Genomic DNA, 57,671 nt, shown 5'->3' on the forward strand with positions numbered 1-57,671 from the left:
GCCGGCGGCGCGGGCAGGCTCCCATGCCCGCCACCGCGCGCCGGGAACGCCGTGGCGGTCGCTCAGGCATCGCCTTCGCGCCCGAACAGGTCCGCCGCCACCGGCTGCCGCGGCGGAGGCGTCAGCCCCAGGTGCCGCCAGGCCTTGGCGCTGGCCATGCGGCCACGCGCGGTGCGGACCAGGAAACCCTGCTGGATCAGGTAGGGCTCGACCACGTCTTCCAGCGTGCCGCGGTCCTCGCTGAGCGCGGCCGCCAGCGACTCCACCCCCACCGGGCCACCGTCGAAACTCTCGATGATGGTGGAGAGCAGGCGCCGATCCAGCTCGTCGAAGCCTTCGGCGTCGACCTTGAGCATGTCGGTCGCGGCGCGGGCGGCATCGCGCGTGATGTGGCCGCCCGCCCGCACCTCGGCGTAATCGCGTACGCGGCGCAGCAGGCGGTTAGCGATGCGGGGCGTGCCGCGCGAACGGCGGGCGATCTCCTGCGCGCCCTCTGGCTCACAGGGAATGCCCATGATGCGCGCCGAGCGCCGCACGATGGCGGTGAGCTCGTCGGGCGTATAGAACTCCAAACGCTGCACGATGCCGAAGCGGTCGCGCAGCGGCGCGGTGAGCAGGCCGGCGCGGGTGGTGGCGCCGATCAGGGTGAACGGCGGCAGGTCCAGCTTGATCGAGCGGGCAGCGGGGCCCTCGCCGATCATGATGTCGATCTGGAAGTCTTCCATCGCCGGGTAGAGCACTTCCTCCACCACTGGCGAGAGACGATGGATCTCGTCCACGAACAGCACATCGTGTGGCTCGAGGTTGGTCAGCAGCGCGGCCAGGTCCCCTGCCCGCTCCAGCACCGGACCGGAGGTGGAGCGCACGTTGACGCCCAGCTCGTTGGCGATCACATGGCTCAACGTGGTCTTGCCCAGGCCCGGGGGGCCAAAGATCAGCACGTGGTCCAGCGCGCCGCCGCGCTTCCTGGCCGCCTCGATGTAGATGGACAGCTGCTCGCGCACCGCCTGCTGGCCCAGGTATTCGGCCAACCGCTTGGGGCGGATGGAGGCTTCCAGGGCCGCATCATCCAACTGGGCGGCGGCAGTCACGATGCGATGGTCGGTCATGCGCCAAATTATGGCAGAGCAGGATGACGCAGGCGTGAAAAAATGCCCTCGCCCCCGCCCATGACCGAAACGGGCGCCCTCCGGCGCCCTTTGGATCAGATCTCGACCTGCGCGCCCAGCTCGATCAGGCGGTTGCCGGGAATCTGGAAGAACGCCGTGGCCGGCAGCGCGTTGCGCGCCATGAAGGCGAACAGCTTGTCGCGCCACAGCGCCATGCCGGGCCGCTTGGCGTCGGCAATGATGGTTTCGCGCGAGAGGAAGAACGTGGTGTCCATCATGTCGAACGGCAGGCCCACCTTGGAGCACTTGGACAGGGCCAGCGGGATGTTCGGATCCTCGGCGAAGCCGAAGCGCAACTCCAGGCCATAGAAATCGCCGCCCAGCTCGCTGATCTCGATGCGCTCGCCCGGATCGGCCGTGGGCGTTTCCAGCATTTCCACCGTGAGCAGCACGTTGCGCTCGTGCAGCACCTTGTTGTGCTTGAGGTTGTGCAGCAGCGCATGCGGCACGGCGTGTTGGTTGGCGGTGAGGAACACCGCCGTGCCCGGCACGCGCAGCGGCGGATGCTCGGCGATGTTCTCGATGAACGGTTCCAGCGCCAGGCCCGACTGCTTGATCTCGCGCACCACCAGCTCGCGGCCGCGGCGCCAGGTGGTCATCACGATGAACACGCCCACGCCCAGCACCAGCGGGAACCAGCCGCCGTACTCGATCTTGATCAGGTTGGCGCCGAGGAAGGAGAAGTCGATGGTCAGCAGGAAGATGCCTGCGACCACCACGGTGAAGCGGCTCCAGTTCCACTGCCGGCGCGCCACGATCAGCGCGAGGATGGTGGTGATGGTCATGGTGCCGGTCACCGCGATGCCGTAGGCCGCGCTCAGGTTGTCGGAGCTGCGGAAACCGAGCACCGCCGCCAGCACCATCACCAGCAGGAAGTTGTTCACCCACGGCACGAAGATCTGGCCGGACATCTCACGCGAGGTGTGCACCACCGGCATGCGCATGGAGTAACCCAGCGACATGGCCTCGCGGGTCATCGAGAACGCGCCGGAGATCACTGCCTGCGAGGCGATCACGGTGGCCACGGTGGCCAGGCCGATCATGGGGTACAGCAGCGGCTCGGGGGTGAGCTTGAAGAACGGGCTGTCGATCGCGTCCGGGTGGTTGAGCAGCAGCGCGCCCTGGCCGAAGTAATTGAGCACCAGTGCCGGCAGCACGAAACTGAACCAGGCCAGCCGGATCGGACGCTTGCCGAAGTGGCCCATGTCCGCATACAGCGCCTCGGCGCCGGTGAGCGCCAGTACCACGCCACCCAGCGCGATGAAGGCCTGCAGGCCATGGGTGAAGAAGAACTTCACGCCGTAATACGGATTGAGCGCCCACAGCACGTGCGGGTTCTGCACGATCATGCGCACGCCGAGCAGGGCGATGATGATGAACCACACCACCATCACCGGGCCGAACAGCTTGCCCACGCGCTCGGTGCCATGTCGTTGCAGCGCAAACAACAGGAACAGGATGACCGCCGTCACCGGCACCACCCAATGCTCGAGGTGTGGCGCCGCCACCTTCACGCCCTCCACCGCCGAGAGCACCGAAATGGCCGGCGTGATGACGCCGTCACCATAGAACAGCGAAGCACCGAAGATGCCGATGATGGCCAGCAGCCAGCGCTTGCGCGCGTCGCCGCGCACGCTGCGCAGCGCCAGCGCGAGCAGCGCCATGATGCCGCCCTCGCCCTTGTTGTCGGCGCGCATGATGAACACCACGTACTTGAGTGAGACCACGATGATCTGCGCCCAGAAGATCAGCGAGAGCACGCCGTAGATGCTCTCGGGGGTGGGCTTCATGCCGTCGTGGCTGAGCGTGGTCTGCAGGGTGTACAGCGGGCTGGTACCGATGTCGCCGTAGACCACGCCGATGGCGCCCAGCGCCAGGGCGGCCAGGCGTCGCTTGGCGTCAGCTTCGGAAATGCCGTGGGAGGTATCCGGGGTCACGTGTCAGTTTCCTAGAGCGGCGCGCAGCGCCTTGCGGATGATCGATTCGGCCGTATCGCCCTCGGCGGCGACCTTCTGCACCAGGCGGGTGACCTCCGCCGGCTTGTAGCCCAGCTGCTGCAGGGCCACGGTGGCCTCGCCGGCAGGATCCAGCGGCGCACCGGTCGACTGGGCGCCCAGGCCAGGCAAGGCGGTGGCCAGCCCGTCCACGCGGTCACGCAGTTCCACCACCATGCGCTCGGCGGTCTTCTTGCCGATGCCGGGGATCTTGGTCAGCGCCACCACGTCACCGGCCTGCACCAGTCGCGCGAAATCGCTGGTGGACACGCCCGAAAGCACCGCCAGCGAGATCTTCGCGCCGATGCCGCTCACCTTCTGCAGGTTGCGGAACAGGGTGCGCTCGGCCTCGTGCAGGAAGCCGTACAGCGCCACGCTGTCTTCCTTCACTGCGTAATGGGTGAGCAGGGTGACTTCCTTGCCGGTAGCCGGCAGGTCGTAGATGGTGGACATCGGCGCTTCCAGCTCGTAGCCGACGCCGCCCACCTCCACCATCAGCCAGGGCGGCTGCTTGGAGACCAGGATGCCGCGCAGACGACCGATCATCGGCGACGCCTCCAGGCTGTGCGCGGAATGCCCACGCGCTGGAGGCTGGCACGGGTGTGCGCATGTGCCACCGCAATGGCAAGCGCGTCCGCCGCGTCAGCCTGCAGTGGGCCTTTGAGTCCAAGCAGGACGCCGATCATGTGTTGCACCTGGGTCTTGTCGCCTCGGCCGCTGCCTACCACGGCCTGTTTGACTTCTGTCGCTGCATACTCGTGCACCGCGATCCCCTGACTGACGACCGCGCAGATCGCGGCTCCCCTCGCCTGCCCCAGCTTCAGCGCCGAGTCCGCATTGCGCGCCATGAACACGCGCTCCACGCCGCACTCGTCCGGCCGATGGGCGGCGATGATGGCACACAGCTCGTCAAATATGCGTTTCAGGCGCAGCGGGAAGCTGGCCTCGCCAGCCACCGCCAGCGCGCCGTGATAGACATGGAGCAGCTTGCCGCCGGCGTCGACATCGATGATGCCGACTCCGGTGCGCTGGCTGCCCGGATCGATGCCGATGATGCGGGTCATGGCGTTGTATCGCCGGGCGTGCGGGCGCGACGCGTCGCTCAGCCTGCCGCGTCGGCAGGCAGCAGCGCGTTGTGCGAAACCTCGCTGACGTCATCCAGGCCGTCGAGCTTTTCCAGCAGGTCCAGCAGCGGCTCCAGCGCCTCGGCCGGCACCGGCACGCGGTTGCTCGGGCGCATGCCCACGCCGGCATGCTGCGCGTTGAGACCGGCCGCGGCCAGCGTCTGCTGCACGGCCTCGAAGTTTTCCGGCGCGCACAGCACGGTGCTTTCGCCGTTCTCGTTCACCACGTCGTCGGCGCCGGCTTCCAGCGCCGCTTCGAGCACCTTTTCCTCGGCCGCCTCGTCGCCCCCGGTGGGGAACACCAGCTCACCTACGCGCGCGAACTGGAAGGCCACCGAGCCGGAGGTGCCCAGGTTGCCGCCGTGCTTGGTCAGCGCGTGGCGGACATCGGCAACGGTGCGGGTCGGGTTGTCGGTGAAACAATCGATGATCAGCGCGATGCCGCCCGGGCCGTAACCCTCGTAGCGCAGTTCTTCCATCGCTGCGCCGCCGTCGGCACCCGAGCCGCGCTTGATGGCGCGCTCGATGGTGTCCTTGGGCATGTTGGCCGACAGCGCCTTGTCCACCGCCGAGCGCAGGCGCGGATTGAGCGAAGGATCGGGAACACCGGCGCGGGTAGCGACGGTGATTTCGCGGATCAGCTTGGTGAACACCTTGGCGCGCTTGGCGTCTTCGGCGTTCTTGCGACCTTCGATGGACGGGCCTCTACCCATGGCACTTCCTGCAAATCTGGTGGACGGACAAGAGGCGAATTCTATCGCCTCGGGGCGTCAGGCAGGCAAGCGGTCAGATCATGCCCCGGCAATCTCAGGCGCCGGCGTGCTGGAAATGGCCCTGGTGCAGGAATTCGGTGACCTGCCGCGCGGCCTCCTGCGAGAACAGCAGGCCGGTATGGTTGGTCTCCACCACGCAATGGTCGGCAATGCCCGGCAGGCGGGTTTCCTCCACGGTGACGCAGCCGTCGTTGTCGCCCTCGAACTGCCCCAGCACGCTGCCCAGGCCCAACGGGAGCCTTCCTGCCACCACCCCGACCTGTCGACTGCCGTTCCAGCGGTCGAAGCCGTGCTCGATCAGTTCGCGGTTATGCCCCAGCAATACCTCGCCCCCGCGCCCCTTGCCGGCAAAGCGGCGCGCGGCCGCACTGCCCTTGAGCGGCGAGCCCAGGCAGACCACCCGGCCCCGCGGCAACGAGGCGTCGCTGGCGCACGCCTGCAGGGCCAGCAGGCCGCCAAGGCTATGTCCGACCAGGTGGACTGCAGGCGCATTCTGCGCCAGCTCCTGGACGCGCTCCTCCAGGCTGCCCAGGATGCGCTGCTGGGTCTGCGCCACGCTCATGTAGTCGAAGCGGTGCACGCGAAAGCCGGCTTCCATCAACCGCCGGTGCAGCATCAGCAGCGCGAAACCGCGCATCCACAGGCCATGCAGGAGTATGACGTGGTCCATGACGTCTACAGATCGGATTCGAGGGCAATAGTTTCCGCACGCCCTGGAACAAGATTCTGCTGGCTAGCCCACCCGGCCCGCCGCTGGCGCAGCCATTGGACCGAACGCTCCATCGCGAATGCCGCCAGCAGGAACTCGCAGCCGCGAAACGGCGTGACGTAGCGACCATCTGGGGCCAATACCCAATACAGCAAGCTGAAATACCAGAACAACAGGCTAAGCACCAACAAGGGCAAGGACGGTCGCCGCCGGCCAAGCCACGCCAGCAAACCGTAGCTCGCGCCAGCCAGCGCCAGCAGAACGAACACCGGACTAAGCACGAGGCAAGCGATCGCCATGAGGCGGAAGAGCCCTGTCGTCTCATACGGCGACCGCATGGTGGGATACACGTACAGACCGCCAAAACCCTGGATCACTGGCCAGTACCAGACATCCCCCGGCTTTTCGACGAAGTACCAGTGCAGGTACTTCCCCGGCTGCTGGCTCAACCGTGCCCATACTTCAGCGTAAAACGCCCGGGGCCGCTGGTCACGCAGGTCGAGCAGGCGATGGAAGTCGGCAAATACCGCTTCCCCTTCGGGACTCACGCGGTCGTTGTAGTAGCGCTTTATGTCCGGCGACATGCCGATGAGGATGTTTTCGGCCAGCCGGTGTCCCTGACTGGTCGCTTCGGTTGCCGCAGGCAGGGATGCACTCCTGGCCTGCCAGAGCCCCCAGGGCACCGCTATGAAGGCAATCAGCAAGATCGCCGCGGCAGCCTGCCTGCGAAGGACAAAGGCGACAGCCAGAACCAGCGGAAATGGCGCGAACATGGGGTTGATCACCGCGGCAAATGCCAGCAGCGCCGCGGCCGCGAAATACCAAGCGACACTCGCCCTGGCCTGGGCCACGCAAAGCGCCCACAGACCGGCCATCATGAAGAAACCGAACGAAGTCTCGGTCAGCAGGAAACTCGACTGCACCACTGCAAGCGGCCACATGGCCAGCAACAAGCTCGCCGCGAACGCCGGCCAGAAGCCCAGGAAGTTCCGCCCGATGCGAAACACCAGCACCACGGTCAGCGCAGTCATGACCGCCTGCAAGGCCAGCGCACCCACGTAGAAGCTTTGCAGGTTGCCACCGGTGAGTTTGATCACCAGGGCCAGGATCAGCGGGTACCCGGGCGTGCGATAGCTTTCGGGCAACAACGGGGTGGTACCCGGATCGGCGGACGACAGCACATGGTGCTCGAGCAGGTTCACCGCGAGACGCACGTACTGCCCCGCATCGGAACGGATTGGCCCGTCCACGATCGCATGCGTCTGGTAATAGAGGCAGAGCGCCAACGCCAGCAGGAAGCTGGCGAAGGTAGCCCAGGTATCACGCGTCCGCCACCGGCGCATGACGGAGTCTTACTTCCCAGGGACCACGGTGACGTGCAGCTCCTTCAGCTGCGGCTCGCTCACCTGCGACGGCGCGTCGGTCATCAGGTCCTGCGCGCTGGTGGTCTTGGGGAAGGCGATCACGTCGCGGATCGACTCGGTGCCGGCCATCAGCGCGGCAATGCGGTCGATACCGAAAGCCAGGCCACCGTGCGGCGGGGCGCCAAACTTGAGCGCCGTGAGCAGGAAGCCGAACTTGGCCTCGGCCTCTTCCGGACCGATGCCGAGCAGGTCGAACACGGTGCTCTGCATCTCCGGGCGATGGATACGGATGGAGCCGCCACCGATCTCGTTGCCGTTGAGCACCATGTCGTAGCCGCGGCTCACCGCGATGGCGGCATTGGCGCGCAGGTCGTCGATGTCGTCCACCTTGGGTGCGGTGAACGGGTGATGCAGGGCGACGAAGCGCTTTTCTTCCTCGTCGTACTCGAACATCGGGAAGTCGGTGACCCACAGCGGCTTCCAGCTGTTCTCCACCATGCCGCGGTCCTTGCCGACCTTCAGGCGCAGCGCGCCCATGAAGTCGGTGACGGCCTTCCAGCTGCCGGCGCCGAAGAACACCATGTCGCCGCTCTCGGCGCCGGTGAGCTTGAGCACGCCTTCCAGCGCCTTGTCGTCGAGGAACTTCGCCACCGGCGAGTTGATGCCCTCACGGCCCTTGGCGAGGTCGTCCACACGCAGCCAGGCCAGGCCCTTGGCACCGTATTTGGCGACGTACTCGGTGAGCTGGTCGATTTCCTTGCGGGTGTAGCTGGCGCCGCCCGGCACGCGCAGCGCGGCGACGCGGCCGTTGTCGGCGTTGGCCGGCTCGGCGAACACCTTGAACTCCACGTGCTTCACGGCATCGGCGATATCCACCAGCTCCAGCGCGATGCGCAGGTCCGGCTTGTCCGAACCGAAACGGCGCATGGCTTCGGCCCAGGTCATGCGCGGGAAGCTGGCGTCGAGCTCGACGCACTGCACTTCCTTGAACACGTGGCGGATCAGCTCCTCCACGAAGTCCTGCACGTCCTTCTCCTCGACGAAGGCGAACTCCAGGTCGAGCTGGGTGAATTCCGGCTGGCGATCGGCGCGCAGGTCTTCGTCACGGAAGCAGCGGGCGATCTGGTAGTAGCGGTCGAAGCCGGCCATCATCAGGATCTGCTTGAACAGCTGCGGCGACTGCGGCAGCGCGTAGAACTGGCCCGGATGCACGCGGCTGGGCACCAGGTAGTCGCGCGCGCCTTCCGGCGTGGCCTTGGTGAGGATGGGCGTTTCGATGTCCTGGAAGCCGCGCGCGTCGAGGTAGCGGCGCAGCGCCTGCACCAGCTTGATGCGGGTGCGCAGCATGCGCTGCATCTCCGGGCGGCGCAGGTCGAGGTAGCGGTAGGTCATCCGCATGTCCTCGTTGGGATTCTCGTGCAGCGCGAACGGCAGGTCCTTCGCGGCGTTGAGGATCTCTACCTTGTCGGCCAGCAGCTCCACCGTGCCGGTGCGCAGCTTGTCGTTCACCGACAGGCGCTTGCGGATGGTGCCGGTGACGCGCAGGCAGTACTCGTTGCCGATCTCGCCAGCCACGGCGAAAGCGTCGCCGTTTTCGCGCTCGATCACCACCTGGGCAATGCCCTCGTGGTCGCGCAGGTCGACGAAGGCCACATGGCTCTGCAGGCGCAGGCTGTTGACCCAGCCACAAAGGGTGACGGTCTGGCCGACCAGTGCCTCATCGATGAGGCCGCAGTAATGCGTGCGCATGCGCTTGGAACTCCGTGCCGCGGGGCGGCGAGATGCGTGGACAAGACCTCGAATGTTAACACCGGCGCGGCGGCAGGCGGGGGTCGCCCGCCGCCGCGCACGGCCGGCTTACCAGCGGCGGTCCACCGAGAACAGGCCGCGACACCCCTTGGAGACCCACACGCCGGCCCGGTTCCAGCCCCAGCTGTAGCCCTCCTCGCAGGGATTGCCCGACAGTTGGCGCAGCAGGCGCGCCCGTCCGCGCCCACCGACGTCGACCTGGCAGAACTGGTAGCGCTTGTCGTTGCTCTCGCACTGGAAGCGGATCTCCCTGTCCCAGTCGGGGCCGGGACGCCAGCCACCGCCCGGCGGCGGTGGCGGAGGGGGATAGCCACCCGGCGGCGGGTAGTAGCCGCGGCCCATTTCCACGAACTGGCCACGGCAGCCGCGATCTACCCACAGGCCACCGCGATCCACGCCCCACGATTGCCCGCGGTCGCACGGGCTGTTGGATTCCTGCCGGATCAGTTCGGCATCTCGCCAGGGCACCTGGCAGCGAGTGAAACGGCCATTGTCACTGCCGCAACGGACCACATCCCTGCCCTGCGCCTGGGCGACGGGTGCCGCCAGCCACAAAAAGCCGGCCATCAGGCCGGCCAGGGTACCCACCAAAACCGTTCGCATCCGGAACAAGCGCCCGCTCCTTAAGTTCGTGACAGGGCGTCACGCTAGCGGGCGTAGGTGAAACCGAAATTGAATATCTTGCGATCGATTCGCAAAAAACTGCCGGCCGGCAAAGCGCCGTTCAGCCTGCCTCCGCGGACTCAGCTGTCGCTGGAAGCCGGAGCCGGTGCGGGTGCCGGCGCGGGGGCTGGCGCATTGCTGTCGCCGGCCAGGTTGCGCTTCTTATCACCGTCTTTCTTGAAGTCGGTTTCATACCAGCCGCTGCCGGCCAGGCGGAAACCCGGCGCGCTCAAGCGGCGCTTCACCTCGGCCACGTCGCAGGCCGGGCACACCGAAGGATCGGGGTCGGACAGCTTCTGCAGGCGGTCGAAACGATGGCCGCAGCTGCTGCATTCGAATTCATAGATAGGCATGGAAACTCCGGGAACCGACCGGTGCGACAGGCGAAAGCGCCGGATCGCATGCCGGCAGCCCTCCATTATCGAGGCAGCACCGGCAATTTCAACGGTTTGCGTGGCCCGCAGGCGGCTCACCCGATGGCCAGCACCACCAGCACGGCGGCCTCGACACACTCGGCCAGCGCGCCGCAGGTATCGCCGGTCATGCCGCCCAGCCGGCGCAGGCAGGCCAGCCGCCACACCACGAACACCACCAGTGCCATCAGCACGGCGCGAATCCCGCCCCAGCCGGCGAACAGGCTCACCAGCAGCGCAAACGCCAGACCAAGCGCACTGGCGCCTCGCGAGGCGCCAACCAGCGCGCTGCCCAGTCCACCACTGCGCACATAGGGGGTGACCATGAAAGCACCGGTCAGCGCGGAGCGCGCCAACAAGGGCGCCAGCCATAACGCGCTGGCATGCGGTGGCAGGCTGGCCAGTGCGGCGAATTTCAACAACAGCACCAGCACCACGGCGATCACTGCCATCGGGCCACTGCGCGGATCCTTCATGATGGCCAGCGTGCGCTCGCGGTCGCCCAGGCCGCCCACCCAGGCGTCAGCGCTGTCGGCGAGCCCATCCAGATGCAGGCCTCCGGTCAACGCGACCCAGAACACCAGCAGCAGCGCCGCGGCCAGCAGTGGCGGCGCGGACGACAGCAGCCACGAAGCGCCATACAGCAGCAGGCCGATCAGCAGCCCCACCACGGGATACCACGGAAGCGTCCTGGCCGGCGTACCGGCACCCTCGAATGCCTGCGCCGGCACCGGCAGCCGGGTGAGGAAGCCGATGGCGGCGAGCAGGCCCCGCATCAAAGGTGGGCCTGGCGGGCGACGGGCTCAGACCAGGCCAGCGCATGCAGCGAGGCATGCTGCACATCGAGATTGGCCATCTCGCCAAAGTCACGCCCTTCCGCTTCGCAACGCAGCAGGCGGATCACGCCACCGTGCGTGATCACCAGCACCCGCTGCGCCCGGGCCTCGATCGCGATCTGGTTCATCGCTTCGCACAGGCGCAGACGAAAGTCCGCAAAGGTCTCGCCACCCGGTGGCAAATGATGGACAGGATCGGACCAGAAGCTCGCCAGCGCCTCACCCTGCTGCTCGGCCAGGGTCTCGATGGGCACGCCCTGCCAATCGCCGAAGTGGTATTCGGCCAGGCGGGCATCGATGCGCAGCGGCACGCGCCGCGCCGCCGCCAGGTCATGCGCGAAGTCAGCACACCGACGAAGAGGGGAGCTGACCACGCTGTCCCAGCTGCGGCCAAAGATGGCCGCGCGCAGCTGGGTCCAGCCCAGCGGGGTAAGGCTGTCGTCCAACTGGCCGCGATAGCTGCGCTGGCCGGTATCACCGTGACGCATGAGATCGATGCCGGCGTGCTTGCCGTTCATGCGCCGGACACTCCCGCCTGTGCAAAGGTGGCCATGCGGCCGTGCAGCTCGCAGGCAAGGCGGATCAGCGGCACTGCCGTCGCGGCACCGCTGCCCTCACCCAGGCGCAGGCCGAGATCGATCAGCGGATCGGCTTCCAGCGCGGCCAGCAGCCGCGCATGGCCGCGTTCGCGCGAGCGATGCGCGAAGAACATCCACTCGCGGCAAGCCGGCTGTATGCGCACGGCCGCCAGCGCCGCCGCGGTGGTGATGAAACCGTCGATCAACACCGGCGTCCCCATCTGTGCCGCCGCGATATACGCACCTGCCAGGGCGGCGATCTCGAAGCCGCCCACGCGCGCCAGCCAGGCCAGCGCATCGTCGTCGCCCGGGTAGAGGGCCAGCGCACGCTCGATCACCGAGGCCTTGTGCTGGATGCCGGCGGCATCCAGCCCGGTCCCCGCGCCAGCCAGCATGACCGGCGACTCGCCCAGCAATGCACAGGCCAACGCTGCTGCCGACGTGGTGTTGGCGATGCCCATCTCGCCGCCGATGAATAAATGGGCGCCGGCGGCCTGCGCCGCCGCGGCACTGTCAGCGCCCGCGCGCAACGCGGCGTCCAGCTGTGCGACGCTCATCGCCTCGCGCTCGCAGAAGTTGTGGGTCTGCGGGGCGATGATGGCGCGACGCACGCCGGGCAGTTCGCCCGGGTCGTTGACGGTACCCAGATTGACCACCTCCAGCATGGCCCCAAGGCTTCGGGCGAGCACGCTGATCGCCGCACCGCCGTTGGCGAAGTTGCGCACCATCTCGCCAGTGACCACCTGCGGAAAAGCAGACACGCCTTCGGCAGCGACGCCATGGTCACCGGCGAAAACCGTGATCCACACACGCTGTGCGGACGGCTGCACCACGTGCTGCATGCCGGCCAGGCGGATCGCCAGTCCTTCCAGGATGCCGAGCGATCCCGGCGGTTTGGTCAGCTGCGCCTGGTGCTCGCGGGCGAGCAGCCTGCTTTCCTCATCAATGGCGAAACATGGTTCCAGCAGCCACTTGTGGCTCATGCAAGGCTTCCCTTAAGCGCCAGCGGCAGGCCCGCCGCGACGAACAACACCCGATCGCACTGGCTGGCCAGCGCTTGATGAAGGCGACCCGCCTCATCGACGAAACGACGCGTCAGTTCACCCATCGGTACCACTCCAAGGCCAATCTCGTTGCTGACCAGCAACACCTGCCCGGTGAGGGATGGCACAAGCTCCAGCAAGGCATCACGTTCCTGCGCGAGTCGCGCAGGATCGCGCGTGGCAAACAGGTTGGTGAGCCACAGGGTCAGGCAATCCACCACCACGCAACGGCCGGGCCGTACCTGCGCGCGCAACGCGGCAGCCAGCGCCAGCGGTTCCTCCATGCAGTGCCAGTGCGCAGGACGGTCGGCGCGATGGCGAGCAATGCGCGCGGCCATTTCCTCATCGAGCGCCTGCGCCGTGGCGATATACACCACCTCGTGGCCCGAGCCCGCAGCCAGTCGTTCGGCCAGTGCACTCTTGCCGGAACGTGCTCCGCCCAGTATCAGCGTGCGCATGCGTGTTCTCCCGCGCCTATGTCCAACAGGCGGCGCAAGGCCGCGGTATCCAGGTGTTCGTCCACGCAGTCGGCCACGCGATCGATCGCCGCCTCGCGCAGCACGCGCATGTCCACCGTCGCGACACCACGCAGGCCGGACCAGGCCAACACGGCGTCGAGTGCCTGCGGCAGATCGAACAAGCCATGCAGGTAAGTGCCGAACACCTGGCCGTCATCCGACAGCGCACCATCGTGCCGACCGTCGTCCAGCACGCTCGACGGTCGCGCCAACGCGGCGCCCTGGCTGACGCCGCAATGGATCTCGTAGCCGCTCACTCTCGCCTCTCCCAGGACCAGTCTTCCGTCCACCCGTCGCAATTGCTTGCCTTGCGCCAGGGTGGTCTCCACGTCCAGCCAACCCAGTCCTTCACTCGATCCCGGCGTGCCTTCGATACCCATGGGATCATGCACGAATCGCCCCAGCATCTGGAAGCCGCCACAGATACCCAGAAGCTTGCCGCCATAGCGTAGATGGCGCGTGATGACCGCATCCCATCCTTGTGCACGCAGCCATGCCAGATCGGCGCGGGTGGACTTGGAGCCGGGCAGGATCAGCAGGTCGCAAGCGAGCGGTGCTTCGCCGGGACCAATGAAGCGAAAGTCCACCTGGGGATGCGCCTGCAGTGCATCGAAGTCAGTGTGGTTGCTGATGCGTGGCAGCGCGGGCACCACCACGCGCAGCCGCGCCTCGCTCTTCGGCAGGAACGAACGCGGCAAGGCGTCCTCGGCCTCCAGCTGCAGCCCGTGCAGATAAGGCAACACGCCCAGCACCGGCTTGCCCGTTTCGCGCGCCAGCCAGTCGAGGCCGGGCTGCAACAGGGCAAGGTCGCCGCGGAATCGGTTGATGACGAAGCCCACCACGCGCTTGCGCTCGCTCGGCGACAGCAAGGCCAGCGTACCGACCAGGTGCGCGAACACGCCTCCACGATCGATATCGGCAATCAGCAGCACCGGGCAATCCACCGCTTCGGCGTAGCCCATGTTGGCGATATCGCGGTCACGCAGGTTGATCTCGGCCGGACTGCCCGCGCCCTCCACGATGACCGCCTCGTACTGGGACACCAGACGTCGATGCGAGGCGAGCACCGCCTCCATCGCGATGCGCTTGTACGCGTGATAGTCGCGCGCCTCCATATCGGCTATGGCATGGCCGTGCACGATCACCTGTGCGCCGGTATCGCTGTTGGGCTTGAGCAGCACGGGATTGAAATCGGTATGCGCCGCCACGCCGGCCGCCTGCGCCTGCACCGCCTGGGCGCGGCCGATCTCGCCGCCATCCACCGTCACCGCTGAATTGAGCGCCATGTTCTGCGGCTTGAACGGCGCCACGCGCACGCCCTGCCGATGCAGCCACCGACACAGCGCGGTGACCAGGGTGCTCTTGCCCGCATCGGAGGTGCAGCCCTGGACCATCAGCACACGCGCCGTCATCGACGTCGCCCCTGACGCGCGCGGGGGGGCGCCTCGCCAGCCGCGCCCGTGGTGGACATGGCGCTCATGGGGCAAACAACCGCAATGCGGCTTCGGGATTGGAAGGGAAATAGAAGTGCATGAAGCTTCCGGTAAACCGCTGGTGTCGATACACCGCCTCGCGACTGGGGCCGCCGTCGGGATTCGTGGCCTGCGAGAGCGGCTCCGCCTGCACATCGGCGATGGCGTAGTGGAACGTGTGGCCTCGCAGCGTGCCCTCGGGCAGCACAGCCGACTGCAGGCCCAGTCCACCCAGGCGTGGCTGCATTCGCGCCGAGCCCCGCAACAGGCCAGCCATCGGGAAGACCTGGCCATCACCATCAGCCAACGCGTCAAGTGCGTAAAGCAGCCCTCCGCACTCGGCGAGCAGGGGCCGGCCCTGTTCCACGTGCGCGTGCAAGGCTTCGCGCAGGTCTGCGCGGCGGGAGAGCACCGGCAAGTGCAGTTCGGGATAGCCACCGGGCAACCACACCGCATCGCAGTCGGGCAACGATTCACCCGCCAGGGGCGAGAACATGCGCAACTCGGCACCGGCATCGCGAAGTACATCGAGGTTGGCGGGATACAGGAAACAGAACGCGGCATCCCTGGCCACGGCGATGCGGCAGCCATCAAGCCGAAGGGACGCCGCTGGCGCAGGCACCCGGGAAAAGGCGACCGGGGGTGGCAGTTCGGCCGAGGCATGCACGGCCCAGGCATCGGCCAGGGCATCGAGGCGGGCATCGATGTCCGGCAGTTCGCTTGCCGCGACCAGGCCAAGCTGGCGTTCGGGCAATGCCAGCGCGGCATCGTTCGGCAGTGCCCCCAGCCAGCGCAGCGATGGCGGCAGGCTGTCGGCCAGCAGTTGCGCGTGATAGTGACCGCCGACGCGGTTCGCGGCCACTCCGAACACCTGAAGCCCTTCGCGATAGCGCGCCAGCCCCAGGGCCAGCGCACCGAAGGTCTGCGCCATCGCCGCGGCATCGATCACCGCCAGCACCGGCAGGCCAAGGCGTTGCGCCAGATCGGCGCTGGACAGGCCGCCATCGAACAAGCCCATGACGCCTTCGATCAGGATCAGATCCGCCTCCCCGGCCGCCGCGTGCAGGCGCGCCCGCACGTCCGCTTCGCCGTTCATCCACAGGTCCAGCTGGTAGACCGGGGCGCCACTGGCGCGCTCCAGCAGCATCGGGTCGAGGAAGTCGGGACCGGTCTTGAAGACACGTACGCGCCGCCCGGCGCGCCGATGCCAGCGCGCCAACGCCGCCGTCACCGAGGTCTTGCCCTGGCCCGAGGCCGGCGCCGAGACCATCAGGGCGGGACAGGCGCGCGTGTCGTCGGTCATCAGTGGCACCAGGAAAGAAGTGGATGACCGTTGTACCACCCGGGCCGGGCCCCGGTGCGCATCCGAGCAGGCGCCCCCGCGGAAAAACATGCTCGATGGCACCCTGGCGCGTCGCCGCCTTTGAAACGGAAACGCCCGCCGTGCACATGCAGGGCGGGCGTTTCAGGCCGGCTTCGCGGTCAGCGCGTCTTACTGCTTGCGAAAACTCAGGTGTCCGTGCTCGGCGTCCACCACCACAGTATCGCCCGACGCAAAACGCCCTTCGAGGATCTCCTTGGCCAGCGGGTTCTCCAACTGCTGCTGGATCGCACGCTTGAGCGGCCGCGCGCCGTACACCGGGTCGAAGCCCACGTTGCCGAGCAGGTCGAGCGCCTTGTCGCCGATCTCCAGCTTGAGCTGTCGTTCGGCCAGGCGCTTCTCCAGATAGGCCAGCTGGATCTTGGCGATGGCACGGATCTGGTTCTTGCCCAGCGGACGGAACACCACCAGTTCGTCGAGGCGGTTGATGAATTCCGGCCGGAAGTGCGCCTGCACCACGCCCAGCACCGCCGCCTTCATCTGCAGGTATTCGGCTTCGGCACCACCGGCACTTTCACCCGACACCTCCTGGATCATCTGCGAACCCAGATTGGAGGTCATCACGATCACCGTGTTGCGGAAATCCACGGTGCGGCCCTGGCCATCGGTCAGGCGACCATCGTCCAGCACCTGCAGCAGGATGTTGAACACATCCGGATGGGCCTTCTCCACCTCGTCCAGCAGGATCACGCTGTACGGACGCCGGCGCACGGCCTCGGTGAGATAGCCGCCTTCCTCATAGCCCACGTAACCCGGAGGTGCACCGATCAGGCGGCTCACCGAGTGCTTCTCCATGAACTCGCTCATGTCGATGCGCACCATGGCGTCCTGCGTATCGAACAGGAACTCGGCCAGCGCCTTGCACAGCTCTGTCTTGCCTACGCCGGTAGGGCCGAGGAACAGGAACGAACCATACGGACGATTGGGATCGGACAGGCCGGCACGGGCGCGACGGATCGCATCGGACACCGCGCGTACGGCTTCATCCTGGCCCACCACGCGCTTGTGCAGCATGTCTTCCATGTGCAGCAACTTCTCGCGCTCGCCCTCGAGCATCTTGCTGACCGGAATGCCGGTCCAGCGCGACACCACTTCGGCAATTTCCTCCTCGGTGACCCGATCCTGCACCAGCTTGAAGTCCTGCTTCTCGGCGGCCTGCGCCGCGGCGAGCTGCTTCTCCAGTTCCGGCAGCTTGCCGTACTGGATCTCGCTCATCTTGGCGTAATCCTGGTGGCGCTGGGCGGTTTCCAGCTCCACGCGGGCGGCCTCGATCTGCTCCTTCACCTTGGTCGCGCCCTGCAGCGCGGCCTTTTCGGACTTCCAGATCTCGTTGAGGTCGGAGAACTCGCGCTCCAGCTTTTCGATGTCCGCTTCCAGGTCGGCCAGGCGCTTCTTCGATGCCTCGTCGGTTTCCTTCTTCAGCATCTCGCGCTGGATCTTCAGCTGGATCAGTCGACGTTCCAGGCGATCGAGCTCCTCCGGCTTGGAGTCGATCTCCATGCGGATGCGTGACGCCGCCTCGTCCATCAGGTCGATGGCCTTGTCCGGCAGCTGGCGATCGGGGATGTAGCGGTTGGACAGCGTGGCGGCGGCGACGATGGCCGGGTCGGTGATCTCCACGCCGTGATGCACCGCGTAGCGCTCCTTGAGGCCGCGCAGGATCGCGATGGTGTCCTCCACGCTGGGTTCGCCCACGTAGACCTTCTGGAAGCGGCGCTCCAACGCGGCATCCTTCTCGATGTACTTGCGGTATTCGTCGAGCGTGGTGGCGCCGATGCAGTGCAGCTCACCGCGCGCCAGTGCCGGCTTGAGCATGTTGCCGGCATCCATAGCGCCATCGGCCTTGCCGGCGCCGACCATGGTGTGCAGCTCGTCGATGAACAGGATGATCTGGCCTTCGTTCTTGGCCAGGTCGTTGAGCACGGCCTTGAGGCGCTCCTCGAACTCACCGCGGAACTTCGCGCCGGCGATCAAGGCGCCCATGTCCAGCGCGAGCACGCGACGGTCACGCAGCCCCTCGGGCACTTCGCCCTTCACGATGCGCTGGGCAAGACCTTCGACGATCGCGGTCTTGCCCACGCCCGGTTCGCCGATCAGCACGGGATTGTTCTTGGTGCGACGCTGCAACACTTGGATGGTGCGCCGAATCTCCTCGTCGCGCCCGATCACCGGATCGAGCTTGCCGCTTTCGGCGCGCGCGGTGAGGTCCACGCAATACTTCTCCAGCGCCTGGCGCTGGTCCTCGGCATTCTCGCTCTGCACCTTTTCGCCGCCGCGCAGCTTGTCGATGGCCGCCTCGATGTGCGCCTTGGTGGCACCTGCCGCCTTGAGCGCCGCGCCCAGCTCGCCCTTGTCCTCAAGTGCGGCAAGCACGAACAATTCGCTGGCGATGAACTGGTCGCCGCGCTGCTGCGCGAGCTTGTCGGTGAGGTTGAGCAGGCGCGTCAGCTCGTTGCCGACGTGCACATTGCCTTCCTGTCCGCTGACGCGCGGCAGGCGCTCGATCTGTTCGTTGATGCGCTGGCGCAGCGCCGGCACGTTGACCTGCGCCTGGGTCAGCAACGGTGCGGTGGAACCACCCTGCTGGTCGAGCAGGGCGGCCATCACGTGCACCGGTTCAAGCATGTTGTTGTCGCGTCCGACCGCAATGGATTGCGCGTCCGCCAGCGCCTGCTGGAAGCGCGACGTGAGTTTGTCCATCCTCATGGGAATCTCCCCTCGTCAATAGGATCTGGCGGCCACGCCGCCACTGCCCTCGGACATGCGGACGGCCCCGCACGATTCAAGCGCACCCGCGCTGTCCCGGATGCCGCAGCTTCAGCCATCGGCGGCCACCCATAGCTTGCCTTCACATTCGGCTTGCTAGGCTCGTTGCCGTGCTTGCCCCATCCACCGCCTCCGCCATGTCTGCTCAGCCGCCCCTGCCGTCGCCGCCCCTGCCGGGCGTGGAAGATCATTGGGCATTGTTCCTCGACGTCGACGGCACCTTGCTCGATTTTGCCGACCGTCCGGAGCAGGTCTGCGTCGATGGACGCCTGCGCGAGCTGCTCGACGACCTCTACGCCACGCTCGACGGCGCGCTCGCGCTGGTCAGTGGACGCAGCCTCGACGACCTCGACGACCTGTTTGGCCATCCGCCGTGGGCCATGGCCGGACTGCATGGCCTGGAACTGCGCTGTGCGGACGGCCGTTATCGGGGCGTGCATATCGGCGCTGCGCGGCGCTCGCTGGTGCGCGAGATCGCCGGCGAGATCGCAACCGGCCTGCCCGGTGTGACCCTGGAAGACAAGGGCATCGCGGTGGCCCTGCACTGCCGCACCGCTCCCCAGCAATTCGAGGCCCTGCGCGCCAGCGTGCAAGCACTGCTTCCGCATCTGGCGGGCTACGAAATGCAGCAAGGCAACATGGTGATCGAGCTCAAGCCCGAAGGCATGGACAAGGGTTCCGCCGTCACCAGTCTGCTGGCGCGTGGCCCCTTCCTTGGACGGCAACCGGTCTATGTCGGCGACGACCTGACCGACGAGCACGGCTTTGCCATGGCCAACCTCGAGCATGGCATCAGTATCCGTGTGGGCGCACGCGAACCCAGTCTCGCCCGCTTCTCGCTGCCCGAGCCCGCTGCCACGCGGGCCTGGCTGTTCCGCGTACTGCACGCGCTCAAGCATGGAGCCCTCTCGCATGCCCACCCCTCTGGAGGAAACGCCTGACAGCCAGGCCAATTTGGCGCTGGGTGTCATCGGCAACGGCAGCGTTGCCGCGCTGATCGATGGCCGTGGCCGCATCGTGTGGTGCTGCCTGCCCCGCCTCGACAGCGACGCGAGCTTCTGCGCGCTGCTGTCGCCACAACGTGAAGGGGGCGACTGGGCCATCCAGCTCGAAGATTTCGATCATTCCGAGCAGCATTACCTGCCCAATACCGCGGTGCTGGTGACGCGCCTGTTCGACCGCCACGGAGCCGGCGTGGAGATCGTCGACTACATGCCGCGCTTTCGCTCGCGCGGCCGCTTTTATCACCCGGTATTGATCGCCCGGCGCGTGCGGCCGCGCGGCGGCGCTCCGCGCATCCGCGTGCTGCTCAGGCCGCTGTGCGACTACGGCGCGCGCGCGCCGCAGACCACCTCGGGGAGTAACCACATCCGCTTCCTGCTGAGCGACGTGGTGCAGCGGCTGACCAGCGACGTCGCCTCCCCGATGATCGAGCGCGCCCTGCCCTTCATCCTGGAGCGTCCCGCGCACTTCGTGCTCGGCCCCGATGAGACGCTCACCCACAGCTCTGCCGATTTCATACACCACACCCTGGAACGCACGCTGGCCTACTGGCGCGAATGGGTACGCAACCTGTCCATCCCCTACGAATGGCAGGAGGCCGTGATCCGCGCGGCGATCACGCTGAAGCTTTGCCAGTACGAGGCGACCGGCGCCATCGTCGCGGCGCTGACCACCTCCATCCCCGAGTCGCCGGGCTCCGCGCGCAACTGGGACTATCGCTACTGCTGGCTGCGCGATGCGGCCTTCACCGTTCGCGCGCTCAATCGCCTGGGTGCGACCCGCAGCATGGAGGAATACATCCGCTACGTGTTCAATCTGGTGGCGGCAGACGGAGAGCGGGAGATCGGACCGGTATTCGGCATCACCTTCGAACACGAGCTCAACGAGTCGCAGGTGGAAAGCCTGGAGGGCTATCGCGGTATGGGCCCGGTACGCGTGGGCAACGATGCCTGGCGCCAGCGCCAGAACGACGTGTACGGCTCGGTGGTACTTGCCTCCGCGCAGACCTATTTCGACCGCCGCCTGGAACACCCGGGCGATGAGATCAGCTTCCGTCGACTCGAACGCATGGGCAAGATGGCGCTGCGCATGGCCGAGCAACCGGACGCCGGCCTGTGGGAATTTCGCGGGCGCGCCGCCGTGCACACCTATTCGGCGGCCATGTGCTGGGCCGCGTGCGAACGCCTGGCGCACATCGCCACCGAGCTCGGCCTGGACGAACATGCCCGTGACTGGCACGACGAAGCGGTGGCGCTGCACGACCGCATCATGGCGCGTGCCTGGAACGAGCAGCTCGGTACGTTCGTGGATGCCTACGACGGCGAGCACCTCGACGCCAGCCTGTTGCTGCTGGCGGACATTGGCTTCATCGATGCCATGGACCCGCGCTTCATCGCGACGGTGGACGCCATCGGGGAAAAGCTGGGTCGCGGCGACTACCTGTTCCGCTATATCGCACCGGACGACTTCGGTGCGCCGGAGACCAGCTTCAACATCTGTACCTTCTGGTACATCGACGCGTTGGCAGCCACCGGGCGCAAGGAGCGTGCACGCGCGATGTTCGAGAACATGCTGGCCCAGCGCAATCCGCTTGGCCTGCTTTCGGAGGACATCTCGCCCAACACCGGCGAGCACTGGGGCAACTTTCCGCAGACCTACTCGATGGTGGGACTCATCCAGGCCGCCATGCGCCTCTCGCGGCGATGGGAGGATGCCTTGTGATGCCGGCGAGCGGCCATGGCGAACACGGCCGGCTGATCGTGGTGTCCAACCGGGTGGCGTTGCCGGACCAGACCGCGACGGGCGGGTTGGCATCGGCCATGCGTGCGGCCTTGCAGGAACGCGGCGGCCTGTGGTTTGGCTGGAGCGGCACGGTGTCCCGCCAGGCCAGCGGCGAGCTGCACCGTCAACACGACGGCGTGGTGGAGTACGCCACCATCGACCTGTCGCGCAACGACCACAACGATTTCTACGATGGCTTCGCCAATCGTACGCTGTGGCCGCTGCTCCACTATCGCCCCGACCTGGTGGACTACGACCGCAAGCATCTGGCCGGCTACCTGCGTGTCAACAGCCTGTTCGCCGAGCGGCTGATGGCACTGGTCCACCCTGGCGACACGGTATGGGTCAACGATTATCACCTGATCCCGCTCGCGGCGATGCTGCGCCAGCGCAGCATCGACAACCGCATCGGTTTCTTCCTGCACACGCCGCTGCCCGCGGCGGGCCTGCTGATCGCCCTGCCGCGCCATCGCGAACTGCTGGAGACCCTGTCCAGCTACGACCTGGTTGGCCTGCACACGCCGCGTGACCGGCGCGCACTGGAAGAGTATTTCGTGCACGAACTGGGATCGACGATGCGCCGCGACGGGCGTTTGCGCACGGAGGCCGGCCGCGTCTTTCGTGCCGAAGCCTTCCCCATCGGCATCGACACGCCACGGGTGGCCGAGGCGGCCAGTCATGCAGACGAGCACGAGGAGATCCACCAGCTCCGGCAAAGCCTGCAGGGCCGCGCGCTGATCATCGGCGTGGACCGGCTCGATTATTCCAAGGGCCTGCCCGAACGCTTCCATGCCTACGCACGCCTGCTCGAACGCTCGCCGCAGCTGCACCGCAAGGTGAGCTTCCTGCAGATCGCCCCGCCCTCGCGCGGCGGCGTCCCCGAGTACCGCCAGATCCGGCGTGACCTGGAGCGCATGGCCGGTCATATCAACGGCATGTACGCGGCGCCCGATTGGGTGCCCATCCGCTACGTCAACAACTCCTTTCCGCACAGCCTGCTCAGCGGCTACTACCGTTCGGCCCGAGTCGGCCTGGTGACGCCGCTGCGCGACGGCATGAACCTGGTGGCCAAGGAATACGTGGCGAGCCAGGACCCGGAGGATCCGGGCGTGCTGGTGCTGTCGCGCTTCGCCGGCGCCGCACAGGAGCTGCGCGATGCGCTGCTGGTGAATCCCGCCGACACAGAGGAAGTGGCCGAAGCACTGGGCATTGCGCTGACCATGCCACTGCAGGAGCGGCGCCTGCGCTGGCGTCGCATGATGGACGTGCTGGAGAAGCAGGATGTCACCGCGTGGCGCAACGCCTTCCTGCGTCGGCTGGCCCAATAGCCAGTGCCGGGCGACCCAGGCTAGACCTCGTGGTGCAAGCCTTCCGCTTGCAGTGCATTGCTGCGCGGCGCCAGCTCCACCAGGTACATCGCCGCCAGGATCAGCGCGCCGCCGCCCAGCATGCGCCAGGTCAACAGGTCGTCGCCGAACGCCACGGCGAAACCCGCGGCGAACACCGGCTCCAACGTCATCACGATGGCGGCACGCGTCGGCGACAGGTGCGCCTGCGCCCAGGTCTGCACCAGCATCGCACCCGCACCGGCCGCCAGCGCCATATACAGCACCGCCAGCCAAGCGCCAGCGCCAGGTGGCAGCGAGGGGCCCTTGGGCAGCGTGGCCAGCAGGCAGATCGCGGCAATCATCAGCATCTGCACGGTGGACAGTGCGAACGCGCTGCCTGGCCTGGACCAGGTGCCGAGCCCCACGATATGCAGGCCGTACAGGGCGGCCGAGGCCACCGTCAGCCACACGCCATAACCGATGCTGAGCCCATGCAGGGCCAGCAACGCCAGGCCGCCCACCGAGAGCAGCACCGCGATCCAGGTCACCGAAGGCAGGCGCTGTCGCAGCAGCACCGTGCCCAGCAAGGGGGTGAACACCACGTACATGCCGGTGGCGAACCCGCTGATGCTGGCCGAGGTGTGCTCCAGCCCCGAGGTCTGCAACAGCTGGGCGATGCCATAAAGCGCACCCAGCGCGGCCCCCTGCCACCACTCGCGCCGGCTCAGCCGCAACAGGTGGCGGAAGAACAGCAGCGTCATCGCTGCCGCCGCGATGACGAAGCGCACGGCGAGGAAATCGGCCACCGGCATGCGCGCCAGCAGGTCCTTGATCAGGAAGAAGGTGGAGCCCCAGACGGCGGTGACGGCGACGAGTCCGAGCGTGGCGAGGGTCGCGGTGCGCGAGGCGGTCGCACTCATGCCTGCGTGCCGCCAGCCGGCTTGCGCCGCGCCAGCCGCCATAACTGGCCTGGGATCTGCAGCAGGAAGTGGGACCATATGCCCAGCCACACCAGCGCCGCGACCCACGGCTTGCTTGCGTCGGGGTCGAACTTGCGGAACCAGCGCCACATGCCGCGATGCTTGTGGCGACTGACGAACACCGGACGATGGCGGCTCGAGCCGCCCTTGCCGTGCAACACGCGCACGTCGCCGGCGAGCATCACCTTGTAGCCGGCGTCGCGCACGCGTCGGCACAGGTCCAGGTCTTCGCAATGCAGGAAATAGTCTTCGTCGAAACCGGCGAGGTAATCGAACACGCGCCGCGGTATCAGCAACAGGGCGCCGGAAACCGCCTCGGCCTCGAGCAGCTCGTGCGGGATCGGCCCCTCGATGTTGATGCCCTCGCCATCGCGCTTGAACAAGGTATTGAGCGCACGCCGCATCAGTGGGTCGCGCCGATATGACGCCGGATCAGGCACGCCCTGCTCGTCGCAGACCACCGCCCCGATAGCCCCTGCGCGCGGATGCGTGGCAAGGATGCCGAGCAGGCGCGACAGCGTGTCGTTGTCGATCAGGCAATCCGGATTGAGCACCAGCACCGACTTGCCCTGTGCCTTGGCTACGCCGCGGTTCACCGCCGGACCAAAGCCCAGGTTGGCATGGTTGTAGATCACCTGCAGGCGCGGCTCGCTTTCATGCGCACGCGCGATGGCTTGCGGAATGCCGTCGCTCGACTGGTTGTCCACCAGGATCATTTCCAGCGGCAGCTCGCAGGCCAGCACGCGCCGCACGCAGTCGCGCAGCGACGGGCCGCTGTCGGCGGCCACCACGACCACGCTGACGGGCAGCACGGCGAACAAAGAGGATGTAGCGTCGGTAGTCACTGCTTCAGCCATCGGGTACACGTTGCGTATTCTGAATGCAAAAGCGCTTCACAGGCCTCATCCCTATGGATGACGGCGGTGGCGCCCTCCCAGCCCCAGCACTTCGTGCAGCGGAACGGGCACGCCATCGGCACCACGGGCCAGCCAGGGCTGCTCGCCCTCCCAGCCACTGAGCTGCCAACCGCCCAGGCGATGCACGCCGCCGCCTCGACGATCCCACAGCAGGTTGCCACGCTCTCCCGGCAGCATCGCCGCAAACCAGCGACCTCCCGGGCCGAAGCAGCAGCGGGCCCCAGCGCGGTCGATTACCCGGCCCTCCCCGAACACGTAGTGTCCGCGATGGGGGCCTTCGACCTGGTAACGCACCGCGCCGCCGTCCGGGTCACTGAACTCCCCGGCGGCATCCCGCCAGGCCACGCGCGACAACTCGATGATGTGCGCCGCAGGCCCGATCGGCGCTAGCGCCAGTTCGCTCCACTCCGGCGCAGCAGCCGCTTCCGCGCTGCGCTTGACCCGGTGGTCAAGCAGCGACTCCAGCAGCACGACCAGCGTGAAACCCACCAGTGCGCCGAGCAAGACCGCTCCCCAAGCCAGCAGGTCACCACCCAGGGTGCGCTGCAAGGCGAACAACCACCCCGGCAAACCCCAGCGTCGCGCCCTTCGGCAGATTCGCGCATGGGTCGGCAGGCGCCGGTCCAGCAGCGCCACGCCCAGAGCCACCACCAACAACAACGGCAGGCCCGCCCACCACGGCAGCAGGGCCACCAGGCCGGCCCAGGCCAGGCCGGCGAGCACGCGGATGCACCAGCGTGCGACGGGAGCGGCCACGCTAGGCGTCAGTCACGAGCCCGGCGCGGCCGTACGACATCAGCCGCACCATACCCGCGCATTGCGGAACATGCGCATCCACGGCGAATCCTCGCCCCACTTCTCCGGATGCCAGCTCATCTGCACGCTGCGGAACACGCGCTCAGGATGCGGCATCAGGATGGTCACGCGGCCATCGGCAGCGGTGAAGCCGGTGAGGCCGCCCGGCGAACCGTTCGGGTTCAGCGGGTAGTCCTCGGTCGGCTTGCCGCGGTTGTCCACGTAGCGCACCGCGGCACCCGCCTTGGACGGACTGGCGCTGTGCGGGAAGCTCACGCGACCTTCGCCGTGCGCCACCGCCACCGGGATGCGCGAACCGGCCATGCCCTTGAAGAAGATGCTCGGCGAGTCCAGCACTTCCAGCGTGGCCACACGCGCCTCGTACTGCTCGGAGGCGTTGCGCAGGAACTTCGGCCAGTGCTGCGCGCCGGGAATGATGTCCTTGAGCTGGCTCATCATCTGGCAGCCGTTGCACACGCCCAGCGCGAAGCGGCTGTCGTCGGCAAAGAACGTGCTGAATTCGGCGCGCAGGTATTCGTTATACAGGATCGAGGTGGCCCAGCCGCGGCCCGCGCCGAGCACGTCGCCATAGGAAAAGCCACCGCAGGCCGCCAGGCCGCGGAAGTCGGCCAGCTTGATGCGGCCGCTGGCCAGATCGGACATATGGACGTCCACCGCGTCAAAGCCCGCACGGGTGAACGCGGCGGCCATTTCCACCTGGCCGTTGACGCCCTGCTCGCGCAACACCGCCACGCGCGGACGCGCACCCTTGGCGATGTACGGCGCGGCGATGTCGTCCTGCGGCTCGAAGCTGAGCTTGGGGCTGATGCCCGGATCGGCATCGTCCAGGCGCCATTCGTTTTCGGCATCGGCACTGAGCGGGTTGTCACGCAGGCGCTGCATGGCGTGGCTGGTTTCGTTCCAGGCCTCGAACAGCGTGCGCCAGTTCCACTTGAACAGCGTCTCGCCGTTATGGAACAGCTTGATGCCCAGCTTTTCCTTGGGACGGCCGATGCGGTAGGCCATGCCGGTGAGCTCATGCTTGACCAGCAGCGCCTCGAAGGCTTCGCGGTTGGCCGTGGCGATCTGCACCACCGCACCCAGCTCCTCGTTGAACAGCGCTCGCAGCGCGGCTTCCGCCCAGCCATCGAGCTGGATTTCCAGGCCGCAATGACCGGCAAAGGCCATTTCCAGCAGGGTAACGATGACGCCGCCGTCGGAACGGTCGTGATAGGCCAGCAACAGGCCGTTGCTGTTGGCCTCCTGGACCAGGTTGAACAGCGACTTCAGGCGCTTGGCGTCATCGAGGTCCGGCGGCACGCCGCCACCGCGGTTGAACACCTGGGTCAGCGCGGAACCGCCGAGGCGGTCGCGGCAAGCACCCAGGTCGAGCAGCCACAGCTCGGAGTCGCCATGGTCCAGGCGCAGCTGCGGGGTGAGCGTGCGGCGCACGTCGGTGACGCGGGCAAAGCCCGTGATCACCAGCGACACCGGCGAAACGGTGCGCTGCACGGTGTCGCCGTCCTTCCACACGGTCTGCATGGACAGCGAGTCCTTGCCGACCGGGATGGAGATGTCCAGCTCCGGGCACAGCTCCATGCCCACGGCCTTCACCGCGTCGAACAGCGCGGCATCTTCGCCGGGGAAATTCACCGCGGCCATCCAGTTCGCCGACAGGCGCACTTCGCCCAGCGAGGCGATCGGCGCAGCAGCCAGGTTGGTGATGGCCTCGCCCACCGCCAGGCGCGCGGAGTCGGCGCTGCTCAGCAGGGCCACCGGCGCGCGCTCGGCCATGGCCATGGCCTCGCCGGTGTAACCGTCGAAATCGGTGATGGTGACGGCGCAGTCGGCCACCGGCACCTGCCATGGGCCGACCATCGGATCGCGGGCGTTGAGGCCGCCCACGGTACGGTCGCCGATGGTGATGAGGAAGCTCTTGCTGCCCACGGTGGGCAGGCGCAGCACGCGCATCAGCGCCTCGTCCATGCTGATGCCGGCCAGGTCGGGCACCACGTCCACGCGCGGCTTCAGGCGGGTGGCATCGCGATGCATGCGCGGCGGCTTGCCGAACAGCACGTCCATCGGCAGGTCGATCACCGTGAGGTCGCTGCGCGGGTCGTGCACCACCAGGCGGCGCTCGGCGGTGGCTTCACCCACCACCGCGTAGGGGCAACGCTCGCGGGCGCAGTACGACTCGAACTCGGCGAGGTCGGCGGCGTCGATCGCGAGCACGTAGCGCTCCTGCGATTCGTTGCTCCACACCTGCATCGGCGACAGCGACGGGTCGTCGCAGGGCACGCGCGCCAGGTCGATGCGACCACCGACGCCGGCGTCGTTGAGCAGTTCCGGAATGGCGTTGGACAGGCCACCCGCGCCGACGTCATGCACGCTGACGATGATGTTGCGATCGCCGCGCGCCCAGCAGCTGTCGATCACCTGCTGCGCGCGACGCTCCATCTCGGCGTTGTCGCGCTGCACCGAGGCGAAGTCCAGCTCCTGGCTGGAGGTGCCCGAGGCCACCGACGAGGCGGCGCCGCCGCCCAGGCCGATCAGCATGGCCGGGCCACCGAGCACGATCACCTTGTTGCCCGGCTGCACGTCACGCTTCTGCACGTCGCGCGCACGGATGTTGGCGAGGCCGCCGGCGAGCATGATCGGCTTGTCGTAGCCACGACGCACGCCGGCTTCGCCGGTCTCGTGCTCGTAGGTGCGGAAATAGCCGCCCAGCGCCGGCCGGCCGAATTCGTTGTTGAACGCCGCGGCGCCCAGCGGGCCGTCGCGCATGATCTCGAACGCGGTGGCCATGTGCGGCGGCAGCGGGCGATCCACCTCCCACGGACGCGGCTTGCCCGGAATGCGCAGGTCCGACACCGAGAAGCCGGTGAGGCCGGCCTTCGGCTTGGCGCCACGGCCGGTGGCGCCCTCGTCGCGGATCTCGCCGCCGGCACCGGTGGCCGCGCCGGGCCACGGTGCGATCGCGGTCGGGTGGTTGTGCGTCTCCACCTTGATCGCGTACTCCACGCGCTCGTGGTGGGCACGCCACACGCCGTCGGCATCCGGGAAGAAGCGCATGCCCTCGTAGCCCTCGATCACCGCCGCGTTGTCCTTGTAGGCGGACAGCGTGTGGGCAGGCGAGTGCTGGTGGGTGTTCTTGATCATGCCGAACAGGCTCTTGTCCTGAGCCTCGCCATCCAGCGTCCAGGTGGCGTTGAACACCTTGTGGCGGCAATGCTCGGAATTGGCCTGCGCGAACATGAAGAGTTCGGCGTCCGACGGGTCACGGCCCAGCTCCGCGTAGCGGTCGACCAGGTATTCGATCTCGTCGTCGGCCAGGGCCAGGCCCAGCTCCTTGTTGGCTTTGTCCAGCGCAGCCTTGGCGTCGCCTTCCAGCGCCACATGCACCAGCGGACCCGGTTGGCCGCCCAGGAACAGGCCCTTGGCGTCATCCAGGTGGGTCAGCACCGACTGGGTCATGGCGTCGTGCAGCACGGCCATCACCGCGGGGTACTCGGGGGAGTTCACCGAGGGCAGCGCTGACACCTGCCAGGCCACGCCACGCTCCACCCGGCGCACGTCGAAGCCGGCGCCATGCAGGATGTCGGTCGCCTTGCTCGACCAGGGCGAAATCGTGCCCAGGCGCGGGACCACCCACAGCGAGGCGGCCTCCGGCTTGGCGTCCTTGGCCTCAAGCACTTCCAACAGACGGCGATGCTGCTCGCCTTCCGGCGTGCGATCGGCGTCGATGAAATAGACAAACCACGACGCTTGCACGCGGGTGCCACGGTGAATGGCTTCCAGGCGCGCGTTCAGGCGGTCGAGACGAAAAGGCGAGAGGGCGCTCTGCCCATCGAGTGCGATCATGCGGGGAACGGGGGGCTATGCGGAAACACCTATTGTAACCCAAGGCGGGTCAAGGCTGCCGCGACGCAGCATCCTGCCCGCATCCCTGCCCTGGCCGCGCGATCGGGCCGGGCCTGCCGGCCAAGCCCACGATCCAGCGCAAGATAATCACCCCGCCTGGAGCGCTCGCCTAGCCTTCCAGCCAGATCAGGCTGGCGAAACGGCCGCTGTGCTCGCCATCGCGCCGGTAGGAGTAGAACCGCGGATCGGTCCGGGTATCGAAGCCGCCCCCGTGCACGCTGCCGATGCCGACGGCCTGCAGCCGCCGCCGGGCCAGGGCGGCCAGGTCGCACAGCCAGTGGCCGGGCCGGGTGGCCACGAAGCACCCGGCCGCGCCGGCGTCCGCGCCAAGGAAGGCTTCGCGCACCTCCTCCCCCACCTCGTAGCTCGGGGCGCCAATGCACGGCCCCAGCCATGCCATCGCCTGTGCAGGCGGAACCGGCAGCGAGGCCAGCGCCGCTTCCAGTACGCCCGCCTGCAGCCCCCGCCACCCGGCATGGGCCGCCGCGATGGCGGCGCCGTCGCGGGTGCACAACAGCACCGGCAGGCAATCGGCCGTGAGGATGGCCAGCGGCTCGCCGACGCGACCCGTCGCGGCGGCGTCGGCACGCGGCTCCTCGTCGTGCCCGGAGCCATCGATGTCGGCCACATCCACACCGTGGACCTGGCGCAGCCAGTGCGGTGTCCGCGGCAAACCCAGCGCAAGCTGCACGGCGGCGCGGTTGGCGGCCACCGCCTCCGGTACATCCCCGCAACGTGAGCCCAGGTTGAACCGGGCATACGCCCCCTCCGACACACCCGGCCCCTGGCGCGTGCTGACCGCAGCCCGCACATGGCGGGGCGCAGGCCAGTCGGGCGTGATCCAGGCCGGGTCAGCGCTCACGACCAGTCGTCCGGATCAGCCTGGGCGGCGTCGGCGCGCAGGGCGTCGATCAGCGCTTGCTGGTCGGCCGGACGCTCGGCGCTGAAGGACATCGGCTCATGCGTCACCGGGTGTTCAAAGGCCAGCCGCTCGGCATGCAGGGCCTGCCGGCGGAAGCCGCGCAAGGCCGCGACCAGCTCGGCCGAGGCCCCCTTGGGCAGCTTGAGGCCGCCGCCGTAGAGCGGGTCGCCCACCAGCGGGTGGCCGATATGGGCCATGTGGACGCGGATCTGATGGGTGCGACCGGTCTCCAGGCTGCACTGGACCAGGCTGTGGGCGCGGAAACGCTCCCGCAGGCGGTAATGGGTGACGGCACGCTTGCCGTCCTCCTCGTCACGCACCGCCTGGCGCAGGCGGTCGCCCATGTGACGGCCGATCGGCGCATCCACGGTGCCGCCGGCCACCATGGTGCCCAGCACCACGGCCTCGTACTGCCGCTCCACGTCGTGGCGGGACAGCATGTCCACCAGCGCCGTATGGGCGGGCAGGCTCTTGGCCACCACCATCAGGCCCGAGGTGTCCTTGTCCAGGCGGTGCACGATCCCTCCGCGCGGCAGCTGGGCCAGCGCCGGATCGTGGTGCAGCAGGGCGTTGAGCACCGTACCCGCGCTATTTCCTGCGCCGGGATGGACCACCAGTCCGGCCGGCTTGTTCAGCACCAGCACGTGCGCGTCCTCATGGACGATATCCAGCGCAATGGCCTCCGGCGCCAGCTCCACCTCGGTCTCAAGTTCCGCTTCCAGCACGACTTTTTCACCCCCGCGCAGCAGCTGGCGGGGGGGCGCCACGGCGCCGTCGAGCGTTACCGCCCCGGCCTTGATCCAGGCCGTGAGGCGGGAGCGGGAATAGTCGGGGAACATCTCGGCCAAAGCCTGGTCGAACCTCCGACCCGCGGCAGACAGGGGCACCGCGGCCTCATGACGGATCGTCGTCATGGCCGACTGCCCGGGTGTTCGGCGGTTTCGGCTATCATCCCTTTTCGATCAAACATCTGAACCCTTTACTCATGCGCGTAACCAAGCTGCCGGCTTTCAAAGTTTTTGTCGTGCTCGCCATCGCTCTTTCGATGAGCGCATGCTCGATGTTCCACCACAAGCGAGACACCAACGATACCCTGCCGGTGGACAAGCTTTACGCGAAGGCCCATGACTCGCTCGAGCACGCCGACTATTCGGCAGCCAGCAAAGCGTACCAGCGACTGATCGCTCGTTTCCCGTCCGGCGAGTACAACGAGCAGGCCCAGCTCGACCTGGCCTATGCGCAGTACAAGGACAACCAGCCGGACGACGCCTATTCCACGATCAACCGCTTCATCAAAACGTATCCGACCCACAAGCATGTGGATTATGCCTATTACCTGCGCGGCCTGATCAACTTTGACCGCACCGGCGGCGCCATGGAACGCCTCCTGCAGCGCAACGAATCGCAGACCCGCCGTGACCAGGGCTACAACCTGAAGTCCTTCGACGACTTCTCCGAGCTGTCGCGCCGCTTCCCGGACAGCGCCTACACGGCGGATGCGCGCCAGCGCATGATCTACCTGCGCAACGTGCTGGCCCAGTTCGAAATCAACGTGGCCGAGTTCTACCTGCGCAACAAGGCATATGTCGCCTCGGCCGACCGTGCGCAGTACGTGATCGAGCACTACCAGCAGGCGCCGCAGACCGGCGACGCGCTGGCCATCCTCACCCGCAGCTACCTGGGCATGGACCAGAAGAACCTGGCCGACCAGACGCGCCAGGTGCTGGCCCTCAACTACCCGGACCATCCGTACCTGAAGGATCCGAACTGGCCGCACGCGCCGTCGACGCTGCGCAAGATGATCCCGTTCTCGGGTCACCATTGATCCTGTCCCGATCGGAATACCGCCGATCGACGTGAAAAAAAGCCGGTGGTCATCCACCGGCTTTTTTCTTGCCTCTTTCACCAGCCCACCGCTTTTCTGTAGGTGTGCACCCCGTGCACGAAAGGCCTACGAAGCTGAACGCCAAGGGGCGAGGGACGAGTAGCCCGTCCCTGCGTCGACTCGGTCGCGCACAGAACGCGCTCCTACACAGGATCGGCGACGATCCGGCGGTCCCGGTCAGCGCCAGCCGGAGGTAATCGGATAACGCCGCTCGCGCCCAAACGCCCGCGTGGTCACGCGCGGGCCCGGTGCCGACTGGCGGCGCTTGAACTCGTTCAGCAGCACGAGGCGCACCACGCGCCGCACGGTGTCGGCGTGGAAGCCCTGCGAGGCGATCTCGGCCTGCGACTGCTCGCCCTCGATGAAGCGGGCCAGGATGGCATCCAGTTCGTCGTAGGGCGGCAACGAGTCCTGGTCGGTCTGGTTGTCGCGCAGCTCCGCCGAGGGCGGGCGATCGATTACCGCCGGGGGAATCGCCTCCGGCTCGCCCAGGCGCGCCGCCAGCCCGTTGCGCCAGCGCGACAGGCCATACACCACGGTCTTGTAGACATCCTTCAGCGGCGCGTAGGCGCCGCACATGTCGCCGTACAGCGTGGCATAGCCCACCGCCATCTCGCTCTTGTTGCCGGTGGCCAGCAGCAGTCGGCCGTGCTTGTTGGAGAGCGCCATCAAGGTCACGCCACGCGTGCGCGACTGCAGGTTCTCTTCGGTGGTGTCCGCCTGCTTGCCGCCGAAGGCGGGCTTGAGTGCGCCGAGGAACGCGTCGACCATCGGCTCGATGTCGATGACGTGGTAGTCGACGCCCAGCTGTTGGGCCTGCGCCCGCGCGCCATCGAGCGACAGCTGCGAGGTATAGCGCGTGGGCATCATCACCGCGGTGACGCGCTCGGCGCCGAGTGCGTCCACCGCCAGGGCAAGCGTGAGTGCCGAATCGATGCCGCCGGACAGGCCCAGCAGCACGCCCGGGAAGCCGTTCTTCTCGATGTAGTCGCGGATGCCGCGCACCAGCGCCGCATACAGCGTCGCCTCGGGCGTGGCATCGGGCACGCTGGGCCAGTTCTCGGCGCGCAGCGTGCGTGTCTCGCTGTCGAAATCCGCCCACAGCATGGCGTCGACGAAGCTCGGCGCGCGCGCGGCCACGCTGCCGTCGGCATTCACCAATAGCGAGCCGCCGTCGTAGACCACTTCGTCCTGGCCACCGATCAGGTTGAGATAGGCAATCGCACAACCGGTTTCGGTGGCACGCGCCACCAGCACCTGTTCGCGCTCGGTCTGCTTGGCGTCATCCCACGGCGAGGCGTTGATCACCAGGATCAGCTCGGCCCCCGCCGCCGCAGCCTTGGCGGCCGGCTCGGGCTGCCAGATGTCCTCGCAGATCAGGATGCCCACGCGCACGCCATCGATCATGGCCACCGCACTGTCGCGGCCGGGACGGAAATAGCGCTTGTCGTCGAACACGCCGTAATTGGGCAGTGCCTGCTTGTGCGTGGTCAGCTCGATGCGGCCGCCGCGCAACAGGCTGGCCGCGTTGTATACCTCGCCTTCGCTGTGCGGATGGCCGACCAGAGCCGCCACGCCATCAGTGGCGCCAGCGAGTGCATTGAGCTCGCATTGGCAGGCCGCCAGAAAACTCGGACGCAGCAGCAGGTCCTCCGGCGGATAGCCGCTCAGGGTCAGCTCGGGAAATGCCACCAGGGCCGCGCCACCCTCACGCGCCTGCGCCAGCAGGTCGCCCACGCGCGCGGCGTTGGCTGCCACCGCACCTACCGGAAAATCGAACTGGGCGAGCGCGAAACGTAGAACGGACATGCAGGGAATCCACGCGGATTGGGGCCTGAAATGATACCCGAGCCCCGCCCGCCCTCGCGGTGGAGCCTTCACGTCCCGCCGTGGGGCGGGTGTTACGATCCCGAAACACAAACTGACAGGGGACAGCGTTGCGCCGTTACCGGCCCACCGCGATCGCAGCCTGCACCACACCGCCCCCTGCCTGGTGGCGCGGCGTGCTGCTGTTGCTGTTGGGTTGCCTGTGGTGCCTGCCGGTGCAGGCGCGGGCGCCGGTGCCGCTGTTCGGCCCGTCACCGACGGAGCTGCCGCTCACCATCTACCCGGCGGCGGCCAACGACGCGCCCCCCACCGATTTCACCGCACTGGCGAGTTGGCTCATGCCTCGCCACCCGCTTCCCCGCGTGAACATGCTGGGCGGGGACTATTGGCTGGTGGCACCCCTGCCGCCTGTCTCCAGCACGCAGGACGGGGTGGTGGCCTTCAACAACACCTGGTACCGCCGCGCCACGCTGCAGGTGCTGGGGGACGACGGCAGCATGCAGGCGTTTTCGGCCGTGCGCGGCAGCGGCGGCGACCCCATGCTGCATGGCACCGGGCCGGTCAGGCTGCAAGCCGGGCATCGCTACGTCGCGGTGGTCCGCGTCACCACCCCGTTCTTCAGCGCACCGCCGCGGATCGACCTGCAGACCGCCGAGCAGCACCACCGCCGGCTGGCCAACGAATCAGCCCTGATGTTCCTGTCGCTGGGCGTGCTCGGCGGGCTGGGCGTGTTCATCCTGTTCGTGGGCGTGTGGACGCGCAGCCTCAGCTACGCCCTGTACGGCTGCCAGGCGCTGGTGTTGATGGCCGGCTGGGCCGCCTTTTTCGGCTTGCCCGAGGACTGGCTCGGCCTGCCGGATGGACGGCTGAATTTCACGCTGTGGTTCATCCTGGTGCCGGTGGTCCATGCGCCCTTCGCGGTCCGCTTCCTTGAACTGGGCAAGCATGCGCCACGCGCCGCGCGCCTGGGTTACGCCATTGCGCTCGCCTCCGTGCTGGCGTTGCCGGTGGCTGTTGCACTGCCGTCGCTGGCGTTCCTGATCGCCACCGCGGCGATCACCCTGGTCGTGCTGTTTTCCGCCAGCGTCAGCGTGTGGGCCCTGGCCCACGGCGTGCGCCAGGCCCGCTTCTTCGCGCTGGCCTACGTCTGCGTGGTGCTGCCCGGCCTGGTCATCCTGCCGGTCAACTTCGGCCTGATGCCCAGCCCGGTGGACAACGCCGACCTGCTCACCCTGATCGGCAACAGCTGCGAGGCGATGCTGCTGGCGTTTGCGCTGGCCGACCACGTGAAACTGGTGCAGGCGGCGCGCGAGCGCTTCCGGCAAGGCATGCTCGATGCCGTGGCGCGCGCGTCCACCGATCCGCTTACCGGGCTGGGCAATCGACTGGCCTTCAACATGCGGATCGAGGAGATCACCCGCGACAACGATGCCGCACTCACCCGCGGCGCATGGCAGGTGGCGATGATCGACCTGGACGGCCTCAAGCAGATCAACGACAGCGAGGGCCATGACCGCGGCGACGCCCTGCTGCAGGCGGCAGGGCATGGACTGGCCCGCCTGCCCGGACACGGCCGCGCGTTCCGCCTCGGTGGCGACGAGTTCGCCGTGATCGCCTTTGGCGACGAAATGGGGCTGCACCGGCTGACCCGTTCACTGGTGCGGCTGGATCGCCAGCTGCGCCAGCAGGGCTTCGCCAGTGCGGGCCTGAGTTTCGGCGTATGCGGCGCAGCGGACGGACAACAGCTCAACGACGCCGAGTTTGCCGAGCTGGTGCGCCGCGCCGACCGCATGATGTACGAGTACAAGTCGCAGCGTCGCTCGAGTGCGCCCGATGCCGCCGAAGAAGCGCTGGACACCGCGCGCGAGCCGCGCGCGGAGAAGCGCGGCAGCGAAGACTAGAGACCGTCAGGCCGCCGGCTGAAGCAACAGCAGTACCGCCAGCACCAGCATGAAGATCGCCACTGCCACGTCGAATACCCGCCACGCCAGCGGGCTGCGGAACACCGGCAAGAGCAGGCGCGCGCCATAACCGAGCGAGACGAACCACAGCACGCTGGCCGTAGAGCTTCCCGCCGCAAACGCCCAGCGCCCCGCGCCCTCGTAGTGGGTGGAAAGACTGCCCAGCAACACCACCGTATCCAGATAGACATGCGGATTGAGCAGGGTGAAGCCCAGGCAGGCCAGCACCGCCCGCCCCCGGCTGGCACCGGCACCATCGTCCGCCGGCTGCAGTCCGCTTTCGCCCTGCCAGGCGCGCTTGAGCGCCAGCACGGCGTACGCGGCGAGGAAGGCCGCCCCGGCAAAGCGCAGCCACTTCAGCAACGAGGGATGCTCCTTCACGGCCAAGCCCATGCCGCCGACGCCAAGCAGGATCAGGCTGATATCGGCCAGGATGCACACCGTCACCACGGCCCCCACGTGACGGCGCTGCAGCCCCTGCCGGAGCACGAAGGCGTTCTGCGCGCCGATGGCGATGATGAGACCGGCACCCGCGACGAGGCCGGCCAGATAGGCCGAGGGAAACATGGGGGATCCTCAAGTAGACGGCCAATCTGCCCCAGGCCACTAATTAAGTAAAACTAAATATCCTTACCGTACTTCAGTTTTACTAATCTAGTGACATCCCCGCCATGGAGGCAGCCAATGAGCCTGCTCAACCCACAGCTGGCCGCCTTCGCCGCCGTGCTCGATGAAGGCAGTTTCGACGGTGCGGCGCGGCGCCTCTCGCTGACGCCTTCGGCCATATCCCAGCGCATCAAGGCACTGGAGGACCAGCTGGGCCAGGTGCTGATCCTGCGTCGCACACCTTGCACCGCCACCCCGGCTGGCGTGCGACTGCTGCGCCGCGTGCAGCAACTACGGCTGCTGGAGGCCGAGACGTTGCAGGACTTCCACGTCGACGCCGACAGTTCGACGCCGTCCACCGTGCCCATTGCGGTCAACGCGGACTCGCTGGCAACCTGGCTCCTGGCCGCGCTGGCCAGCTTGCACACGCGTGACGGGCTGCTGTTCGACGTGCGCGTGGAGGACCAGGACCACTCCACCGATCTATTGCGCGACGGCTCCGTGCTCGGCGCGATCACCGCGATCGCCCGGCCATTGCCCGGCTGCAGCGTGAAGAAGCTTGGCGTGATGCGCTACCTGCCGGTGGCCACCCCCGCCTTCGTGAAGAAGCATTTCGCCCGTGGCCTGGACGCCACCGCGCTTGCCCAGGCGCCGATGTTGGTGTTCAACCGAAAGGATGCGCTGCAATGGCGTTTCATCCATGGCGTTACCCGCGCACGATTGGCGCCGCCGATGCACTACCTACCCTCGTCCACGGCCTTCGTGGAGGGCGCCGCGCTCGGCCTCGGCTGGGCCATGGCGCCTGAGTCGATGCTGCTGCAGCCCTTCGCCGACGGCCAGCTCAAGCCGATCGCGCCGAATCGCTGGCTGGACGTGCCGCTGTACTGGCAGCATTGGGCGATCCGTTCGGCCACGCTCTCGATGGTCACCGAGACCCTGCTGGGCACGGCGCAGGCGAGCCTGCGCCAGCAGGCCTAGCACGCCCCACCATTCAACTGAGACTCGTCTGATGGTGCGGGCGGCGATGCCCACCTACCGTGGATCAGATCTGCGCAGGAATGGTCAAGCGCAGCCATGGAGGTGTAAATGCGCCTTGCGCACCGTGACATGATGCGATGGGCGTTTGCCTGCCTGGCTGTCGCCTGGGCCGATGGCGCGATGGCCCTGGATGGCCGTTGCAGCTCGAGTTCGACTGCCGAGGCAATGCTGAGCAGCTTCCCCTTCGCCGTCGTCGCGGGCGCGCTCGGCGCACTGGCGGGCGCGCTTCTATGGGGACTGTGCTGCATCACCTTGCGCGCCGTAAGCAGGCAGCGCTGGTGCAGGCATCCTCCGCGGCTGAACCGTGCCGCCTGGATAGGAGGATGGCTGGTCTTCCTGCCTTGCTGGCTGCTTTTCACGGCGCTGTCCGCCGTGTGCTTCTGATGTGCTGACCTTGGCGGGCGCGCCACTGCGCTACCGCGTCAAAAAAAAGGGCCGCATCGCTGCGGCCCTTTCCTATCGATCGTAATGACTCGATTACTTCTTCATCAGACCGGCGAGGGTCTTGCCGAGGTCGGCCGGGGACTTCACCGTGGTGACGCCCGCCTTCTCCAGCGCAGCGAACTTCGCAGCCGCCGTGCCCTTGCCGCCCGAGATGATGGCGCCGGCATGGCCCATGCGCTTGCCCGGAGGAGCCGAGGCGCCCGCGATGAACGACACGACCGGCTTGGTGACGTACTCGCCGATGAACTCGGCGGCGTCTTCTTCAGCCGAACCGCCGATTTCGCCGACCATGATGATGCCTTCGGTCTGCGGATCGTCCTGGAACATCTTCAGGCAGTCGATGAAGCTCAGGCCGTTGATCGGGTCGCCGCCGATGCCGATGACCGTGGACTGGCCCAGGCCTTCGTTGGTGGTCTGGAACACCGATTCGTACGTCAGCGTGCCGGAGCGCGAGACGATGCCGACCTTGCCCGGCATGTGGATGTGGCCCGGCATGATGCCGATCTTGCACTCGCCCGGGGTGATGATGCCGGGGCAGTTCGGCCCGATCAGCACGGTTTCCGGATGCTGGGCCAGCACGTTCTTCACGCGCAGCATGTCCAGCACCGGGATGCCTTCGGTGATCGCCACGATGACCTTGATGCCGGCGTCGATGGCTTCGAGGATCGAGTCGGCCGCGAACGGCGGCGGCACGAAGATGACGGACGCATCGGCGCCGGTTTCATCGACAGCCTCGGCCACCGAGTTGAAGACCGGCAGGCCGATGTGCTCGGTGCCGCCCTTGCCCGGGGTCACGCCGCCGACGACCTTGGTGCCGTAGTCCAGCGCCTGCTGCGCGTGGAAGGTGCCCTGCTGGCCGGTGAAGCCCTGCACGAGGACCTTGGTGTTCTTGTTGACGAGAACGCTCATGGTTCTTTTGCTCCTCAGGCCTTGGCCGCAGCCACGGCTTTCTGCGCCGCATCGTTGAGATCGTCAGCCGGCGTGATCGCCAGGCCGGAGTTGGCCAGCAGTTCGCGGCCCAGCTCCACATTGGTGCCTTGCAGGCGCACCACGACGGGGATCTTCAGACCCACTTCCTTCACGGCCGCGATGATGCCTTCGGCGATCAGGTCGCAACGCACGATGCCGCCGAAGATGTTGACCAGGATGGCCTTCACCTTGTCGGAGGAAAGGATGAGCTTGAACGCCTCGGTCACGCGCTCCTTGGTGGCGCCGCCGCCGACGTCAAGGAAGTTGGCCGGCTCGCCGCCTGCCAGCTGGATCACGTCCATGGTGGCCATGGCCAGGCCTGCGCCGTTGACCATGCAACCGATGGAGCCGTCCATCGTCACGTAGTTGAGGTTGTGCTGCACGGCAGCCGCTTCGGCCTGGTCTTCCTGGGTCAGGTCGCGCATGGCGGCCAGGTCCGGGTGACGGAACTCGGCGTTGTCGTCGGAGTTGACCTTGCCGTCGAGGGCGGCGAGGTTGCCGTCCTCGAGGATGGCGAGCGGGTTCAGCTCGACCAGGGACAGGTCCTTCTCGTTGAACAGCTTGTACAGGCCCAGCATGATCTTGGTCAGCTGGCCGACCTGCTTCGCATTGAGGTCCATGGCGAAGCCGAGCTGGCGGCACTGGTACGGCTGCAGGCCTTCCACGAAGTCCACCACGATGGTGTGGATGTCTTCCGGCGTGTCCTTGGCGACCTGCTCGATGTCCACGCCGCCGTGCTTGGAGGCGATGAACGAGATCGACTTGGAATCGCGATCCGTGAGGATCGACAGGTAGAGTTCCTTGGCGATGTTGGTGGCATCGGTGACCAGCACCAGGTTCACCGGCAGCGCGCGGCCGGCGGACTGGTAGGTTTCCATGTTGGTGCCCAGCATGCCCTTGGCAGCTGCGCGCACGTCATCGAGGCTCTTGCAGAACTTCACGCCGCCGGCCTTGCCGCGACCACCTGCGTGAATCTGTGCCTTGACCATCCACTGCGAACCACCAAGGGCTTTGGCGGCGTCGACAGCGGCATCGGGAGAGTTGGCGACCTTGCCCGGCGGCACGGCAATGCCGTACTTCGCGAACAGTTCTTTGGCCTGGTACTCGTGGAAATTCATTCGATACCTCGAGCGAACGGGGGAAACATGGCGGCCGTAATGGACTGTGGGAGATCCATACGGTCAGGGGAACGACGGCGGTACAAGCGCTGCCGGATGCAGTGCGCCGCCGTCAGGCCTGTCGACATGACGAAAACCGCGCAATACGGCCCGGTATTTTCGCAGCAGCGGCCCCTGATGGAAAGGGGCGGGGTGTCCGGGGTGCCCGGCTAGGCCGTTTGGCAGCCCCCCACTTCCGCCCGTGAAGAGCACGTCTATACTGGGCCGGACCGTCCGGTCGGCCATACCCAAGAGTACCCAGCCAGGTGTCCAGCACTGTGCAGCCTGCGTATTCCAGCGCCCGCCCCGCCCCCGAGGCGGCGCGCCATGAACTGCTTTTCCTCAACTGCTTCCGCCTGGCCCAGGCCCTGGTGTACGTGGGGCTGGCGCTCAGCCCCAACGCGCTGGGCTGGCCCAAGCTCACCGATGTGGGGCTGGCCCGCGGCATGGCCGTGGTGTTCCTGCTGTTTGCGCTGGGCCTGCTGTCGCTGACCCGGCGCTCCACCCCGTGGATGCGCTGGATCGTGTCCGGGTCCCTGGTGGTGGACATCATCGCCGCGGTGCTGGCGATCACCACCATGCACGATGCGCGCATCGGCATCGCCATGATGCTGGCGGTGAACCTGGCCGCGGGCGCGCTGATCCTGCCGCTGAGGCTGTCGTGCTTCTTCGCGGCCCTGGCCACGCTGGGGGTGATCGGCCACTCGGTGTTCGAGATCCAGCACGGCGACGTCGGCATGGACCGCGAGCTGCTCGAATCGAGCCTGTTCGGCCTGGCCTACTTCTCCATCACCGTGCTGTGCTACGTGCTGAGCCGGCAGATCCGCGCCAGCGAGGCGCTGGCCGAACAGCGTGGGGTCGACCTGGCCAACCTGGCCCAGGTCAACGAGTTGATCATCCGCCGCATGAAGACTGGCGTGATGCTGGTGGACGACGCCAACCGCATCCACCAGATGAACGAGTCGGCCTGGATGCTGCTGGGCAACCCGGCCGCCGACCAGCGCGACCTGGGCCGGCTGGCGCCGGAGCTGTCACGCCGCCTGTACCACTGGATGACCTCGGGCAAGCTGGACGAATCGGCCACCCAGCTGGCCGACGGCGTGCCTGAAGTGGTGCCGCGCTTCAGCCGCCTGGCGCCCAACGACGATTCCCACGTGCTGATCTTCCTGGACGACACCTCGCTGGTGTCGCGCCGCGCCGAGGAGCTCACCCTCAGCTCGCTGGGCCGACTGTCCGCCTCGATCGCCCACGAGATCCGCAATCCGCTGGCGGCTATACGCTACTCGGCGCAGCTGCTGGCCGAGTCGGAGGACCTGCCGCCCACCGACCAGCGCATGGTCGAGATCATCAACAACCACTGCGTACGCCTCAACGAGATCATCGAGAACATCCTGCAGCTGTCGCGCCGCGAGCGTTCGCGCCCGGAGACGCTGGACCTGGGTGGCTGGGCCAACCAGTTCGTGGAGGAATACCGCCAGGGCAACGACCTGGGCGAGGACTCCCTGCGGGTGATCCAGGCCAGCACGCCGGTCGCGGCAGTGGCCGACCCGCAGCAGCTGCAGCAGGTGGTGTGGAACCTGGTGCAGAACGCGCTGCGCTACGGGCGCATGCCGGGCGAACCGGCGCGCGTGATGGTGGTGGCGCGACACGGCGAGCATGGCGTGCCCATCCTCGAGGTGATCGACCGCGGGCCCGGCATTGCGCCCAAGGTCGCCGCGCAGATCTTCGAGCCGTTCTACACCACCCACGAGTACGGCACCGGGCTGGGCCTGTACCTGGCGCGCCAGATGAGCGAGGCCAACCAGGCCTCGCTGGAATACGTGCGCGTAGCCGGCGGTGGCAGCTGCTTCCGCCTGGTACTGACCCCGGCACGGGCCGGCAAGGCCACCGGCGACGCCGCGGCCACCGGCTGAGGTCCCGCACGAGGGCGCGCCGGCCGGGCGCCCCTTCCACTGCCGTCAGGTGCCGCGCACGACCAGTTCCACCGGCAGCATCTCCGAGGTGGCGGCTTCGTCGTTGATCAGGGCCAGCGCCTTGCGCGCCAGCTGCGTGCCGCCCTCCTGCCAGTCCTGCCGCACCGAGCTCAACGGCGGCAGGAAGCTGGCCGCCAGCGGCATGTCGTCGTAGCCGACCACCGATACATCGCCCGGCACCGCGCGCCCAAGCTCCTGGAGCGCACGGATGGCGCCCATCGCCAGCAGGTCGCTGCACGCGAACACCGCGTCGAAGGCGACCTCGCGGTCCATCAGCGAATGCACCGCGTCCATGCCCGAGGCGATGGTGAATTCGTCGCGACGGATCAGCAGCGGCTTCACGCCGTGCGCCGCCAGCGCGTCGACGAAGCCGTTGAGCCGTTCGAAGATCTCCGGATGGTTGGGGTTGCCCACGAACACCGGATTGCGGCGCCCCAGCCGGATGAAGTGGTCAGCCACCACATGGCCGCCCTGGTAGTTGTCGCTACCCACCACGACGTGCTCGTCATCCTCGCCTGGCGCCCCCCACACCACCATGGGCAGGCCCAGCTTGTCGAAACGCCGCACCGCGTCCTGGCGCACGCCCTGGCCCAGCAGGATCAGGCCGTCGGCCGCCTGCACCGCCGCCGCGGTGGCGCCCTGGCGGGTGGTCAGCAGCACGCTGTAACCGTGTGCGGTGAGCTCCTGCGAGATGCCGCCAAGCAGCACCAGCGGATAGGGGTCGAGCATGGTGCGGTCGCTGGAGGGCTTCATCTCCACGATCACCGCCACCGTATAGCTGCGGCGCAGGCGCAGGTTGCGCGCGCTGACATTGAGCTTGTAGCCCAGCTTGTGGGCCAGCTCCTGGATGCGCTCACGCGTTTCCTGGTTGACCAGCGGACTGTCGCTGAGCGCCCGGGAGACGGTGATTTTCGATACGCCTGCGACGCCCGCGAGGTCCGCCATGGTGAGACTGGCGGAAGCGGTCGCCCCCGGCTGCTTCTTGTGGTTACGACTCAAGACCCGACCCCAATGTCTTGTGATGGATTGCGCAGGTTCACTGCGCAATGGCCGACCGTGGCAACGGAGCACAGTGTCCCGGTTTGGCGGCCATGCGTCCAACGCCGCACAGCATCACGAAATGCCCGGCGCACCGGCGCCTGCCCAGGTCTTCGGCCGTGTTTTCAAGAACCTTCGGCCTTGCCAATGATATCGATATCGCACGCCTAAATGCTGCAATACAGCAAATGATATCGATATCTTGATATCGATATCATTTGCTGCCACAGTCCGCCCGGACACAACAAGCTGCGGCGATCGGCAAGTTCTCGCTGACGCACGCAACGCCTGAAAATCTGCCCGGGAGAGCACGTTGGATCATCACGAAACGGCGTCGGAGATGCCGCCTGCCAGCCGCACGCCCTGCGATCCCTGGCTGCTGACCCACCACGATGCCGATCCCGGGAGCTTTGCCCAGGACGAAAGCCTGTTCGCCCTTTCCAACGGCACGCTGGGCGTGCGCGGCGGCCTGGAGGAAGACGACAGCCCCAGCCAGACCTGTTTCCTCGCGGGCGCCTGGGAACGCACCCCGATCGAATACCACGAGCGCTTCCCGGGCTTCGCCGCACATACGGACACGCGCATCCCGGTGGCCGATGGCACCCGCATCCACCTGCGCCTGGGCGACACCCCGGTATGCCTGCGCGAGGGCCAGTGGCTGGAGTTCGAGCGCGCGCTCGACCTGCGCAACGGCAGCTATCGTCGCCGCCTGCGCTGGCGCGCGCCCGAAGGCGCCACCCTGCTGATCGAGGCCGAGCGCGTGGTCAGCCTGGACGACCCCGCGCTGCTGGCCATCCGCTACAAGGTCAGCTCGATCGACTACACCGGCCCGATCACGCTGGAGTCCTCGATCAGCACCGCGCGCAGCGCCACCGGCCAGGGCGACGACCCGCGCATCGGCACGCGCCTCGATGGCGGGCTGGCCACCTACGACGCCGGCAGCGCCGACGACCATGCCTATGTGCTGCAGCAGACCACCCACAGCGGCATTCGCGTCGCCTGCGCCCAGCAGCATGCGAGCAGCGATGGCTCCCTGCAGTTCCGCCTCGCCAACCGCGCGCCGCACGGCGTCATGCAGGTGTACGACGGCCAGCTCGCCCCGGGCACCAGCGTGCTGCTGGAAAAGTACGTTGCCTACACAAGCGCGGACGCCACCGACGCCACCAGCGATGCCGAGCTGCTCGACCGCGCCCTGCTCAGCCTCGACCAGGCCGAGCGCCAGGGCCATGACACCCTGCGCGCGCGCCAGGCCCAGGCGCTGCAACAGTTCTGGCAAAACGCCGAGCTGGCCATCGAGGGCGATGCGCGCACCGAGCAGGGACTGCGCTTCAACCTGTTCCACATCTTCCAATCGTCCAGCCGCGACGGCCGCGGCAGCACGGCGGCCAAGGGCCTCACCGGCGAAGGCTACGAAGGCCATTATTTCTGGGACGCCGAGGCCTTCATGCTGCCGGCGCTGGTGACCATGGCGCCGGAACTGGCGCGCAGCATGCTGATGTACCGCTACCGCACGCTGGAGCGCGCACGCATCCATGCGCGCGAGCTCAACCACGCGCGCGGCGCGCTGTATGCCTGGCGCACCATCAGCGGCGACGAGTGCTCGGCGTACTTCCCCAGCGGCTCGGCGCAATACCACATCAATGCCGCCGTGGCATGGGCGATCCGCCACTACGTGGACGTGAGCGGCGACGATGCGTTCCTGCGCGACCACGGCGCCGAGATGCTGTTCGAGACCGCGCGCACCTGGCTCGACATCGGCCACTTCAATGCGCGGCGCAACGGCGCGTTCTGCATCCACGACGTGACCGGCCCGGACGAATACACCGCCCTGGTCGACAATAACCATTACACCAACCGCATGGCGCGCCAGCACCTGCGCGACGCCGCGCAGGTCGCTCGCTGGATGGCCGAACAGGCGCCGGACGCCTACGCCAGCCTGGCGCAGCGCATCGGGCTGGAATCGTTCGAGATCATGCAGTGGCAGCGTGCCGCCGACCTGATGTACCTGGGCGAGGACGCGCAGCTCGGGATCTTCCCGCAGGACGACACCTTCCTGGACAAGCCGCGCCTGCCGCCGCGCAAGAGCGGCGAAGGCAAGCGGCCGCTGCTGCTGGAGCTGCATCCGCTCACCATCTACCGCCACCAGGTCTGCAAGCAGGCCGATACGCTGCTGGCGCTCATGCTCGCCGGCGCCGACGTGGACACCGCCGCCAAGCGACGCAACTTCGACTACTACGAAGGCGTCACCGTGCATGACTCCACCTTGTCCGCCTCCACCTTCAGCGTGATCGCCGCCGAAGTGGGACACGCCGACAAGGCATGGCGCTATTTCCAGGACACCTTGCGCGTGGACCTGGACGACCTGCACGGCAACGCCGCGCACGGCGTGCACATGGCGGCCATGGCCGGCAGTTGGCTGGCGCTGAGCTGGGGCTATGGCGGCCTGCGCGTCCACGATGGACGGCTGACCCTCGCCCCCACCCTGCCCGCGGCCTGGCGCCAGTACCGCTTCGGCGTGGCCTGGCGCGGCACCCACCTGCGCGTGGAAGTGGGCACGCAGGGCGTGCGGTATACGCTGACCCGTGGCGACGTGCTGGATTTCCAGCATGCGGGCCAACCGATTCACCTGCGTCATGGTGAAAGCCGGCTGCGGCCGCCCCCCATCACGCCGACGGGCAACACCGCGCTGCGCGCGGTGATCTTCGATCTCGACGGCGTGATTGCCGACACCGCCGTGGTGCACCGCGCCGCGTGGCAGCGACTGGCCGGGGAGATCGGCGCGCCATTCGATGAAGTCATCGCCGAGCGCATGAAGGGCGTAGACCGCCGCGGCTCGCTGGAGATCCTGCTCGAACGCGCGCCGCGCAGCTATACGGAAGAGGAAAAGGCGGCGCTGGAGGCGCACAAGAACCAGTACTACGTCGAGCAGATCGAACGCTTCGGACCTGACCAGCTGCTGCCCGGAGCACGTACCGCCGTGCAGTCGGCGCGCGATGCGGGCCTGCGTGTGGGACTGGCCTCGGCCAGCCGCAATGCGCCGCTGCTGCTGCAGCGCCTGGGCATCGCCGGCCTGTTCGATCACGTGGTGGACGCCGCCGGCATCACCCACTCCAAGCCCGACCCGGAGATCTTCCTGGCCGCGGCCGCAGGCCTGGACGTACCGCCCTCGGCCTGCCTGGGCGTGGAAGACGCCGCGGCAGGCGTCGAGAGCATCCGCGCGGCCGGCATGCGCGCCGTGGGCATCGGTGAGGCGTCCGTGCTGTCGCGCGCCAACGACGTGCTGCCGGCCATCGAGGCCTTCGACATTCACCGCTATCTGGACTGGCGACCGACCGGGCAGGAGAACTCGGCGGAACCCGTGGCCGACCACCGCTCGGGCCAGGCCTGAGCGGGTGCAGTACCCCAAGAAACACAACAACGACTTTTATCTTTGATGGGGAGGAAACACACATGAACACGCAACGCATGACACGTCGACTGCTGTCCGCCAGCATCGCCGCCCTGCTCGTGGCCGGTTCGCTGCACGCGCAGGACGCGGCTCCCGCCCAGGCCACGCCGCCACCCGCCGCGCAGGGCCAGGCACCATCCGCCAACAGCAAGAACGCCACCAACCTCGACCAGGTGGTGGTCACCGGCAACGCGGCGAACGGCGGCCTGAAGAAGATCGACACCTCGTACTCGATCACCACGGCCACGCTGGACCAGATCCGCGAGTTCAACGCCAAGAGTTCGGCCGACCTGCTGAAGATGGCGCCGGGCGTGTTCCCTGAATCTTCCGGCGGCCAGACCGGCGCCAACATCGAAGTGGCCGGCTTCCCGGGCGGCGGCGACGCGCCCTTCGTCACCTTCCAGCTCAACGGCTCGCCGATCTATCCGATGCCGACGCTGTCATTCATGGAAAACTCGTCGATGTTCCGCCTCGACGACACCATCGACCACGCCGAACTGGTGCTGGGCGGTCCGGCGGTGCTGTACGGCAACGGCCAGCCAGGCCTCACCGCCAACTTCATCCTACGCGAAGGCACCGACAAGCCCAGCGGCGACGTCGGCGTGACCTATGGTTCCGAAGGCATGGTGCGCCTGGACGGCTTCCTCGGCTTCAAGATCGCCGACAACTGGTACGGCAGCATCGGCGGCTTCTGGCGCAAGTCCGACGGCGTGCGCGATCCGGAGTTCAGCGCGGACAAGGGTGGCCAGCTCACCGCCACGCTCACGCGCAACTTCGACAATGGCTCGCTGGTGCTCTATGCGCGCGACCTGAAGGACCACAACCAGTTCGTCACCGACACGCCAATCCTCAACCCCAGTCGCGGACAGTTCGACGCCTACCCGGGGTTTGATCCGCTGACGGGCACCTTCGGCAGCAAGGCCAACCAGTACAGCTTCATCCAGACCACGCCGTGCTACACGGCCGGCTGCACGCCCGGTGGCCAGGACGTGAACCTCGCCAAGGGTCGTGGCGCCGACATCTTCTCCACCGGCGGCAACCTGGACCTGGACTTCGGTGATGGCTGGAGCATCTCCGACAAGTTCAATTTCACCGGCGGTCAGATGAACACGATCGCCTTCTTCAGCACCGGCGCCAACCCGCAGTCGTTGAGCAGCTACATCGCCGACGCCATCGCCTCCAACGGCCTGCCCGCCGACACCACCGCCAACGCCACTTACACCAGCAACGGCCAGGCGGCGGACATGAACCAGAACGTCACCACGCAGGGCCTGTGGTACGTGCACAAGCGTATCCAGGGCGCCAGCAACGAGTTCCACCTGAACAAGGAGATCTTCGACGGCAACACGCTGACGTTCGGCAACTACACCGCGGTCTACAACGACCACGACACCTGGTACCTGGGCAACAACATGTTGCTGCAGGCCAAGAACAACCCCAGCCCGATCGCGGTGACGCTCAGCAACGGCGACGTGCTGTCGAGCTCGCAGGGTTTTGTCAGCGGTCCATCCACCGCCATCCGCGAGGCATGGAACGGCTTCAACACGGCGTTCTTCCTCACCGACACCTGGAAGCTCGACCAGTGGCTGTTCGATGCCGGCGTGCGCGTGGAGCGGCAGGAGGCCAACGGCCGCATCCAGAACACCGCCACCGGCGACCTCGACGACAATCCGGCCACGCTCTACAACAACAACTCGCAGTACCTGGTCGGCGGCAACTCGTACATCAATTACGCCAAGACCGCGCCCTCGTGGACCATCGGCGCCAACTACGAGATCCAGCACAACATGAGCGTGTACGCCCGCGTCAATGACGGCGTGCACTTCCCCGGCTTCGACGACCTGCGTGGCCTGCCCACCCAGCCGGTCAACAAGATCCACAACATGGAAGTCGGCTTCAAGTACCAGGCCGACTGGGTCTACCTCGACGTCAACGCGTACCGCAAGCTGTTCTACAACGTGCCGTACACCATCACCATGGGCAATGGCCAGCAGTTCTCGTTCGACTACGGCTCGGCCACCAAGGGCATCAACTTCACCACGGTGGTCAAGCCGTTCGAGCACTTCTCGATCGCGCTCAGTGGCGACTATATGGACGGCCATTACACGCACAGCGCCGCCTGTACGCCGTATACCGCGCAGGACGGCAGCGAGCAGTGCGCCAGCCTCGACGGCATGCAGCTGCAGCGCCAGCCCAAGTTCCAGGGCCGCCTGACCCCGGCGTACGACTTCCCCACCGCCTTCGGCAGCATGAAGCTGTGGGTGACCTACGAGTACATCGGCAACCGCTACGGCGACCTGATCGAGCAGCAGCCGCTGGGCCAGTACCACACGCTGGCCTTCGGTGCGACGGCCAACATCGGCCAGAACTGGCAGGTGAACCTGCAGGGCACCAACATGACCAACGAGATCGGCATCACCGAAGGCAACTCGCGCCTGTTCGGCTTTGCCAGCGAAGGCGGCGTGATCCTGGCCCGCTCCATCGAAGGCCGCGAAGTCAATCTTCAGGTGAAGTACAACTTCTGAGACCCTTCCCTCGACTGTTCCGGGCCGCTGGTAGCGCGGCGGCCCGGAACCTTTTTCGGTTGAAAGGGCGGTTCAATGCCCTTGCATGGGTGGCGACGGGGCGGTTTCCCTGGCCGCCCCTGGAAGAAGGAGCATGTGCATGTCGACTCATCAAAGGGCGCTGTCGCCCGCACGCTGGAGTGCCTCGGCCTTGCATGCCGCTCGCCTGTTGCCCGCCGCCGCGAGGCGCGCATGAACCGCTGCCGCATGGTCGTGGCGCTGGCGATGATCTACATGGTCTTCGCCATCCTGCTCAACAGCGTGGGCACGGTGATCCTGCAATCCATCCACACGTTCGGCGTCGACAAGCCGCAGGCCAGCCTGCTGGAACTGTTCAAGGACCTGCCGATCGCCATCACTTCGTTCCTGGTGGCCTCCTTCCTGCCACGACTGGGCTATCGTCGCGCGATGATGCTGGCCCTGGGCATCGTGGGTTCGGCCTGCGTGCTGATGCCGCTCTACCCCAGTTTCCACACCACCGAGCTGCTGTTCGCTTGCGTCGGCGTGTCGTTTGCGCTCGCCAAGGTATCGGTCTATTCATCGATCGGCCTGCTTACGCGTGACAAGGCCGAGCATGGCCGCCTCACCAACACCATCGAGGGGCTGTTCATGCTGGGCGTGCTGCTCAGCGGCTGGCTGTTCAGCGCCTTCATCAATCACGACGCACCGGCCGATCCGTCCTGGTTCAACGTGTACTGGCTGCTCGCGGCCATGTGTTTTGGCGTGATCGCCCTGCTCGCTACCAGCCGCCTGGACGAATCGGCCGCACATGGCGGCGGGCAGCTGTCGCTGGCCGGCGCCATGCGCCAGATGTATGGCCTGCTGATGCGCACGCTGGTGTACGTGTTCCTGCTGTCGGCCTTCCTCTACGTGCTGATCGAACAGAGCTTCAGCACCTGGCTGCCCACTTTCAACAACGAGATCCTCAAGCTTCCCAACGCCATGAGCATCCAGATGGCGAGCATCCTTGCCGGCGCCACCGCACTGGGGCGCATCGTCGCCGGCCAGCTGCTGCGCCGCATGCCCTGGCATGCGCTGCTCAACCTTTGCGTGGTGGGCATGGGCGCGCTGATCCTGCTGGTGCTGCCGCTGGCGCGCCAGGCCGTGGTGCCCGAGCACGTGGGCTGGCTCAATGCACCGGTGGCGGCGTACCTGATTCCGCTGATCGGCCTGCTGATGGCGCCGATCTATCCGGTGATCAACTCGGTGGCGCTGAGCTCGCTGCCCAAACCCTCGCACGCGGCGATGCCCGGCCTGATCGTGATCTTCTCCGCGCTCGGCGGCACGCTCGGTTCACGCATCACCGCACTGGTGTTCTCCAGCTTCGGCGGCATCCATGCGTTCTACTTCTCGCTGGTTCCGATGTGCCTGGTACTGGTGACGCTGTTCTTCTTCAAGCGCGAGACCGACCGGGCCGGCTTGGCCGAACCGGTCGCAGCCGGCCTGCCCGCGGAGTAAACACGAGCAGGGCACCTGCATCACTGGCAGACCAAGGGAGCTGACATGACTCAAACCCCGCGACCCTCCGGCGCGATGACGCGTCCCGCGCCCCGCCCTTGCCTCATGCGGCTCGGCGCCCTGCTGCTGGCCGGCAGCATCGCCGGCACCGCCGCGGCCGCCACGCCCGACGCCACCAAGACGCGCAGCTACATCGACCACGCCTGGAGCACGCTTACACGGTCCCAGGACGATTGCGCTGCGCTCACCGACACCAAGGTCACCGGCCATCCGGTGCTCTACCTGCCCGCCGACCAGCCGGTGCCGCCCTCGGTGGCCGCCGTGGGCAGGCGCTGCGGCGTAGAGGTGCGGCCATTGCCGCGCACCATCGGCCAGCTTGGCGACATCGACGCCACCACGCTGCCGCAGCAGGGTTTGCTTTACCTGCCACATCCCTACGTGGTGCCCGGCGGGTTCTTCAACGAGATGTATGGCTGGGACAGCTACTTCATCGTGCTCGGCCTGGTCGCCGACCAGCGCACCGCGCTGGCCAGGGACATGGTCGACAATGCCCTGTACGAGGTAGCGCACTACGGCGGCGTACTCAACGCCAACCGCACCTATTACCTGAGCCGCTCACAGCCCCCCTTTCTCACGGCGATGATGACCGCGGTGCTGGACGACCCCGCAGCCTTCGGCTCGGCCGAGGCGCGCCGGCAGTGGCTGGCCGGGGCGTATCCGCTGGCCGTGCGCAACTACGAAATCTGGCTGCGCCCCGAGCACCGCGCGGGCGATACCGGGCTGGCACGCTACTACGACCTGGGCAGTGGCCCGGTGCTGGAAGCCAAGGACAGCGCGTACTACGTCGGCGTGATTCGCTGGCTGCGCGCGCATCCGGCGGAGGACCCCGGCTACCTGCTCAAGGCCTCGCAGCACCCTGACGATGCCGAGGCCGCGCGATTGCAGCAAAGCAGCTGCGACGTGCGCGCTTCGAAGGTGTGCGAGGGTGCGTGGCTCGACGGCTATCGCCTCACCGCCGACTACTACCACGGCGATCGCGCCATGCGCGAATCGGGCTTCGACACCAACGCGCACTTCGGTCCATTCGGTGGCTCCACCCATCACTACGCGGACGTCAGCCTCAACAGCCTGCTGTATCGCTACGAACGTGACCTGCACGACTTCGCCCTGCAGTTGGGCAAGCCCGGTGAAGCCGAGCGCTGGGCCAAGGCGGCCGATGCGCGCAAGGCGGCGATGGACAAGTACCTGTGGCAGGCGCGGGACGGCATGTATCGCGACTACGACTTCGTGGCCGCCAGGCCTTCGCCCTATCCCTATGTCACCACGTACTACCCGCTATGGGCGGGCTCGGCTTCGCCAGAACAGGCCACGGCCCTGCGCAAGGCGCTGCCGGTGTTCGAGCGCAAGGGCGGCCTGAGCATGGACAACCGCGCCGCGGGGGTGCAGTGGGGCGAACCCTTTGGCTGGGCACCGACGAACTGGCTGGCCGTGGCGGGGCTCGACGCCTATGGCTTGCACGACGACGCCCACCGCATCGCGCGCAAGTTCATGGCCACGGTGGACCAGGGGCTGGCCGACGACGGCACCATTCGCGAGAAATACAACATGGTGCTGGGCAATGCCGAGGTCAAAGTCAGCGCCGGCTACAGCGAAAACGTGGTCGGCTTTGGCTGGACCAACGGCGTGTATCTGAAGCTGCAGGCCCTGGTGCAGGGCAGCACCGCGCCAAGCCCGGGGGCCGGGGCCACGGAGCACACGCCATGATCCGGTCCACGCTGCTCGCCAGCCTGCTGCTGGCCTCGCTGGTGCCGATCGCCCGCGCACAGGAGGCCCTGCCCCGCGTCGACGCCGATGGCGGCATCCATACGGCGGCCGGCGTCGTGCCGTTCGCCAGCGGCGCCTCGCCCGAGGCGCAGGCATTCTTTCCCCGAATGCTGGCCGCCGGCAGCAAGGCACCCCCGATCACCGCGCCCATCGAGCAGAGCCGCGCCTTCTACGACCGCCTCAACAACAACCGTGCCGGACGCATGGCCCGACGCTACCCGGTGCACACCCACCACGACACCCTGGCCGGGGTGGGCGTGGACGTGGTCGAGCCCGCCCAGGGCATCGCGTCGCGGAACCGCGACCGGGTGCTGATCAACCTGCACGGCGGCGCCTTCCTGTGGGGAGCCCACAGTGGCGGCCTGGTGGAATCCATCCCGATCGCCAGCCTGGGCCGCATCAAGGTGGTCAGCGTGGACTACCGGCAGGGCCCGGAACACGTGTTCCCCGCGGCCAGCGAGGACGGGGAGGCCGTTTACCGTGAACTGCTCAGGCACTACGCCCCCGGGCACATCGGCATCTACGGCTGCTCTGCCGGGGGCGTGCTGACAGGCGAGGTCGTGGCGCGGCTGGTCCAGCACAAGCTGCCGGTCCCCGGCGCGATCGGCACGTTCTGCGGCTCGCTGGTCGACATGGAGGGCGACTCGGCCTACACGGCCGCCCTGCTCAACGGCAGCCCGCTGCCCACGCAACCCCTGCGCCTGCAGGACCTGCCCTACTTCAAGGGCGTGAGCCCGACCGATCCGCAAGTGTTCCCCGGCCTGTCACCGGCCCTGCTGGCCCACTTTCCCCCCACCCTGCTGATCACCGGCACGCGGGACATGGCCATGAGCGCCGTGGTCCGCAGCCAGACCCTGCTGAGCCAGGCCGGCGTCGATACCGAGCTGCACGTATGGGAAGGCATGTGGCATTCGTTCTTTTCGGACCCCGAACTACCCGAATCGCAGTCGGCCTATGCCGTCATCGTGAAATTCTTCGATAGGCATCTCGGCCAGCCCTGAAGGCATCGGGCCAGACTTTGCCCACCGCAAGAGGGGCGGTTATCCTACACAGGCCTAGATCCCCCTGAGACGACATGAGCCAACAGACCGTCCTGGTCATCGACGACGAACGCGACATCCGCGAACTCCTCACCATTACGCTTGGGCGCATGGACTTGTTGGTCGATGCGGTGGGCACGGTGACGGAAGCACGACGCGCCCTCGCCGAACGGCATTACGATCTCTGCTTCACCGACATGCGCCTGCCCGACGGCACTGGCCATGAAGTGGTCGAGCTGATTGCTGCCGAACATCCGGATACGCCAGTGGCGATGATCACCGCGTACGGCAACGTCGATGCCGCGGTGAACGCCCTCAAGGCAGGCGCCTTCGATTTCGTCTCCAAGCCGGTCGATATCCAGATGCTGCGCCGCCTGGTGCGCACGGCGCTGCGCCTGGCCGAGGAAAAGCGCAGCGGCCACGCCGCCGCCAAGCCCGACGGCAACGAGCGCCTGATCGGCGAATCGCCGGCCATGCAGCAGGTGCGTTCCACCATCGGCAAGCTCGCGCGCAACCAGGCGCCGGTCTACATCGCCGGCGAATCGGGCGTGGGCAAGGAGCTGGTCGCGCGCCTGATCCACGAGCAGGGCCCACGTGCGAGCGGCCCGTTTGTGCCAGTGAACTGCGGCGCCATTCCGTCCGAGCTGATGGAGAGCGAATTCTTCGGCCATCGCAAGGGTAGCTTCACTGGCGCCGTGGGCGACAAGGAAGGCCTGTTCCAGGCCGCCCATGGCGGCACGCTGTTCCTCGACGAGGTGGCCGAACTGCCGCTGCACATGCAAGTGAAGCTGCTGCGCGCGATCCAGGAAAAGGCCGTGCGCCCGATCGGCGCCCGCGAGGAAGTGCCGGTGGACGTGCGCATCCTCTCCGCCACGCACAAGAACCTTGCCGGCCTGGTCGAACAGGGCCAGTTCCGCCAGGACCTGTTCTACCGCATCAACGTGATCGAGCTGCGCGTGCCGCCGCTGCGCGAGCGTCGCGGCGATGTGTCGCTGCTGGCCAACTTCGTGCTCCGCCAGCTCGCCACCAAGAGCGGCGGCGCCACGGGCAAGCTGCTCCCGGCCGCGCTGCAGGCACTGGAGGCCTACGACTTCCCCGGCAACGTGCGCGAACTGGAGAACATCCTCGAACGCGCGATGGCCATGTGCGACGGCGAGCAGATCGACGTGAGCGACCTGATGCTGCCCCAGCGCGCGCCCCGCGCGCAGGAGCCGGTGGCTGTCATGGCCGCGGCCGCCGGCATCCCCGCAGCCGTCCCGGCACCGATCGCCGCGTCGCCCAGCGCCAATGGCGGCCTCGACGACTACATCAGCAACCTCGAGCGCACGGCCATCATCAAGGCGCTGGAAGAGTCGCGCTACAACAAGACCGCGGCAGCCAAGAAGCTTGGCATCACCTTCCGCGCCTTGCGCTACAAGCTCAAGAAGCTGGGCATCGACTGATGCGAAAAGGCCGGACGCGAGTCCGGCCTTTTTGTTGGTGCAGGCAGGCCGCCACGGCCCCGTTCGTCAGCTGCCCTTGCTGAGCAGGTGCAGCATCTGGTCCGGCGTGACGTAACCGCCGAGCATGGTGCCGTCTTCGGCGATGATGGTCGGCGTGCCGGTGATGCCAAGGCGCACGCCCAGCTCGAACTCGTCCTTCACCGGGTTGGTGCAGCTGGCCGACTTCGGCGCATGCCCCAGCTTGGCTGCCGTGAAGGCGGCCTTGCGATCGCTCGCGCACCATACCGACACCATTTCCTTGTAGGTGTCGGTGGTGCGACCGGACTCGTCGGTAACGCCGTCACGCGGCCACGCCACGTACTCGACCGCGATGCCGGCCTTGTTGAAGTCGGCGATGTGCTCATGCAGCGCGCGGCAATAGGCACAGTTGACGTCGGTGAACACGGTGACGCGATAGCGCGGCTTGGCCGGCGAGAACACGATGCGATCGGTCTCCGGCAGCTTGGCCAGTTCGGCCTTGCGGAACGCCGCCCAGCCATCGTCGCTGACGTTCTTCTTGGCGCCCACGTCGATCAGGTCGCCATTGAGCAGGTACTTGCCGTCCGTGCTCACATACACCAGCTGGCCGCCGGTGATGACCTGGTAAAAGCCCGGGAACGGCGCCGGCTTCACCGAGTCGATGCTCGCGTCAGGCGCCAGTGAAAGCACCGCCTTGCGCACCACCGCTTCGGGACCCGGCGTGGCGCTGTCGGGGGCGGCGCAGGCGTTGAGCGAGAGTCCGCCGATGCACAGCGCCAGCAACCATTTCTTCAACATCTGAAACCTCTTCGGCATCCGTTTCCGAGGCTGGAAACGTGGGGACAGGCGTGCATTCTCGCACAGGCGCGTCTAAGGGTTCCGCCAGCATGTTCAGCCGCGCGGATGGTGCTGGGCGTGCAGGCGCTTGAGGCCCTCTTTCGCCACCAGCGTATAAATCTGCGTCGTACTGAGTGCACTGTGGCCCAGCAACATCTGCAGGGCCCGCAGGTCGGCGCCATGGTTGAGCAGGTGGGTGGCAAACGAGTGGCGCAGCACGTGCGGTGAAATGCGCTTGGCCACGATGCCCACGCCGAGCGCGTAGCGCTTCACCAGGGTCCAGAACATCTGCCGCGTCATGCCTTCGCCGCGGTTGCTGAGGAACAGCGCCACGGGCTGGCGCCCCTTGGCCAGCACCGGGCGGGCCGTGGCGAGATACGCCTCGACACGTTCGGTGGCCACTTCGCCAATCGGCACCAGTCGGTCCTTGCCACCCTTGCCGGTGACACGCACCACGCCCTGGCGCAGGTTGAGCGAGGCCAGCGGCAACTCCACCAGCTCGGACACGCGCAGGCCCGAGGCATACATCAGCTCCAGCATGGCGCGATCACGCAGACCCAGCGTGGTGGTCAGGTCAGGGGCGTCCAGCAGGCCCTCGATCTCACGCTCGGCCAGCGCCTTGGGCAGGCTGCGCGGCGTCTTGGGACGCTCGATCAGCAAGGTGGGATCGTCGAAGCCCGGCTCGCTGCGCGCCAGGAAGGCGTAGTAGCGCCGGAACGCCGACTGGCGCCGGGCCAGCGAGCGAACCGCCACCGGCTGGCTGCCGTGATAGGCGGACAGGTGCTGGCGCTGGGCGGTGCGCAGGCTCAGCCCCTGCCCCGCCAGCCAGCGCGCCAGCGCCTCCAGGTCCTGGCGATAGGCCTGCAAGGTGCGGTCGGCGAGTCCATCCTCGGACCACACCCGCTCGACGAAGGCGTCGATGCTGCGGCGGTCCGCTTCGGTGATACTTGAAGTCTGTTCCTGCATGGACGCGATGCTCGCCGCCCGGCCACGTCGTGTGCAAGCGCTTCCACCGATTGATGGCCTGCGACGTGACGAACACCGATTCCGCCAACGTGAACTGTCCCCTGTGGCGCCGCCTGCTTGCCCTGCTGTACGACCTGCTGGCGGTACTGGCCATCGTGATGGTGGTGGGCTACGCATGCCAACGCATGACCGGCGGCCATCTGATCACCACCGATGCCCACGCCCACATCGCCTGGTGGTACCAGCCACTGCAGGCGCTGGTGGTGTCGGCCTACTTCGTGGTGTCGTGGATGCGTGGCGGCCAGACGCTGGGCATGCGCCCCTGGCGAATCCGCCTCACCGCGCGCGATGGTGGCCCGCTGCGCCTGTCGCAGGCCCTGCTTCGGCTGGCCGTGGCGGCCCTGCCCCTGTTGCTGCTCGGACTTACCCCGTGGATCGGCCCGCGCGCGGCCGCGTGGGCCGTGGTGGCCGCTTGGACGGCATGGTTCGGCCTGGCAGCCATCGATCCCTTGCGCCGAGCTGTCCAGGATGTGATCGCGCGCACTGAAATTCGTAAGCTGGGCTGAACTTCACATTCGCATAAGCCTCGCCCGGGCCACACTCCGCCCATGCCGACGCTCGCCCTTCCGGAAAGGACGGCCGCCGAACTGAAGCGGATCAACCGCGATTTCTACGAGTCGCTATGGTCTGGTTCGGAACTGGTCGATCCCCGCCGATTCAACACGTGGCCGATGGTGCGCGACCTGGCCATGGCGTTGCCGCGCCGGTTGGAAATTGCCCCAGGGCTGCGTCCTCGCCTCCCCCTGGACGGCACGTACTTCATCGACATGAGCCGCGCCGCACTCGCTGGCCTTCGCGCGGCCGGCGCAAGCGCCGCCTACGGCACGATCAGCGCCCTGCCCTGTCCCGACGACAGC

General features: G+C 67.3%; 46 protein-coding genes (1 of these 46 running past the window's edge). 16 read left to right on the plus strand and 30 right to left on the minus strand.

The features are described 5' to 3' along the window. Positions 1–62: 62 nt before the first annotated feature. The 17 genes from ruvB to clpB all read right to left on the minus strand — a co-directional run bounded on the left by ruvB (position 63) and on the right by clpB (position 18,552). Positions 63–1,109, minus strand: a complete 1,047-nt coding sequence (gene ruvB, locus DVU99_RS11895) for a Holliday junction branch migration DNA helicase RuvB (protein WP_114240438.1) — start codon at positions 1,107–1,109, stop codon at positions 63–65. 95 nt (positions 1,110–1,204) lie between these two features. Beyond that, positions 1,205–3,106 carry a potassium transporter Kup gene (locus tag DVU99_RS11900; protein ID WP_232823580.1) on the minus strand — a complete coding sequence of 634 codons (1,902 nt, stop codon included), beginning with the start codon at positions 3,104–3,106 and terminating at the stop codon, positions 1,205–1,207. Between the two features lie 3 nt (positions 3,107–3,109). Continuing rightward, positions 3,110–3,709, minus strand: a complete 600-nt coding sequence (gene ruvA, locus DVU99_RS11905) for a Holliday junction branch migration protein RuvA (protein ID WP_114240439.1) — start codon at positions 3,707–3,709, stop codon at positions 3,110–3,112. Beyond that, positions 3,706–4,227 carry a crossover junction endodeoxyribonuclease RuvC gene (ruvC, locus tag DVU99_RS11910; RefSeq protein WP_114240440.1) on the minus strand — a complete coding sequence of 174 codons (522 nt, stop codon included), beginning with the start codon at positions 4,225–4,227 and terminating at the stop codon, positions 3,706–3,708. Before ruvC ends, ruvA begins: the two co-directional genes overlap by 4 nt. 38 nt (positions 4,228–4,265) lie before the next feature. Then, on the minus strand, positions 4,266–5,000 hold the full coding sequence (locus DVU99_RS11915; RefSeq protein ID WP_114240441.1) for a YebC/PmpR family DNA-binding transcriptional regulator: 735 nt from the start codon (positions 4,998–5,000) through the stop codon (positions 4,266–4,268). A 94-nt stretch (positions 5,001–5,094) separates the two neighbouring features. Continuing rightward, a complete protein-coding gene (locus DVU99_RS11920; RefSeq protein ID WP_114240442.1) occupies positions 5,095–5,730 on the minus strand; it encodes a triacylglycerol lipase in 636 nt (211 codons plus the stop codon). 5 nt (positions 5,731–5,735) lie between these two features. Continuing rightward, positions 5,736–7,112: a glycosyltransferase family 39 protein gene (locus tag DVU99_RS11925; RefSeq protein ID WP_114240443.1), complete on the minus strand. Its 1,377-nt coding sequence runs from the start codon at positions 7,110–7,112 to the stop codon at positions 5,736–5,738. Positions 7,113–7,121: 9 nt separating this feature from the next. Beyond that, positions 7,122–8,882 (minus strand): aspartate--tRNA ligase, encoded by a 1,761-nt coding sequence (gene aspS, locus DVU99_RS11930; RefSeq protein WP_114240444.1) that lies wholly within the window; start codon positions 8,880–8,882, stop codon positions 7,122–7,124. A 108-nt stretch (positions 8,883–8,990) separates the two neighbouring features. Continuing rightward, positions 8,991–9,545, minus strand: coding sequence for a DUF3011 domain-containing protein (locus tag DVU99_RS11935; protein ID WP_198670297.1), 555 nt, complete (start codon positions 9,543–9,545; stop codon positions 8,991–8,993). Between the two features lie 140 nt (positions 9,546–9,685). Next, positions 9,686–9,958: an FmdB family zinc ribbon protein gene (locus DVU99_RS11940; protein WP_114240445.1), complete on the minus strand. Its 273-nt coding sequence runs from the start codon at positions 9,956–9,958 to the stop codon at positions 9,686–9,688. A 116-nt stretch (positions 9,959–10,074) separates the two neighbouring features. Next, the gene (locus tag DVU99_RS11945; RefSeq protein ID WP_114240446.1) at positions 10,075–10,797 is read right to left on the minus strand and encodes an adenosylcobinamide-GDP ribazoletransferase; all 723 of its coding nucleotides are present in this window, start codon (positions 10,795–10,797) and stop codon (positions 10,075–10,077) included. Further along, positions 10,794–11,372, minus strand: coding sequence for a histidine phosphatase family protein (locus DVU99_RS11950; protein WP_114240447.1), 579 nt, complete (start codon positions 11,370–11,372; stop codon positions 10,794–10,796). Before DVU99_RS11950 ends, DVU99_RS11945 begins: the two co-directional genes overlap by 4 nt. After that, the gene (gene cobT / locus DVU99_RS11955; RefSeq protein ID WP_114240448.1) at positions 11,369–12,415 is read right to left on the minus strand and encodes a nicotinate-nucleotide--dimethylbenzimidazole phosphoribosyltransferase; all 1,047 of its coding nucleotides are present in this window, start codon (positions 12,413–12,415) and stop codon (positions 11,369–11,371) included. Before cobT ends, DVU99_RS11950 begins: the two co-directional genes overlap by 4 nt. Next, the gene (gene cobU / locus DVU99_RS11960; RefSeq protein WP_114240449.1) at positions 12,412–12,933 is read right to left on the minus strand and encodes a bifunctional adenosylcobinamide kinase/adenosylcobinamide-phosphate guanylyltransferase; all 522 of its coding nucleotides are present in this window, start codon (positions 12,931–12,933) and stop codon (positions 12,412–12,414) included. Before cobU ends, cobT begins: the two co-directional genes overlap by 4 nt. Further along, positions 12,921–14,405 carry a cobyric acid synthase gene (locus DVU99_RS11965; protein ID WP_114240450.1) on the minus strand — a complete coding sequence of 495 codons (1,485 nt, stop codon included), beginning with the start codon at positions 14,403–14,405 and terminating at the stop codon, positions 12,921–12,923. The genes cobU and DVU99_RS11965 overlap by 13 nt, the downstream gene beginning before the upstream one ends. 64 nt (positions 14,406–14,469) lie before the next feature. Beyond that, a complete protein-coding gene (locus DVU99_RS11970; protein WP_114240451.1) occupies positions 14,470–15,768 on the minus strand; it encodes a cobyrinate a,c-diamide synthase in 1,299 nt (432 codons plus the stop codon). Between the two features lie 189 nt (positions 15,769–15,957). Further along, positions 15,958–18,552 carry an ATP-dependent chaperone ClpB gene (gene clpB / locus DVU99_RS11975; RefSeq protein ID WP_114240452.1) on the minus strand — a complete coding sequence of 865 codons (2,595 nt, stop codon included), beginning with the start codon at positions 18,550–18,552 and terminating at the stop codon, positions 15,958–15,960. Between the two features lie 197 nt (positions 18,553–18,749). Between clpB and otsB the strand changes: the two genes are divergently transcribed. The 3 genes from otsB to otsA are packed head-to-tail and all read left to right on the plus strand — an operon-like array spanning position 18,750 to position 22,724. Further along, positions 18,750–19,553 carry a trehalose-phosphatase gene (gene otsB, locus DVU99_RS11980; protein ID WP_114240453.1) on the plus strand — a complete coding sequence of 268 codons (804 nt, stop codon included), beginning with the start codon at positions 18,750–18,752 and terminating at the stop codon, positions 19,551–19,553. Continuing rightward, positions 19,525–21,336 carry a glycoside hydrolase family 15 protein gene (locus DVU99_RS11985; RefSeq protein ID WP_114240454.1) on the plus strand — a complete coding sequence of 604 codons (1,812 nt, stop codon included), beginning with the start codon at positions 19,525–19,527 and terminating at the stop codon, positions 21,334–21,336. Before otsB ends, DVU99_RS11985 begins: the two co-directional genes overlap by 29 nt. Next, entirely contained in the window at positions 21,336–22,724 is a 1,389-nt protein-coding gene (otsA, locus tag DVU99_RS11990) for an alpha,alpha-trehalose-phosphate synthase (UDP-forming) (RefSeq protein ID WP_114240455.1), read from the plus strand. The genes DVU99_RS11985 and otsA overlap by 1 nt, the downstream gene beginning before the upstream one ends. Positions 22,725–22,744: 20 nt before the next feature. Here the strand turns inward: otsA and DVU99_RS11995 are convergent, their stop codons facing one another. The 6 genes from DVU99_RS11995 to rluD all read right to left on the minus strand — a co-directional run bounded on the left by DVU99_RS11995 (position 22,745) and on the right by rluD (position 31,173). Continuing rightward, positions 22,745–23,644, minus strand: coding sequence for a DMT family transporter (locus tag DVU99_RS11995; protein ID WP_114240546.1), 900 nt, complete (start codon positions 23,642–23,644; stop codon positions 22,745–22,747). Next, positions 23,641–24,561: a glycosyltransferase family 2 protein gene (locus DVU99_RS12000; RefSeq protein WP_114240456.1), complete on the minus strand. Its 921-nt coding sequence runs from the start codon at positions 24,559–24,561 to the stop codon at positions 23,641–23,643. Before DVU99_RS12000 ends, DVU99_RS11995 begins: the two co-directional genes overlap by 4 nt. 51 nt (positions 24,562–24,612) lie before the next feature. After that, positions 24,613–25,377, minus strand: coding sequence for a hypothetical protein (locus DVU99_RS12005; RefSeq protein WP_114240457.1), 765 nt, complete (start codon positions 25,375–25,377; stop codon positions 24,613–24,615). 39 nt (positions 25,378–25,416) lie between these two features. Next, positions 25,417–29,277, minus strand: a complete 3,861-nt coding sequence (gene purL / locus DVU99_RS12010) for a phosphoribosylformylglycinamidine synthase (RefSeq protein ID WP_114240458.1) — start codon at positions 29,275–29,277, stop codon at positions 25,417–25,419. A gap of 169 nt (positions 29,278–29,446) precedes the next feature. Beyond that, entirely contained in the window at positions 29,447–30,199 is a 753-nt protein-coding gene (gene pgeF / locus DVU99_RS12015) for a peptidoglycan editing factor PgeF (RefSeq protein ID WP_114240459.1), read from the minus strand. Then, positions 30,196–31,173 (minus strand): 23S rRNA pseudouridine(1911/1915/1917) synthase RluD, encoded by a 978-nt coding sequence (rluD, locus tag DVU99_RS12020; RefSeq protein ID WP_114240460.1) that lies wholly within the window; start codon positions 31,171–31,173, stop codon positions 30,196–30,198. The genes pgeF and rluD overlap by 4 nt, the downstream gene beginning before the upstream one ends. A gap of 71 nt (positions 31,174–31,244) precedes the next feature. Here rluD and DVU99_RS12025 point away from each other — a divergent pair, with 71 nt between their 5' ends. Further along, on the plus strand, positions 31,245–32,084 hold the full coding sequence (locus tag DVU99_RS12025; RefSeq protein WP_114240547.1) for an outer membrane protein assembly factor BamD: 840 nt from the start codon (positions 31,245–31,247) through the stop codon (positions 32,082–32,084). Positions 32,085–32,321: 237 nt separating this feature from the next. Here DVU99_RS12025 and DVU99_RS12030 read toward each other — a convergent pair whose 3' ends face one another. Next, positions 32,322–33,953, minus strand: coding sequence for an NAD+ synthase (locus DVU99_RS12030; protein WP_114240461.1), 1,632 nt, complete (start codon positions 33,951–33,953; stop codon positions 32,322–32,324). 194 nt (positions 33,954–34,147) lie between these two features. Here DVU99_RS12030 and DVU99_RS12035 point away from each other — a divergent pair, with 194 nt between their 5' ends. After that, positions 34,148–35,872 (plus strand): diguanylate cyclase, encoded by a 1,725-nt coding sequence (locus DVU99_RS12035; RefSeq protein WP_157971425.1) that lies wholly within the window; start codon positions 34,148–34,150, stop codon positions 35,870–35,872. A 6-nt stretch (positions 35,873–35,878) separates the two neighbouring features. Here the strand turns inward: DVU99_RS12035 and DVU99_RS12040 are convergent, their stop codons facing one another. Next, entirely contained in the window at positions 35,879–36,499 is a 621-nt protein-coding gene (locus DVU99_RS12040; protein WP_114240463.1) for a LysE/ArgO family amino acid transporter, read from the minus strand. 117 nt (positions 36,500–36,616) lie between these two features. Between DVU99_RS12040 and DVU99_RS12045 the strand changes: the two genes are divergently transcribed. Both DVU99_RS12045 and DVU99_RS12050 read left to right on the plus strand, forming a co-directional pair. Continuing rightward, a complete protein-coding gene (locus tag DVU99_RS12045; RefSeq protein WP_114240464.1) occupies positions 36,617–37,516 on the plus strand; it encodes a LysR family transcriptional regulator ArgP in 900 nt (299 codons plus the stop codon). A 108-nt stretch (positions 37,517–37,624) separates the two neighbouring features. Continuing rightward, positions 37,625–37,960, plus strand: coding sequence for a hypothetical protein (locus DVU99_RS12050; protein WP_114240465.1), 336 nt, complete (start codon positions 37,625–37,627; stop codon positions 37,958–37,960). Between the two features lie 93 nt (positions 37,961–38,053). On the opposite strand, the gene sucD is transcribed toward DVU99_RS12050, so the two are convergent. Further along, on the minus strand, positions 38,054–38,929 hold the full coding sequence (gene sucD / locus DVU99_RS12055; RefSeq protein WP_109124142.1) for a succinate--CoA ligase subunit alpha: 876 nt from the start codon (positions 38,927–38,929) through the stop codon (positions 38,054–38,056). A gap of 14 nt (positions 38,930–38,943) precedes the next feature. Further along, positions 38,944–40,107, minus strand: coding sequence for an ADP-forming succinate--CoA ligase subunit beta (sucC, locus tag DVU99_RS12060; RefSeq protein ID WP_114240466.1), 1,164 nt, complete (start codon positions 40,105–40,107; stop codon positions 38,944–38,946). Positions 40,108–40,412: 305 nt separating this feature from the next. Between sucC and DVU99_RS12065 the strand changes: the two genes are divergently transcribed. Then, positions 40,413–42,059, plus strand: a complete 1,647-nt coding sequence (locus DVU99_RS12065; RefSeq protein WP_198670293.1) for a PAS domain-containing sensor histidine kinase — start codon at positions 40,413–40,415, stop codon at positions 42,057–42,059. A gap of 45 nt (positions 42,060–42,104) precedes the next feature. Here DVU99_RS12065 and DVU99_RS12070 read toward each other — a convergent pair whose 3' ends face one another. Next, a complete protein-coding gene (locus DVU99_RS12070; RefSeq protein ID WP_114240467.1) occupies positions 42,105–43,064 on the minus strand; it encodes a LacI family DNA-binding transcriptional regulator in 960 nt (319 codons plus the stop codon). A 406-nt stretch (positions 43,065–43,470) separates the two neighbouring features. Here DVU99_RS12070 and pgmB point away from each other — a divergent pair, with 406 nt between their 5' ends. The 6 genes from pgmB (at position 43,471) to DVU99_RS12100 (ending at position 54,933) form a co-directional block, all read left to right on the plus strand. Beyond that, positions 43,471–46,545: a beta-phosphoglucomutase gene (gene pgmB / locus DVU99_RS12075; RefSeq protein WP_343126325.1), complete on the plus strand. Its 3,075-nt coding sequence runs from the start codon at positions 43,471–43,473 to the stop codon at positions 46,543–46,545. 62 nt (positions 46,546–46,607) lie between these two features. Beyond that, complete coding sequence (locus DVU99_RS12080) at positions 46,608–49,130, plus strand: TonB-dependent receptor (RefSeq protein WP_114240469.1); 2,523 nt, start codon at positions 46,608–46,610, stop codon at positions 49,128–49,130. A 231-nt stretch (positions 49,131–49,361) separates the two neighbouring features. Beyond that, complete coding sequence (locus DVU99_RS12085; RefSeq protein ID WP_232823581.1) at positions 49,362–50,627, plus strand: sugar MFS transporter; 1,266 nt, start codon at positions 49,362–49,364, stop codon at positions 50,625–50,627. 45 nt (positions 50,628–50,672) lie between these two features. Continuing rightward, a complete protein-coding gene (locus DVU99_RS12090) occupies positions 50,673–52,391 on the plus strand; it encodes a trehalase family glycosidase (protein WP_232823582.1) in 1,719 nt (572 codons plus the stop codon). Next, the gene (locus DVU99_RS12095) at positions 52,388–53,452 is read left to right on the plus strand and encodes an alpha/beta hydrolase (RefSeq protein ID WP_114240472.1); all 1,065 of its coding nucleotides are present in this window, start codon (positions 52,388–52,390) and stop codon (positions 53,450–53,452) included. The genes DVU99_RS12090 and DVU99_RS12095 overlap by 4 nt, the downstream gene beginning before the upstream one ends. Before the next feature lie 74 nt (positions 53,453–53,526). Then, complete coding sequence (locus DVU99_RS12100) at positions 53,527–54,933, plus strand: sigma-54 dependent transcriptional regulator (protein ID WP_114240473.1); 1,407 nt, start codon at positions 53,527–53,529, stop codon at positions 54,931–54,933. A gap of 66 nt (positions 54,934–54,999) precedes the next feature. On the opposite strand, the gene DVU99_RS12105 is transcribed toward DVU99_RS12100, so the two are convergent. Beyond that, entirely contained in the window at positions 55,000–55,746 is a 747-nt protein-coding gene (locus tag DVU99_RS12105) for a DsbC family protein (RefSeq protein ID WP_198670298.1), read from the minus strand. 96 nt (positions 55,747–55,842) lie between these two features. Beyond that, positions 55,843–56,754 (minus strand): site-specific tyrosine recombinase XerD, encoded by a 912-nt coding sequence (gene xerD / locus DVU99_RS12110; protein ID WP_114240474.1) that lies wholly within the window; start codon positions 56,752–56,754, stop codon positions 55,843–55,845. Positions 56,755–56,819: 65 nt separating this feature from the next. Here xerD and DVU99_RS12115 point away from each other — a divergent pair, with 65 nt between their 5' ends. Both DVU99_RS12115 and DVU99_RS12120 read left to right on the plus strand, forming a co-directional pair. Further along, positions 56,820–57,320 carry an RDD family protein gene (locus DVU99_RS12115; protein WP_343126326.1) on the plus strand — a complete coding sequence of 167 codons (501 nt, stop codon included), beginning with the start codon at positions 56,820–56,822 and terminating at the stop codon, positions 57,318–57,320. Positions 57,321–57,362: 42 nt separating this feature from the next. Then, positions 57,363–57,671, plus strand: partial view of a methyltransferase domain-containing protein gene (locus tag DVU99_RS12120; protein ID WP_114240475.1) — the 5' portion only. It continues 435 nt past the right edge of the window; the window shows 309 of its 744 coding nt (coding positions 1–309); the start codon lies at positions 57,363–57,365; the stop codon falls past the right edge of the window.

It is taken from the genome of Dyella sp. C9, assembly GCF_003332825.1.
Classification (GTDB): domain Bacteria; phylum Pseudomonadota; class Gammaproteobacteria; order Xanthomonadales; family Rhodanobacteraceae; genus Dyella.

Coding starts and splice junctions, on each gene's coding strand:
- DVU99_RS11985 (WP_114240454.1), top strand. CDS start 19,525: ATGCCCACCCCTCTGGAGGAAACGCCTGACAGCCAGGCCAATTTGGCG.
- DVU99_RS12025 (WP_114240547.1), top strand. CDS start 31,245: ATGCGCGTAACCAAGCTGCCGGCTTTCAAAGTTTTTGTCGTGCTCGCC.
- DVU99_RS12090 (WP_232823582.1), top strand. CDS start 50,673: ATGACTCAAACCCCGCGACCCTCCGGCGCGATGACGCGTCCCGCGCCC.
- DVU99_RS12030 (WP_114240461.1), bottom strand. CDS start 33,953: ATGTCCGTTCTACGTTTCGCGCTCGCCCAGTTCGATTTTCCGGTAGGT.
- DVU99_RS11950 (WP_114240447.1), bottom strand. CDS start 11,372: ATGAACGGCAAGCACGCCGGCATCGATCTCATGCGTCACGGTGATACC.
- cobU (WP_114240449.1), bottom strand. CDS start 12,933: ATGCGCACGCTGATACTGGGCGGAGCACGTTCCGGCAAGAGTGCACTG.
- aspS (WP_114240444.1), bottom strand. CDS start 8,882: ATGCGCACGCATTACTGCGGCCTCATCGATGAGGCACTGGTCGGCCAG.
- clpB (WP_114240452.1), bottom strand. CDS start 18,552: ATGAGGATGGACAAACTCACGTCGCGCTTCCAGCAGGCGCTGGCGGAC.
- otsB (WP_114240453.1), top strand. CDS start 18,750: ATGTCTGCTCAGCCGCCCCTGCCGTCGCCGCCCCTGCCGGGCGTGGAA.
- DVU99_RS12045 (WP_114240464.1), top strand. CDS start 36,617: ATGAGCCTGCTCAACCCACAGCTGGCCGCCTTCGCCGCCGTGCTCGAT.
- DVU99_RS12080 (WP_114240469.1), top strand. CDS start 46,608: ATGAACACGCAACGCATGACACGTCGACTGCTGTCCGCCAGCATCGCC.
- DVU99_RS11915 (WP_114240441.1), bottom strand. CDS start 5,000: ATGGGTAGAGGCCCGTCCATCGAAGGTCGCAAGAACGCCGAAGACGCC.
- rluD (WP_114240460.1), bottom strand. CDS start 31,173: ATGACGACGATCCGTCATGAGGCCGCGGTGCCCCTGTCTGCCGCGGGT.
- DVU99_RS12085 (WP_232823581.1), top strand. CDS start 49,362: ATGAACCGCTGCCGCATGGTCGTGGCGCTGGCGATGATCTACATGGTC.
- sucD (WP_109124142.1), bottom strand. CDS start 38,929: ATGAGCGTTCTCGTCAACAAGAACACCAAGGTCCTCGTGCAGGGCTTC.
- DVU99_RS11965 (WP_114240450.1), bottom strand. CDS start 14,405: ATGACGGCGCGTGTGCTGATGGTCCAGGGCTGCACCTCCGATGCGGGC.
- DVU99_RS12070 (WP_114240467.1), bottom strand. CDS start 43,064: ATGGCGGACCTCGCGGGCGTCGCAGGCGTATCGAAAATCACCGTCTCC.
- DVU99_RS12095 (WP_114240472.1), top strand. CDS start 52,388: ATGATCCGGTCCACGCTGCTCGCCAGCCTGCTGCTGGCCTCGCTGGTG.
- DVU99_RS11925 (WP_114240443.1), bottom strand. CDS start 7,112: ATGCGCCGGTGGCGGACGCGTGATACCTGGGCTACCTTCGCCAGCTTC.
- ruvB (WP_114240438.1), bottom strand. CDS start 1,109: ATGACCGACCATCGCATCGTGACTGCCGCCGCCCAGTTGGATGATGCG.
- DVU99_RS11970 (WP_114240451.1), bottom strand. CDS start 15,768: ATGACCGACGACACGCGCGCCTGTCCCGCCCTGATGGTCTCGGCGCCG.
- DVU99_RS12100 (WP_114240473.1), top strand. CDS start 53,527: ATGAGCCAACAGACCGTCCTGGTCATCGACGACGAACGCGACATCCGC.
- xerD (WP_114240474.1), bottom strand. CDS start 56,754: ATGCAGGAACAGACTTCAAGTATCACCGAAGCGGACCGCCGCAGCATC.
- ruvA (WP_114240439.1), bottom strand. CDS start 3,709: ATGATCGGTCGTCTGCGCGGCATCCTGGTCTCCAAGCAGCCGCCCTGG.
- ruvC (WP_114240440.1), bottom strand. CDS start 4,227: ATGACCCGCATCATCGGCATCGATCCGGGCAGCCAGCGCACCGGAGTC.
- DVU99_RS11940 (WP_114240445.1), bottom strand. CDS start 9,958: ATGCCTATCTATGAATTCGAATGCAGCAGCTGCGGCCATCGTTTCGAC.
- DVU99_RS12050 (WP_114240465.1), top strand. CDS start 37,625: ATGCGCCTTGCGCACCGTGACATGATGCGATGGGCGTTTGCCTGCCTG.
- otsA (WP_114240455.1), top strand. CDS start 21,336: ATGCCGGCGAGCGGCCATGGCGAACACGGCCGGCTGATCGTGGTGTCC.
- DVU99_RS11920 (WP_114240442.1), bottom strand. CDS start 5,730: ATGGACCACGTCATACTCCTGCATGGCCTGTGGATGCGCGGTTTCGCG.
- sucC (WP_114240466.1), bottom strand. CDS start 40,107: ATGAATTTCCACGAGTACCAGGCCAAAGAACTGTTCGCGAAGTACGGC.
- purL (WP_114240458.1), bottom strand. CDS start 29,277: ATGATCGCACTCGATGGGCAGAGCGCCCTCTCGCCTTTTCGTCTCGAC.
- DVU99_RS11935 (WP_198670297.1), bottom strand. CDS start 9,545: ATGCGAACGGTTTTGGTGGGTACCCTGGCCGGCCTGATGGCCGGCTTT.
- DVU99_RS11995 (WP_114240546.1), bottom strand. CDS start 23,644: ATGAGTGCGACCGCCTCGCGCACCGCGACCCTCGCCACGCTCGGACTC.
- DVU99_RS12000 (WP_114240456.1), bottom strand. CDS start 24,561: ATGGCTGAAGCAGTGACTACCGACGCTACATCCTCTTTGTTCGCCGTG.
- cobT (WP_114240448.1), bottom strand. CDS start 12,415: ATGAGCCACAAGTGGCTGCTGGAACCATGTTTCGCCATTGATGAGGAA.
- DVU99_RS12040 (WP_114240463.1), bottom strand. CDS start 36,499: ATGTTTCCCTCGGCCTATCTGGCCGGCCTCGTCGCGGGTGCCGGTCTC.